The 54,545-nt window shown below is 67.4% G+C and carries 58 protein-coding genes (2 of these 58 cut by a window edge); 39 read left to right on the top strand and 19 right to left on the bottom strand.

The window, feature by feature from the left end:
* On the top strand, window positions 1-661 hold the 3' portion of the coding sequence (locus tag ISP14_RS01455; protein ID WP_404535495.1) for a TIM-barrel domain-containing protein. 1,502 nt of this gene lie to the left of the window's left edge; the window shows 661 of its 2,163 coding nt (coding positions 1,503-2,163); its start codon lies beyond the left edge, outside the window; it ends in the stop codon at window positions 659-661.
* Between the two features lie 22 nt (window positions 662-683).
* Here ISP14_RS01455 and ISP14_RS01450 read toward each other — a convergent pair whose 3' ends face one another.
* From ISP14_RS01450 to ISP14_RS01440, 3 genes are all read right to left on the bottom strand, one after another.
* Entirely contained in the window at window positions 684-1,439 is a 756-nt protein-coding gene (locus tag ISP14_RS01450; protein ID WP_404535492.1) for an enoyl-CoA hydratase/isomerase family protein, read from the bottom strand.
* Between the two features lie 14 nt (window positions 1,440-1,453).
* Window positions 1,454-2,929 carry a DUF4139 domain-containing protein gene (locus tag ISP14_RS01445; RefSeq protein WP_404535489.1) on the bottom strand — a complete coding sequence of 492 codons (1,476 nt, stop codon included), beginning with the start codon at window positions 2,927-2,929 and terminating at the stop codon, window positions 1,454-1,456.
* Window positions 2,930-3,024: 95 nt separating this feature from the next.
* The gene (locus ISP14_RS01440) at window positions 3,025-3,801 is read right to left on the bottom strand and encodes an IclR family transcriptional regulator (protein WP_404535486.1); all 777 of its coding nucleotides are present in this window, start codon (window positions 3,799-3,801) and stop codon (window positions 3,025-3,027) included.
* Between the two features lie 149 nt (window positions 3,802-3,950).
* On the opposite strand from ISP14_RS01440, the gene fucP reads away from it, so the two are divergent.
* The gene (gene fucP, locus ISP14_RS01435; RefSeq protein WP_404535483.1) at window positions 3,951-5,258 is read left to right on the top strand and encodes an L-fucose:H+ symporter permease; all 1,308 of its coding nucleotides are present in this window, start codon (window positions 3,951-3,953) and stop codon (window positions 5,256-5,258) included.
* Complete coding sequence (locus ISP14_RS01430) at window positions 5,258-5,641, top strand: L-rhamnose mutarotase (protein WP_404535480.1); 384 nt, start codon at window positions 5,258-5,260, stop codon at window positions 5,639-5,641. Before fucP ends, ISP14_RS01430 begins: the two co-directional genes overlap by 1 nt.
* A 21-nt stretch (window positions 5,642-5,662) precedes the next feature.
* Here ISP14_RS01430 and ISP14_RS01425 read toward each other — a convergent pair whose 3' ends face one another.
* The 6 genes from ISP14_RS01425 to ISP14_RS01400 are packed head-to-tail and all read right to left on the bottom strand — an operon-like array spanning window position 5,663 to window position 11,978.
* Entirely contained in the window at window positions 5,663-7,102 is a 1,440-nt protein-coding gene (locus ISP14_RS01425; protein WP_404535477.1) for an alpha-L-fucosidase, read from the bottom strand.
* A complete protein-coding gene (locus ISP14_RS01420) occupies window positions 7,090-8,418 on the bottom strand; it encodes an enolase C-terminal domain-like protein (protein ID WP_404535474.1) in 1,329 nt (442 codons plus the stop codon). Before ISP14_RS01420 ends, ISP14_RS01425 begins: the two co-directional genes overlap by 13 nt.
* On the bottom strand, window positions 8,415-9,275 hold the full coding sequence (locus tag ISP14_RS01415; protein WP_404535471.1) for a fumarylacetoacetate hydrolase family protein: 861 nt from the start codon (window positions 9,273-9,275) through the stop codon (window positions 8,415-8,417). Before ISP14_RS01415 ends, ISP14_RS01420 begins: the two co-directional genes overlap by 4 nt.
* A gap of 15 nt (window positions 9,276-9,290) precedes the next feature.
* On the bottom strand, window positions 9,291-10,037 hold the full coding sequence (locus tag ISP14_RS01410) for an SDR family oxidoreductase (protein WP_404535468.1): 747 nt from the start codon (window positions 10,035-10,037) through the stop codon (window positions 9,291-9,293).
* 28 nt (window positions 10,038-10,065) lie between these two features.
* Window positions 10,066-10,941 carry an amidohydrolase family protein gene (locus ISP14_RS01405; RefSeq protein WP_404535465.1) on the bottom strand — a complete coding sequence of 292 codons (876 nt, stop codon included), beginning with the start codon at window positions 10,939-10,941 and terminating at the stop codon, window positions 10,066-10,068.
* Window positions 10,932-11,978 carry an aldo/keto reductase gene (locus tag ISP14_RS01400; RefSeq protein ID WP_404535462.1) on the bottom strand — a complete coding sequence of 349 codons (1,047 nt, stop codon included), beginning with the start codon at window positions 11,976-11,978 and terminating at the stop codon, window positions 10,932-10,934. The genes ISP14_RS01405 and ISP14_RS01400 overlap by 10 nt, the downstream gene beginning before the upstream one ends.
* A gap of 275 nt (window positions 11,979-12,253) precedes the next feature.
* On the opposite strand from ISP14_RS01400, the gene ISP14_RS01395 reads away from it, so the two are divergent.
* Both ISP14_RS01395 and ISP14_RS01390 read left to right on the top strand, forming a co-directional pair.
* Window positions 12,254-14,500: a glycoside hydrolase family 20 protein gene (locus ISP14_RS01395; protein ID WP_404535459.1), complete on the top strand. Its 2,247-nt coding sequence runs from the start codon at window positions 12,254-12,256 to the stop codon at window positions 14,498-14,500.
* Between the two features lie 94 nt (window positions 14,501-14,594).
* The gene (locus ISP14_RS01390) at window positions 14,595-15,083 is read left to right on the top strand and encodes a GNAT family N-acetyltransferase (protein ID WP_404535456.1); all 489 of its coding nucleotides are present in this window, start codon (window positions 14,595-14,597) and stop codon (window positions 15,081-15,083) included.
* Between the two features lie 7 nt (window positions 15,084-15,090).
* On the opposite strand, the gene ISP14_RS01385 is transcribed toward ISP14_RS01390, so the two are convergent.
* The 3 genes from ISP14_RS01385 to uvrA are packed head-to-tail and all read right to left on the bottom strand — an operon-like array spanning window position 15,091 to window position 19,167.
* A complete protein-coding gene (locus ISP14_RS01385; protein WP_404535453.1) occupies window positions 15,091-15,726 on the bottom strand; it encodes a helix-turn-helix transcriptional regulator in 636 nt (211 codons plus the stop codon).
* 13 nt (window positions 15,727-15,739) lie between these two features.
* The gene (locus ISP14_RS01380) at window positions 15,740-16,237 is read right to left on the bottom strand and encodes an acyl-CoA thioesterase (RefSeq protein ID WP_404535451.1); all 498 of its coding nucleotides are present in this window, start codon (window positions 16,235-16,237) and stop codon (window positions 15,740-15,742) included.
* Window positions 16,234-19,167: an excinuclease ABC subunit UvrA gene (uvrA, locus tag ISP14_RS01375; RefSeq protein ID WP_404535449.1), complete on the bottom strand. Its 2,934-nt coding sequence runs from the start codon at window positions 19,165-19,167 to the stop codon at window positions 16,234-16,236. Before uvrA ends, ISP14_RS01380 begins: the two co-directional genes overlap by 4 nt.
* A gap of 200 nt (window positions 19,168-19,367) precedes the next feature.
* On the opposite strand from uvrA, the gene rplU reads away from it, so the two are divergent.
* The 3 genes from rplU to cgtA all read left to right on the top strand — a co-directional run bounded on the left by rplU (window position 19,368) and on the right by cgtA (window position 21,176).
* Window positions 19,368-19,682, top strand: coding sequence for a 50S ribosomal protein L21 (rplU, locus tag ISP14_RS01370; RefSeq protein ID WP_404535447.1), 315 nt, complete (start codon window positions 19,368-19,370; stop codon window positions 19,680-19,682).
* A 20-nt stretch (window positions 19,683-19,702) separates the two neighbouring features.
* The gene (rpmA, locus tag ISP14_RS01365) at window positions 19,703-19,960 is read left to right on the top strand and encodes a 50S ribosomal protein L27 (protein ID WP_404535444.1); all 258 of its coding nucleotides are present in this window, start codon (window positions 19,703-19,705) and stop codon (window positions 19,958-19,960) included.
* Between the two features lie 145 nt (window positions 19,961-20,105).
* Window positions 20,106-21,176 carry an Obg family GTPase CgtA gene (cgtA, locus tag ISP14_RS01360; RefSeq protein ID WP_404535442.1) on the top strand — a complete coding sequence of 357 codons (1,071 nt, stop codon included), beginning with the start codon at window positions 20,106-20,108 and terminating at the stop codon, window positions 21,174-21,176.
* A gap of 121 nt (window positions 21,177-21,297) precedes the next feature.
* On the opposite strand, the gene ISP14_RS01355 is transcribed toward cgtA, so the two are convergent.
* Window positions 21,298-22,095, bottom strand: a complete 798-nt coding sequence (locus tag ISP14_RS01355; RefSeq protein WP_404535439.1) for a cytochrome C assembly family protein — start codon at window positions 22,093-22,095, stop codon at window positions 21,298-21,300.
* A 120-nt stretch (window positions 22,096-22,215) separates the two neighbouring features.
* Here ISP14_RS01355 and ISP14_RS01350 point away from each other — a divergent pair, with 120 nt between their 5' ends.
* The 8 genes from ISP14_RS01350 (at window position 22,216) to rplS (ending at window position 28,241) form a co-directional block, all read left to right on the top strand.
* Window positions 22,216-22,500 (top strand): autorepressor SdpR family transcription factor, encoded by a 285-nt coding sequence (locus ISP14_RS01350; RefSeq protein WP_404535437.1) that lies wholly within the window; start codon window positions 22,216-22,218, stop codon window positions 22,498-22,500.
* Entirely contained in the window at window positions 22,500-23,165 is a 666-nt protein-coding gene (locus ISP14_RS01345) for an SdpI family protein (protein ID WP_404535434.1), read from the top strand. Before ISP14_RS01350 ends, ISP14_RS01345 begins: the two co-directional genes overlap by 1 nt.
* Window positions 23,162-24,499: an alpha/beta fold hydrolase gene (locus ISP14_RS01340; RefSeq protein ID WP_404535431.1), complete on the top strand. Its 1,338-nt coding sequence runs from the start codon at window positions 23,162-23,164 to the stop codon at window positions 24,497-24,499. Before ISP14_RS01345 ends, ISP14_RS01340 begins: the two co-directional genes overlap by 4 nt.
* 72 nt (window positions 24,500-24,571) lie before the next feature.
* Window positions 24,572-25,957, top strand: coding sequence for a signal recognition particle protein (gene ffh, locus ISP14_RS01335; protein WP_404535429.1), 1,386 nt, complete (start codon window positions 24,572-24,574; stop codon window positions 25,955-25,957).
* A gap of 269 nt (window positions 25,958-26,226) precedes the next feature.
* On the top strand, window positions 26,227-26,481 hold the full coding sequence (rpsP, locus tag ISP14_RS01330) for a 30S ribosomal protein S16 (RefSeq protein WP_404535427.1): 255 nt from the start codon (window positions 26,227-26,229) through the stop codon (window positions 26,479-26,481).
* 2 nt (window positions 26,482-26,483) lie between these two features.
* Window positions 26,484-26,999, top strand: a complete 516-nt coding sequence (gene rimM, locus ISP14_RS01325; protein ID WP_404535424.1) for a ribosome maturation factor RimM — start codon at window positions 26,484-26,486, stop codon at window positions 26,997-26,999.
* Between the two features lie 19 nt (window positions 27,000-27,018).
* The gene (gene trmD, locus ISP14_RS01320; protein WP_404535422.1) at window positions 27,019-27,771 is read left to right on the top strand and encodes a tRNA (guanosine(37)-N1)-methyltransferase TrmD; all 753 of its coding nucleotides are present in this window, start codon (window positions 27,019-27,021) and stop codon (window positions 27,769-27,771) included.
* A 71-nt stretch (window positions 27,772-27,842) separates the two neighbouring features.
* Window positions 27,843-28,241 carry a 50S ribosomal protein L19 gene (rplS, locus tag ISP14_RS01315; protein WP_404535420.1) on the top strand — a complete coding sequence of 133 codons (399 nt, stop codon included), beginning with the start codon at window positions 27,843-27,845 and terminating at the stop codon, window positions 28,239-28,241.
* Window positions 28,242-28,322: 81 nt separating this feature from the next.
* Here the strand turns inward: rplS and ISP14_RS01310 are convergent, their stop codons facing one another.
* Complete coding sequence (locus ISP14_RS01310; RefSeq protein WP_404535418.1) at window positions 28,323-30,365, bottom strand: EAL domain-containing response regulator; 2,043 nt, start codon at window positions 30,363-30,365, stop codon at window positions 28,323-28,325.
* 130 nt (window positions 30,366-30,495) lie between these two features.
* Window positions 30,496-31,518, bottom strand: a complete 1,023-nt coding sequence (gene epmB / locus ISP14_RS01305; RefSeq protein ID WP_404535417.1) for an EF-P beta-lysylation protein EpmB — start codon at window positions 31,516-31,518, stop codon at window positions 30,496-30,498.
* A 109-nt stretch (window positions 31,519-31,627) separates the two neighbouring features.
* Here epmB and efp point away from each other — a divergent pair, with 109 nt between their 5' ends.
* The 7 genes from efp to folE2 all read left to right on the top strand — a co-directional run bounded on the left by efp (window position 31,628) and on the right by folE2 (window position 37,246).
* Window positions 31,628-32,197 (top strand): elongation factor P, encoded by a 570-nt coding sequence (gene efp, locus ISP14_RS01300; protein WP_404535414.1) that lies wholly within the window; start codon window positions 31,628-31,630, stop codon window positions 32,195-32,197.
* A 97-nt stretch (window positions 32,198-32,294) separates the two neighbouring features.
* Window positions 32,295-33,626: a TRZ/ATZ family hydrolase gene (locus ISP14_RS01295; RefSeq protein ID WP_404535412.1), complete on the top strand. Its 1,332-nt coding sequence runs from the start codon at window positions 32,295-32,297 to the stop codon at window positions 33,624-33,626.
* 2 nt (window positions 33,627-33,628) lie between these two features.
* Window positions 33,629-33,883 (top strand): YciI family protein, encoded by a 255-nt coding sequence (locus ISP14_RS01290; protein ID WP_404535411.1) that lies wholly within the window; start codon window positions 33,629-33,631, stop codon window positions 33,881-33,883.
* A gap of 94 nt (window positions 33,884-33,977) precedes the next feature.
* Window positions 33,978-34,682 (top strand): bifunctional 2-polyprenyl-6-hydroxyphenol methylase/3-demethylubiquinol 3-O-methyltransferase UbiG, encoded by a 705-nt coding sequence (gene ubiG, locus ISP14_RS01285; RefSeq protein ID WP_404535410.1) that lies wholly within the window; start codon window positions 33,978-33,980, stop codon window positions 34,680-34,682.
* Entirely contained in the window at window positions 34,679-35,353 is a 675-nt protein-coding gene (locus ISP14_RS01280; RefSeq protein ID WP_404535408.1) for an HAD-IA family hydrolase, read from the top strand. Before ubiG ends, ISP14_RS01280 begins: the two co-directional genes overlap by 4 nt.
* Window positions 35,350-36,204, top strand: coding sequence for a squalene/phytoene synthase family protein (locus ISP14_RS01275; RefSeq protein WP_404535406.1), 855 nt, complete (start codon window positions 35,350-35,352; stop codon window positions 36,202-36,204). Before ISP14_RS01280 ends, ISP14_RS01275 begins: the two co-directional genes overlap by 4 nt.
* Before the next feature lie 100 nt (window positions 36,205-36,304).
* Window positions 36,305-37,246 carry a GTP cyclohydrolase FolE2 gene (gene folE2, locus ISP14_RS01270; RefSeq protein WP_404535404.1) on the top strand — a complete coding sequence of 314 codons (942 nt, stop codon included), beginning with the start codon at window positions 36,305-36,307 and terminating at the stop codon, window positions 37,244-37,246.
* Window positions 37,247-37,296: 50 nt separating this feature from the next.
* Here folE2 and yidD read toward each other — a convergent pair whose 3' ends face one another.
* Complete coding sequence (gene yidD, locus ISP14_RS01265; RefSeq protein WP_404535400.1) at window positions 37,297-37,566, bottom strand: membrane protein insertion efficiency factor YidD; 270 nt, start codon at window positions 37,564-37,566, stop codon at window positions 37,297-37,299.
* A gap of 239 nt (window positions 37,567-37,805) precedes the next feature.
* Here yidD and dksA point away from each other — a divergent pair, with 239 nt between their 5' ends.
* Window positions 37,806-38,837 (top strand): RNA polymerase-binding protein DksA, encoded by a 1,032-nt coding sequence (gene dksA / locus ISP14_RS01260; protein WP_404535398.1) that lies wholly within the window; start codon window positions 37,806-37,808, stop codon window positions 38,835-38,837.
* Window positions 38,838-38,967: 130 nt separating this feature from the next.
* On the opposite strand, the gene ISP14_RS01255 is transcribed toward dksA, so the two are convergent.
* Both ISP14_RS01255 and cysS read right to left on the bottom strand, forming a co-directional pair.
* Entirely contained in the window at window positions 38,968-39,408 is a 441-nt protein-coding gene (locus ISP14_RS01255; RefSeq protein WP_404535396.1) for a SufE family protein, read from the bottom strand.
* A gap of 45 nt (window positions 39,409-39,453) precedes the next feature.
* Window positions 39,454-40,827 carry a cysteine--tRNA ligase gene (gene cysS, locus ISP14_RS01250; RefSeq protein WP_404535394.1) on the bottom strand — a complete coding sequence of 458 codons (1,374 nt, stop codon included), beginning with the start codon at window positions 40,825-40,827 and terminating at the stop codon, window positions 39,454-39,456.
* Between the two features lie 177 nt (window positions 40,828-41,004).
* Here cysS and ISP14_RS01245 point away from each other — a divergent pair, with 177 nt between their 5' ends.
* The 14 genes from ISP14_RS01245 to ISP14_RS01180 all read left to right on the top strand — a co-directional run bounded on the left by ISP14_RS01245 (window position 41,005) and on the right by ISP14_RS01180 (window position 53,899).
* Complete coding sequence (locus ISP14_RS01245; RefSeq protein WP_404535391.1) at window positions 41,005-41,559, top strand: glycine zipper 2TM domain-containing protein; 555 nt, start codon at window positions 41,005-41,007, stop codon at window positions 41,557-41,559.
* Between the two features lie 409 nt (window positions 41,560-41,968).
* The gene (locus ISP14_RS01240) at window positions 41,969-42,976 is read left to right on the top strand and encodes an N-acetylornithine carbamoyltransferase (protein ID WP_404535389.1); all 1,008 of its coding nucleotides are present in this window, start codon (window positions 41,969-41,971) and stop codon (window positions 42,974-42,976) included.
* Window positions 42,977-42,984: 8 nt separating this feature from the next.
* Window positions 42,985-43,623 carry an FMN-binding negative transcriptional regulator gene (locus tag ISP14_RS01235; RefSeq protein ID WP_404535387.1) on the top strand — a complete coding sequence of 213 codons (639 nt, stop codon included), beginning with the start codon at window positions 42,985-42,987 and terminating at the stop codon, window positions 43,621-43,623.
* Window positions 43,620-44,093: an OsmC family protein gene (locus tag ISP14_RS01230; protein ID WP_404535386.1), complete on the top strand. Its 474-nt coding sequence runs from the start codon at window positions 43,620-43,622 to the stop codon at window positions 44,091-44,093. The genes ISP14_RS01235 and ISP14_RS01230 overlap by 4 nt, the downstream gene beginning before the upstream one ends.
* A gap of 28 nt (window positions 44,094-44,121) precedes the next feature.
* Entirely contained in the window at window positions 44,122-45,327 is a 1,206-nt protein-coding gene (locus ISP14_RS01225; RefSeq protein ID WP_404535385.1) for an argininosuccinate synthase, read from the top strand.
* Window positions 45,328-45,333: 6 nt separating this feature from the next.
* Window positions 45,334-45,774, top strand: a complete 441-nt coding sequence (locus tag ISP14_RS01220) for a GNAT family N-acetyltransferase (RefSeq protein ID WP_404535382.1) — start codon at window positions 45,334-45,336, stop codon at window positions 45,772-45,774.
* Complete coding sequence (locus ISP14_RS01215; RefSeq protein ID WP_404535379.1) at window positions 45,771-46,895, top strand: acetylornithine deacetylase; 1,125 nt, start codon at window positions 45,771-45,773, stop codon at window positions 46,893-46,895. The genes ISP14_RS01220 and ISP14_RS01215 overlap by 4 nt, the downstream gene beginning before the upstream one ends.
* Window positions 46,896-46,932: 37 nt before the next feature.
* A complete protein-coding gene (locus ISP14_RS01210) occupies window positions 46,933-48,219 on the top strand; it encodes an acetylglutamate kinase (protein WP_404536091.1) in 1,287 nt (428 codons plus the stop codon).
* Window positions 48,216-48,836 (top strand): GNAT family N-acetyltransferase, encoded by a 621-nt coding sequence (locus ISP14_RS01205; protein WP_404535378.1) that lies wholly within the window; start codon window positions 48,216-48,218, stop codon window positions 48,834-48,836. The genes ISP14_RS01210 and ISP14_RS01205 overlap by 4 nt, the downstream gene beginning before the upstream one ends.
* The gene (gene argC, locus ISP14_RS01200) at window positions 48,833-49,789 is read left to right on the top strand and encodes an N-acetyl-gamma-glutamyl-phosphate reductase (protein WP_404535376.1); all 957 of its coding nucleotides are present in this window, start codon (window positions 48,833-48,835) and stop codon (window positions 49,787-49,789) included. The genes ISP14_RS01205 and argC overlap by 4 nt, the downstream gene beginning before the upstream one ends.
* A 13-nt stretch (window positions 49,790-49,802) precedes the next feature.
* Window positions 49,803-51,098, top strand: a complete 1,296-nt coding sequence (locus tag ISP14_RS01195; protein ID WP_404535374.1) for an argininosuccinate lyase — start codon at window positions 49,803-49,805, stop codon at window positions 51,096-51,098.
* 13 nt (window positions 51,099-51,111) lie between these two features.
* Complete coding sequence (locus tag ISP14_RS01190) at window positions 51,112-51,471, top strand: cupin domain-containing protein (protein ID WP_404535372.1); 360 nt, start codon at window positions 51,112-51,114, stop codon at window positions 51,469-51,471.
* Window positions 51,468-52,643, top strand: coding sequence for a glutamate 5-kinase (gene proB, locus ISP14_RS01185; RefSeq protein WP_404535370.1), 1,176 nt, complete (start codon window positions 51,468-51,470; stop codon window positions 52,641-52,643). Before ISP14_RS01190 ends, proB begins: the two co-directional genes overlap by 4 nt.
* The gene (locus tag ISP14_RS01180) at window positions 52,640-53,899 is read left to right on the top strand and encodes a glutamate-5-semialdehyde dehydrogenase (protein ID WP_404535367.1); all 1,260 of its coding nucleotides are present in this window, start codon (window positions 52,640-52,642) and stop codon (window positions 53,897-53,899) included. The genes proB and ISP14_RS01180 overlap by 4 nt, the downstream gene beginning before the upstream one ends.
* Before the next feature lie 33 nt (window positions 53,900-53,932).
* Here the strand turns inward: ISP14_RS01180 and ISP14_RS01175 are convergent, their stop codons facing one another.
* Window positions 53,933-54,292 (bottom strand): VOC family protein, encoded by a 360-nt coding sequence (locus ISP14_RS01175; protein WP_404535365.1) that lies wholly within the window; start codon window positions 54,290-54,292, stop codon window positions 53,933-53,935.
* Window positions 54,293-54,429: 137 nt separating this feature from the next.
* On the opposite strand from ISP14_RS01175, the gene ISP14_RS01170 reads away from it, so the two are divergent.
* Window positions 54,430-54,545 carry the beginning of an Lrp/AsnC family transcriptional regulator gene (locus ISP14_RS01170; protein WP_404535363.1) on the top strand. It continues 355 nt past the right edge of the window, so 116 of the gene's 471 nt are visible here — the first part of the coding sequence; the start codon lies at window positions 54,430-54,432; its stop codon lies beyond the right edge, outside the window.

Here is a 54,545-nt window from a genome sequence, read left to right as displayed (position 1 = left end):
GGAGCCGTGGGCGTTCGGGCCGGCAGTGGAACAGACGGCACGCATCGCCATTGAGCGCCGCTACCGGTTGTTGCCTTATCTCTACACGCTATTCCGGCAGAGCTCGGTGCACGGCGTGCCGGTGATGCGGCCGGTGTTCTTCGCCGATCCGCGCGATCCGCAGTTGCGTGCCGAGCAGCAGGCCTTTCTGCTCGGCGACGACTTGCTGGTGGTGCCGGCGTTCGCGCAGCATCCGGCCTTGCCGCAAGGCATCTGGCGCACCGTATCGCTGGTCGACGGCGATCGCGCCGACCCGCTGCAGGCGACCTTGAAAGTGCGCGGCGGCGCGATCGTGCCGCTGGGGCGGATCGTGCAGGACAGCAACGAGAACTCGTTCCAGCCGTTGACCCTGCTGGTCAGCCTGGACGCGCGCGGCCAGGCGCAGGGGACGCTGTATGAGGATGCGGGCGACGGCTACGGCTATCGCCATGGCGAATACCGCCTCACCAGCTACCGCGCAGAACGGCAGGGCGACACGGTGAAGGTGAGCATCGCCGGTCGCGAGGGCCGCTGGCCGGCTGCCGCGCGGCCGCTGGTGGTGCAACTGATCACCGATGCGGGCGTGATCGCCGCGCGTGGCAAGGATGGCAAGGTCACGCTGCAGCTGCCGCGCGCGCACTGAGGCGCGCGGCAGGCACGCGGCGTCAGCCCTTCTTACCCAGCCTTGCCACCAGGGCCTGTAGCGTGGCCTGCGCCTGCGGGTGGTAGAAGCCCTCGACGAAGTCGGCGATCGGCAGTGCATTCACATCGGCCCATACGTCGATCAGGTCGGCGCGGGCGATGCGGCGCGTGGCGAGCAGGGAGTGCGGGGGGCGCGCCAGCAATTCGTCCAGCCAGACGCAAGCCCGGGTGACCACCTGGTCGATGCCGGTGGTCTCGTCGACGAAGCCGCAGGCCAGCGCTTCCTGCGCGTCGATCATCGCGCCGGCGACCAGCAGGCGTTCGGCGCGGTACGCACCTACCACGCGGCGCAGCGCGAGCTGGATGCAGTCGGGCACGATGAGGCCGACCTGCACCTCGTTCAAGCCGATCTTGTACGGCCCCTGCGCCATCACGCGGTAGTCGCACATCAGTGCCAGCACTGCGCCACCGGCGGGGCTGTGGCCGGTGATCGCGGCGACCACCGGTACCGGTGAGCAAACCAGTGCGGAGGCAGTGACGAAAAATTCGTGCCAGAAGGCGTACACGCTGTCGCGATCCGCCCGCAGCAGGGCGGGCACGTCCACGCCGGCGGAGAACATGCCGGGTACGCCGGACAACACGATGCCGCGCGCGCCGCCGTCGATGGCGCCGGCCAGCGCCGAGCGCAGCGTCTGCAACAGCTCCAGGTTGAGCGCGTTGACCGGCGGGCGCACCAGCTGGATCTCGGCGATGGCGTCGTGCTGGATGACTTCGAGCATGGGATGGTCCTCGATTACGGTTGCGGATGCTGGTCCGCGGTCCAGCTGTAGTGCACGGCATAGTCCAGCACGGTCTTGCCGTTGGCTGGCACGTTCACGCGGAACTCCAGCGTGTCGGTGGTCTGCTTGCTGGGCTTCTGGCTGGACGAGGCCAGCTGCCACTCGCGCCAGCGGTTGGGATGTTCGCGCACGGTGACGGTGCGTGTGCTGTCGCCGGCGTTCGTGAGCGTGATGCGGAAGGCTTCGTCCAGCGTGCGACCGGTCTGATCCGCGTGGAAGGCGGTGCGCTCGCGTTCGGCGCGCAGATCGAACGCGCTGCCCAGGGTGATGGTGGCGTCGCCGCCCTTGGGCGTGTCCTCGATGCGGCCTTCGCCGATGAACTGCGGCGTGCCGTGGCTGTCCTGCGCGAGCACACGCAGGTAGCCCGCGGGCAGGCTGTCGAAGGCGGTGAGCTTGAGCGTGCTGACGATGTTGCCGGTGCCCGATCCGCCGTTGAAGTCGCGGCCCACCATGGGCTGCGGCGGCATCCAGGTGCCGCCGTTTTCGTCGAGGTTGATGCGTTCGCAGCTCACGTCGCGCGTGGCGTACAGCGGCACCTGGCTGACGCTGCCGTCGGGCAGGTTCACCGGCGCGGGCAGGGTGTAACTGCGGTAGTTGTCCATCTGCGCCTGCTGCGGCATCGGCGCGGCGGCGAAATTGTTGGCCTTCGCCATCATCATCACCGGACGCGGGCCGGAGGCCTTGGCGAAGTTCGGCTCACCGGCGATCAAGGTGAGCTTGGCGTCGTGCCAGTCGCGGCCGCTGCGGTTGGCGATGCTGGCGCGCGATTCGAACCGCATGCGGCAGCCATCGCCGGGCTGCAGCGTGGCGACATAGGCAGCGCGCCAGCCGAGGCCTGCAGTGGGGTAGCTGAGCGCCGCCTCGGTGTCGCCGCCGCGGGCCGCGTCGATGCGCAGGCGCAGGCTGGAGCCGGTAGGGAAGTCGCCGCTGCTGACGCGCACGCCGGCGTACTGGCGGATCCAGCTGGTGCCGGTGGCGCTGCCGATCATCAAGCCGTCGTCGGCCGCTCGCAGCAAGGTGCCGGTGGCGAGCGTCTGGCCGCTGTCGCCCAGTACGCTGACTTCGCGGCCGATCAGTCCGGTCAGCGCGGCGCTGGTGCCCTGGCCCAGCAGCAGGCGCTGCGAGACCACTTTCGCATTGCCGCCGGGGAAGCCCAGCGCCAGTGCTTCGGCATCGAGATGGTCGGGCAGGTTGCCCAGGGTAACGTCCTGCAGGCCGGGCTTGAGCGTGAGCGCGCGTTGCTCGCGAATCACGGCGTAGCCATCGTCGACATTGCCGTCGCCGCTGCTCGCGTACAGCGCGGCGCTGTCGCTGCGGTACAGCGTGATGTCGGCGCCGCTCGCGGCGGGCGTCGCCGCGCCGGCGGGTGCGGCGAGGGCGATTCCGGCGACGCAGGCCAGCGCGAGGGCGGACAGGGCGGGCTGGTTCATGGGGGAGCTCCTGAGGGGGACAGGGTTGCGGCGGAGATCATGCACTGTCCGCGCACCAGGTTGGCGGACTCCGTCTGCCGGCGTCCCGCATCCGTTCATCGTCGTTGCGTAGCGGTACCGTAATGCAAGACGTCGGATATCTCGGCCGTGGCCTTGCACAACGCCTCGACGGTGCGCTGCCGCGTCTGCGCCGAGGCGCGCTGCTCGATGAAAGGCACGGTGAGCGCGCACACGGCGCGGCCATGCTGGAGCACGGGCGCCGAGATATCGGTGACTGCATCCACCACGTGGCTGCGTGCGCAGGCATGGCCCTGGCTGCGCACCTGGGCCAGTTGGCGGATCAGCTTCTTGCGGTCGAGATCGGACTCCTGGCTGGCGATGATGTCCAGCCAGTGCTCGCGCACCTGTTCGTCCTGGAAGGCCAGCAGCACGTGGCCGGAGGTGGACTGGGACATCGGGCGACGGTGGCCGATGCGCACCACCAGGGCGATCTCGCCCGGCGGGTCGGCCCGGGCGATCACCACGATCTGGTCGCGCGACGGCACCACCAGGTGGCAGGCCTGTTCGGTGGTTTCGGCGAGCCGGTGCATCACCGGCAGGGCCGCCTCGATGGCGCTCTTCACCGGTGGCTGCTCCATCGCCAGGCGGAACAGCCGCGGCGTGATGCAGTAGCCGCCGTCGCCTTCGGCGCGAGCCAGGTAGTCGCGCTCTTCCAGCACCTGCAGCATGCGGAAGATCTCGCCGCGCGAGCGGCCCACGCCTTCGGAGATTTCCACGATGCTGAGCGGCTTGTGCGCGCTGGCCAGCAGCTCGAGGATGTCCAGGCCCTTGTCTAGCGCCGGGGCGCGGTATTTGGGAGCGGGTTTCGTCATGATCCAGCTAGCTTGCCGCATGCCGGGGCAGTCGTCATGTGTGAGGGTATGTTGCAGCGCGTCTTTGCGCTGGTGAATAACTGTTTCATATTTGCACTGCCGTGTCCGGCATGCGCGAGCTGCAACGGGAGATCGGGGTGGATGCACGAATGACGACGGAATATCCGGCCACGCCGGCCAACGCTGCACCGCAAGGCATCCAGCGCTGGCTGCCACTGTTCCTGATCGTGGGCTTGTTCTTCCTGTGGGGCGCCGCGAACAATCTCAACGACGTGCTGATCGCACAATTCAAGATGGCCTTCGTGCTGGACGATTTCCAGGCCGGGCTGGTGCAGAGTGCGTTCTACCTCGGCTATTTTCTGGTGGCGATGCCTGCGGCGATGTTCATGCGCCGCTACGGCTATAAAGAGGCGGTGGTGGTGGGCCTGGTGCTGTATGGCGCGGGTGCATTGCTGTTCTGGCCGGCGGCGGAGCTGCGCACCTACGGCATGTTCCTGTTCGCGCTGTTCGTGATCGCCACCGGACTGGCTTTCCTGGAAACCTCGGCGAACCCGCTGATGACCGTGCTGGGACCGCGCGAAGGGGCGGCGCGCCGGCTCAACTTCGCACAGGCGTTCAACCCGCTGGGCTCGATCGCCGGTGTATTGATCGGCAAGCATTACATCCTGGCGGGCGTAGAGCACACGCCTCAGCAACTGGCCGCGATGAGCGCCGCCGAACGCGCCGCCTACTACACGGCGGCGACGCATGCGGTGCAGTGGCCCTACCTCTGCATCGGCCTGGTGGTGCTGGCCTGGGCCGTGCTGGTGCTGGTGATGCGCTTCCCCGCGGTGGCCGCGCCACATGTGCTGACCACGCGCGCCACCGGGCACGACGGCGCGCTGGCGCGTTTGCTGCGCGACCGCGGTTTCACCAGTGCGATGGCGGCGCAGTTCTTCTACGTGGGCGCGCAAGTCGGCGTGTGGAGCTACACCATCCGCTACGTGCAGGCGACGATGCCCGGTACCTCGGCGCACACGGCGGCGAACTTCATCCTCGCGGCCCTGGGATGTTTCATGGCCGGCCGTTTCGTAGGCACGGCGCTGATGAACTACCTGGCGCCGGTGCGCCTGCTGTTGGCGTTCGCCGCGATCAACGTGGTGCTGACCCTGTACGCGCTGCTGTATCCGGGCATGGGCGGCGCCTGCGCGCTGGTCGCCTGCAGCTTCTTCATGTCGGTGATGTACCCGACCATCTTCGCGCTGGGCGTGGAGGGCATGGACGACGACGAACGCAAGCTCGGCTCGGCGCTGCTGGTGATGACCATCATCGGCGGCGCGGTGTTGACCGCGGCGATGGGCGCGGTGTCCGACCGGGCCGGCATCGCGCGCGCGCTGAGCGTGCCGGCGCTGAGCTTCGTCGTGGTGATGTGGTTCGCCTGGCGGCGTTTGCCGCGTGGCGGAAAGGCGGGTGCCTGATGCCGCGTCGCTACTACGCCCTGGATTTGCGCGACGACGCGGCGGCCATCGCCGAGTACGAGGGCTGGCACCGGCCCGGCGTGGTCTGGCCGGAAATCGTCGCCTCGATCCGCGCCGCCGGCATCGAGGACATGGAGATCTTCCGCACCGGCAACCGGCTGGTGATGGCGGTGCAGGTGCCCGACGGCTACGACGCCGCGGGGAAGCAGGCTGCGGACGCCGCCGACCCACGGGTGCAGGCGTGGGAGCAGCTGATGGACCGCTACCAGCAGCGCCTGCCCTGGGCGAGGCCGGGCGAGAAATGGGTGCCGATGCGCGCGATCTTCTCGCTCACGGAAGCGCTGGCCGCTTGCGATGCGGTGGATCCGGACGCGGGTCAGTAGCGATCTGGCGCCGCGGAGGGGTCATTCCTTGGTCGTGACGACCAGCACGGTGTCGTTCGGATCGAGCGGCCTGGCCGGTAACTGCACCTCGAGTCGGGTGCCATGCTGGGTGAACTTGAGCGGGGTGTGCTTCGGATCGGCCAGCAGGTAGGCGCCGGTGGCGTGGACGTTGGCGTCGGCGACGTGGAACGAAGTGCCGGGCCATTCGAACAGATGGACGTAGACCTTGCCGGGACGGCGGGTGGCGCGCCAATCCCAGGTGGGCACCCACACGGGCTTGCCGTCGGCATCCTTCTGCGTGGCCGAGTAGCTACCGTGCGGGTCGGCGAACGGCGTGGGAGCAGTGCCGTAGATCGATTCGCCGTTGACCTTGAGCCACTGGCCGATGGCTTGCAGGCGTTCGGCCTCGGCCGCCGGGATCACGCCGTGCGCGTCAGGTCCGACGTTGAGCAGGTAGTTGCCACCCTTGCTGGCGATGTCGACCAGGTTGTGCAGCAGCACCGAGGTGGACTTGAAACCGGTGTCGGCAGACTTGTAGCCCCAGGTGTCGTTGATCGTCATGCAGGTCTCCCAGTCCTTGCCGGGAAAGCCCTGCGGCGGGATGCGCTGCTCGGGCGTCTCGGTGTCGCCCGGATAGCCGCCGCCCAGCCGGTTGTTCCAGATCAGCTGCGGGTACTGGTTGAGCAGCTTCACGATCTCGGAAGCCAGTTGCGGCGTCATCTCGCTGGTGGGGGTGTCGAACCACAGCACCGCGGGGTGGTACTTCGTCAGCAGTTCCTTGATCTGCGGGATCGCCTTGGTGTGCAGGTAGGTGGCGAAGTCGCCGTCCTGTGCCTTGTCCCAGTGGCCGCCGATCGCGGCGGCGCCCGGAGCGGTCCAGTCCTGATCCTGCGAGTAGTAGACACCAAACTTGATGCCTTGCCGCTTGGCCTCGTCGGCCAGTTCGCGCAGCGGGTCGCGCTTGAACGGCGTGGCGTCGACGATGTTGAAGGCGTTCGCCTTCGAGTCGTACATCGCGAAGCCGTCGTGGTGCTTGGCGGTGATCACGATGTACTTCATGCCCGCAGCCTTGGCCAGCGACACCCAGGTGTGGGCGTTGAACCGGGTCGGGTCGAACTGCGCGGGCAGCTGCTTGTATTCGGCCACCGGGATGCGCGCGTCGTGCATGATCCATTCGCCCGCGCCGTCTACCGGGTTGCCGTGCCACACGCCCGCCGGCACCGAGTACACGCCCCAGTGGATGAACATGCCGTAGCGTGCCGCGCGCCACCAGGCCATGCGTGCGTCGCGCTGCGCCGGTGTCTCGGTGTCCTGGATTGCCGTGACCGGATGCGTGCCGGTGTTCGCCGGCGCTGCGGCGTGCGCCATGGCGCAGGCCGAGGCAAGCGCGATGGCGAGGGCGGATTTCACGAGGCGGTACGGCAGGTTCATCACGCTGCTCCAGTTGATCAGGATTGCCACACCACGCCATGCGGGAAGGCGTAGTCGCGCAGCGAGGCTTCCTTCATCTCCGCGGAAAAGCCCGGTGCCGAAGGCGCGATGTAACGACCTTCGCGGATCACCACCGGATCGATGAAGTGCTCGTGCAGGTGGTCGACGAATTCGATGGCGCGGTCTTCCTTCTGGCCGGTGATCGCGACGAAGTCGGCCATCGCCAGGTGTTGCACCAGTTCGCACAGGCCCACGCCGCCGGCGTGCGGGAACACGCGCACGCCGAACTTGGCCGCCAGCAGCAGGATCGCCAGGTTCTCGTTGACGCCGCCCACACGGGCTGCATCGATCTGCACCAGGTCCACCGCTCCAGCCTGGAACAGCTGCTTGAACATCACCCGGTTGTGGGTGTGCTCGCCAGTGGAAACCGGCATCGGCGCGACCGCGCGGCGGATCGCCGCGTGGCCGAGAATGTCGTCGGGGCTGGTCGGCTCCTCGATCCAGGCAATGTCGAATGCGATGAGCTGCTTCAGCCACGCGATGGCATCGGGCACGTCCCAGCGCTGGTTGGCGTCGATGGCGATGGCAATGTCCGGGCCGACCGTCTCGCGCGCGAGGCGGCAGCGCCGCACGTCGTCCGCCGCGTTGAGGCCTACCTTGAGCTTGATCGTGCGGAAGCCGTCGGCGACCGCTTCGTGGGCCAGCCGCTGCATCTTTTCGTCGCTGTAGCCCAGCCAGCCCGGCGAGGTGGTGTAGGCAGGGTAGCCTTCGGCCAGCAACTGTTCGATGCGCTGCTGCCGGTGCGGCACGGCAGCGCGCAGGATAGCCAGCGCCTCGTCGCGCGTGAGTGCGTCGCTGAGGTAGCGGAAGTCGATGGCGGCGACGATTTCCTCCGGCGACAGCTCGGCGATGTAGCGCCACAACGGCTTGCCGGCGAGGCGTGCAGCGAGATCCCACGCGGCGTTGATCACCGCGCCGATCGCCATGTGCATCACGCCCTTCTCGGGGCCGAGCCAGCGCAGTTGCGAATCGCCGACGAGGCGTTGGGCGAAGCCGCCGAGGTCGCTGACGATGGCGTCGACGGAGAGGCCGGCGACATGCTCGGCCAGCGCAGCCAGCGCGGCGGTCTGCACGTCGTTGCCGCGGCCGATGGTGAACACGAAGCCGTAGCCGCACAGGCCCGGATGATCGGTGCGCAGCATCACGCAGGCGGCCGAATAGTCCGGGTCGGGATTCATTGCATCCGAGCCGTCCAGTTCGCGCGAGGTGGGAAAGCGCACGTCGAGCGTGTCCAGCGCGACGACGCGCGCAGCACGAGCATCAGAAGCGGGGGTCGCATGGTTCATGCCGACACCGCGTCGTCGTAGGCGATCGTGCGCTGGCGCTGCCGGCCCAGGCCGTCGATGCCCAGCTCCATCACGTCGCCGGGGCGCAGATATACCGGCGGCTTCTGGCCCAGGCCCACGCCGGGCGGCGTGCCGGTGCTGATGATGTCGCCGGGCTGCAGGCTCATGTAGCGGCTGATGTAGCTCACCAGTTCGGCCACGCCGAAGATCATGTTGCGGGTGTTGCTCTGCTGGTAGCGGTGGCCATTCACCTCCAGCCACAGCGCGAGGTCCTGCGGGTCGGCCACTTCGTCGGCAGTGAGCAGCCAAGGCCCGATCGGGCCGAAGGTGTCGCAGCCCTTGCCTTTCGTCCACTGGCCGCCGTGTTCGAGCTGGAACGCGCGCTCGGAGAGGTCGTTCACCACCAGGTAGCCGGCGACGTGCTTGAGCGCGTCCTTGGCGCTTACATGGCGCGCGGTGTCGCCGATCACCACGCCGAGTTCCACTTCCCAGTCGGTCTTGACCGAATCCTTGGGGATGATCACGTCATCATTCGGCCCCATGATGGCGCTGGTGGCCTTCATGAACAGGATGGGCTGCTCAGGTATCGCCGCACCGGTCTCCGCGGCGTGGTCGCTGTAGTTCAGGCCCACGCAGATCATCTTGCCGGTATGCGCCACCGGCGCGCCGTAGCGTGGCGTACCGGCGACTTCCGGCAACGAGGCCTGGTCGATCACCGCGAGCCGCGCGCGGCCGGCACGGACCAGCGCGCCGGCATCGATATCGCCGACATGGGCGGAGAGGTCGCGCAGCTTGCCCTGCGCGTCGATCAGGCCGGGCCGCTCCTGGCCGGGTGCGCCGTAACGGACGAGTTTCATGGAAGTGTCCCGTGCTCAGTTGGACCAGCCGCCATCCACGACGTGGGTGGTGCCGGTAGTAAAGGAGGATTCGTCGGAGGCGAGATACAGCGCGAGTGCGGCGATTTCTTCCGGCGTGCCGAGGCGGCCCATCGGCTGGCGGTCGGTGAAGCTCTTCCACACCGCCTGCTCGTCGCCGCCCAGCGCACGCACGCGATCGGCCAACGAAGGTGTTTTCACCGTGCCGGGGCAGATCGCGTTGCAACGCACGCCGCGCGCCACGTAGTCGGCGGCGATCGAGCGGGTGAGGCCGATCACCGCGGCCTTGGTGGTGCCGTAGGCGAAGCGGTTGGGCACGCCCTTGATGCTGGACGCCACCGAGGACATGTTGATGATGCTGCCGCGGCCGTGCTCCAGCATCGCCGGCAGCACCGCGCGGCACAGCCAGAACATGCCGTCCACGTTGATGCGGAACGAGCGCTGCCAGGCGTCGTCGTCGGTGTCGAGGATGGTGCCTGCGTGCACGTAGCCGGCGCAGTTGAACAGCACGTCGAACGGCGCGTTGGCCTCGATCAGCGCACGGATGGCGGCGTTGCTGGTGACGTCCAGCGTCTGCGTGCGGATGGCCGGTTGTTCCTGTGCGAGGCTGGCCAGCGCCGCGGCGTCGATGTCGGTGGCCAGCACCTCCGCGCCTTCGCGCGCGAAAGCGAGGGCGGTGGCGCGGCCGATACCGGCGCCGGCCGCGGTAACGAGGGCGTGCTTGCCTTGCAGCCGGGCGCTCATGGGCGTGCTCCGTGGACGGTGAGGTGGTTCATGCGGGGGCTCCTGCAGAAGCGGGGAAATCGGGTGCGCGTCGCGGCCGGTAGAACGCCAGCGCGTTGCGGCTGAAGATGCGCTCCAGCGCGTGGGGGGCGTGCCGTTGCGCGAACGCGCGGGCCAGTTCCAGCCAGTGCGCATAGCTGTCGCGCAGCGTGAGTACCGGCCAATCGCTGCCCCAGATCAGGCGCCCGGGGCCGAAGCTCGCAAACAGATGCTCGACATACGGATCGAGCGCGTTGGTCGGCGCGCCGGGCGCAAGCTCGGTCAGCAGGCCGGAGAACTTGCAGCAGAGCTTGGGCAGCTCGGCCAGCTCGCGGATCGGCTGGGCCCAGGCGTCGAAGTGGCCATGCGCGATGTCCGGCTTGCCGGCATGGTCGAGCACCACGCGCAGCTCGCGTTCGCGTCGCAGCCGGCGCTGCAACGCCGGCAGCTGCGGCGGACGCACCAGGGCATCGAAGGCGAGATCGTGCGCTTGCAGGCTATCGAAGGCCGCGTCGAGTTCCGGGCGTGCCAGCCAGTCGGGATCGGGGTGGTCCTGCGCCATCGGTCGCAGGCCGAGCAACAGGCCGTCGCCGTCGCGCGCCAACGTGTGGATGCGCGCAGCCACGTCCGGCGCCTCGAAATCCACCCAGCCGACCACGCCGAGGATGCTGCGGTCGGTGCGGGCCAGCTCGAACAGGTAGCGCGTTTCCGCTTCGCTCGCCGCCGCCTGCACCAGCACGCTGCCGGCCACGCCGGCGGCGCTGCGCTGCGCTTGCAGGTCGATGGGCAGGTAGTCGCGTTGCAGCGAAACAGGCGCGTCATGCAGCCAGATGTAGTCGCCGCGATCCACGCACCAATAGTGCTGGTGGGCGTCGATCAGCTGCATGGCGTACTCGCGCTGGCGTCGAGCAGGCCGGCCTGGCGCAGTCCGTCCCATAGCGCGGGCGGCAGGGGGGCGTGCATGCGTTGCACGGCGCTGTCGACTTCCACGGGCGAACGCAGGCCGCACACCACGGTGGCGACGGCGGGATGGGCCAGTGGGAACTGCAGCGCGGCGGCGCCGACCGTGACGTCAAAACGCCCGCAAAGCTCGTAGTAGCGCTGGGCGCGCGCACGCGTCGCGGCATCGGCCGGGGCGTAGTTGTAGGTGGCGCCGGGTGCGTCGTCGGCGCCCAGCAGGCCGGAGTTGTACGGGCCGGCGGCCATCACGGCGACGTTGCGCCGCACGGCTTCCGCCATCAGCTGCGCGCTGTCGCCCTGCTCGAACAAGGTGTAGCGGCCGGCCAGCATGACGACGTCCAGCGCGAACGCCGGCATCACCTGCAGGCACACCTCTTGTTCGTTGACACCCAGGCCGATGGCGCCGCAGACGCCCTGGCTGCGCAACTCGGCCATGGTCGGCAGCGCTTCGTCCAGCGCCTGGCGCAGGACGGCTGGATGCTGCGCGCCGTGGGTCAGCGCGCCGATGTCGTGCAACAGCAGGATCTCGATGTGGTCGGTGCCGAGCCGGCGCAGGCTGGATTCCACCGAGCGCAGGATGCCGTCGCGGCTGTAGTCGAACACGGCCTGCCGTCCCTGCACCGCGAAGCCGTCGTCGGGCGCCGGCTGGCTGTCGTCGGCGTCCAGCAGCAGGCGGCCGACCTTGGTCGACAAGCTGTAGTCGGCGCGTGGAATACCCGCCAGCGCCGTGCCGAGGCGGGTCTCGCTGAGGCCGTAGCCGTAGTAAGGCGCCGTATCGAAATGGCTGACGCCGAGTTGCCAGGCGTGTTGCACCGTGTCGATGGCGTCGGCGTCCGTCACGCCGGCATATAGATTGCCGATCGGCGCGCCGCCAAAGGAGAGCCGCGGCAGCCGGCGGGTCGCCTCGCGTCCCGGCGTCCCCGTGGAGTGGGGCTGTGCGGCGTCTGCGCTGGCATGCGTCATGTCTTCATCCTGCGCTGCGTGGTGTCGCCGGGCGCGTTGCCTGCCCGGCCGGGCGGCGTGATCGAGGCTGCGCCTTAGTGCGCAGCCTTGTACATCGGAGCTTGCACGTTAGTGTGCACATATGAAACGATGATTTACAAGTGAGTATGTGTGCCGACGCCACGGACTCCAGGCATCGGCAAACCACCGGGGTAATCCCCGGTTCCCGGCTGCCGCCATGCGCCGGATATGCGCCATGGCCGCCGGCTCCGTCCGACCGACGAGGGGATGCATTGATGTCGAAGATCCTTGCGCGATACCTGCTGGGCCTGTCCACACTTCTTCCGGCGCTGGGCATGGCGGCCGGTGTCTCGATTGTTCCAGAGCCGCAGCACCTGCAACTGGAGCAAGGCAGCTACCGGCTGGACGCTCGCACCCGCGTGGATGCACCGAAGGACGCCCGCAGCCGCGAGATCGCCGCCTTCCTGCGCGAGGCGATCCGCGCGCAGACCGGGATCGCGGTGCGCGAAGGCGCCGCCGCGCACGGCATCGTGCTGAAGCTCGATCCTGCCGTACAGGGCGACGAGGCCTACCGGCTCGCGGTGACGCCGGAGCGGGTCACCATCAGCGCGTCCACCGGCAAGGGCTTGTTCTGGGGCGTGCAGACGCTGCGCCAGCTGCTGCCGCTCGGGAAGGCCGCGCGCGTGGAGATTCCCGCCGTGCATATCGAGGACGTGCCGGCCTACGCCTGGCGCGGCGTGATGCTGGATGTCAGCCGGCATTTCTATCCGGTGAGTTTCGTCGAAAAGCAGCTCGACCTGCTCAGCTATTACAAGATCAACACCTTCCACTGGCATCTCACCGACGACCAGGGCTGGCGCATCGAGATCAAGCGCTATCCGAAACTCACCAGCGTCGGTGCATGGCGCACCGAGTCGGATGGCACGCGCTACGGCGGTTTCTACACCCAGACGCAGATCCGCGAAGTGGTGAACTACGCGCGCCAGCGCAACATCACCGTGATCCCCGAGATCGAGATGCCGGGCCATAGCGTGGCCGCGATCGCGGCCTACCCCGAGCTGTCGTGCGACAAGAAGCAGGTGGCGGTGACCACGGCCTGGGGCGTGCACAAGAACATCGACTGCGTGGGTGACGAAGGCACCTTCACCTTCATCGAGAACGTGCTGGACGAAGTACTGCCGCTGTTCCCGTCGCAGTACGTGCACATCGGCGGCGACGAGGTGCCGAAGGATCGCTGGCACGACTGCGCTTCCTGCCAGGCGCTGATGCACAAGCAGGGCCTGAAGGACGAAGAGGGCTTGCAGAGTTACTTCATCAAGCGCATCCAGCATTGGCTGGAAGGCAAGGGCAAAACCCTGGTCGGCTGGGACGAGATCCTCGAGGGCGGTGCCGACACGCAGGCGGTCATCGAAGCCTGGCGCGGCGCGGACGAACAGGCCAAGGCGCTGGCGAACGGCAATCGCGTGGTGGTCGCCGGGCCGTTCTACATCGACCATGCGCTGGATTCGCTGACGGTGAAGGACGTGTTCCATACCGACATTGCCAACGACAGCGGTGCAAGCGACGCGAAGACGGATGCCGCGGTGTTCGCGGCGCATCGCCCGCAATTGCTGGGTGCCGAAGCGCCGCTGTGGAGCGAGCGTGCGAACCCGTACAACGCCGAATCCAAGCTGTATCCGCGCGTGCTGGCCTTTGCAGACAACTTGTGGCGCGGCAACGCACACGACGATGCGGCCTGGGCGGATTTCCAGCAACGCCTGCAGGCACAGTATCCGCGGCTGGATGCATGGCAGGTAGCGTATGGCCCCGAGGATCGTGCGGTGGTCCAGTACGCGCTGACCGCCGACGCGCAAGGTAATTGGCAGCTGCGCGCGCTGCGCGGCTTCGACGACCTGGCGAACCATTACACCCTGGACGGCAGCACGCCCACCGCCAGCTCGCCGCCGTTCACCGGCTCGGTGGCGCTGCATCATGCCGGCACGCTCAAGGTAGTGCCGTTCCGCAAGGGGCTGCGCTACGACAATCCGACGGTCTTCACCTTGGTGGACAACCTTGCCACCGGCAAGCCGTTGACCCTGACCCAGCCGGTGTCGCCGAAGTACGCGCCCGCCACCGCCTTGACGGATGGCGTGCTGGGCGGCGACGACTTCCACAACGGGCAATGGTCGGGTTGGAACGACGCCGATGTGGACGCCGCCATCGACCTGCAGAAGCCCACGGCGATCCATGCGATTACGATGGATTTCCTGCAGGACTCCGGCTCGCGCATCCTGCCGCCGCGCACTGTGAGCTTCGAGGTTTCCGACGACGGGAAGCACTGGAACACGATCGATACCGAGCAGCCGAAGGCTGACGTGATGGACTCGACCGCACATCAGTTCCACGTGACGTTCAAGGCGGGCAAGCCGTTGGGCGCACGCTACGTCCGCGTTGTGGCGAATCGCTACACCGCGGTGCCGGCCGGCTTCCCGGACGGCGCCACGAACACCTGGTTGTTCGTGGACGAGATCCTGGTGAAGTAGGACGGGCCGCGCGTGTAGCGAGGTCAGGATCATCCAAGCATGCGCCGATCGTCTCCGGCAGACTGACAGGATCAGGCTGCGGAGGCGATCGGGCATGTCGGCTGCATCGGGAATCAGTATTGCGTCGGCGCGCTTTCCCGCGGACGGCGACGTGGTGCGCGAGCTGTTCGCGGAATATGCGGACAGCCTCGGCATCGATCTTTCCTTTCAGGGCTTCGCGGCGGAGCTGGCGCAACTGCCTGGCAAGTACGCGCCGCCGCAGGGCGACATCCTGATTGCCCGCGATGCCACGGGTACGGTGTTGGGTTGCGTGGGATTGCGGCCGACGGCGATGGCGGGCACGGCCGAGATGAAGCGTCTGTACCTGCGCCCTGCCGCGCGCGGACAGGCGCTGGGGCGTGGGCTGGCGGAGGCGGCCATCGCACGCGCCCGCGAGGCGGGTCATGCGCGCATGGTGCTGGACACGCTGGCCGCCATGGATGCCGCAAGGCACCTGTACGCGGCACTGGGCTTCCGCCCGGTGCCGCCGTATTACGACAACCCGCTGCCGGGCACCTTGTACATGGCGCTGGAACTGAGCTGAGGCAGCTTCACGCGGCAGCGGCCCAACCGCTGCGGAAGGCGGCCGGAGTCATGCCATAGGTGCGGACGAACTCGCGATTGAGGTGTGCCTGGTCATAGAAGCCGGCTGCCAGGGCGGCCTCCGCCACGGGCGTCTGCCGGCGCAGCAGCGCTTTCGCCCGGTGCAGGGCGAGCAGCACGTGGAAGTTGTGCAGGCTGCTGCCGGTCTCGCGGCGGAAGGCGCGAGACAGATAGCCTTCGGACACCGCGCAGCTTCGCGCGACGGCGGCGACATCGGTGCGCAGCGAGGGGCGCTGCGCCAGCAGTGCGGCGGCCTGGGCGGCCATCGAGGCGGTTCTGCGCGCCGTCGTGTGGGATGCCGCCGCGAAGCGCGAGACGAAGGCCCAGCCCTGTCGATCCACTGGTTCGAAGCGATGGACGACGCCAGCCGGTACTACCAGCGTGTCGCCGGCGGCGACTTCGCGGCAACCATCGGGCAACCGCAGCCGGGCGCGACCGGCGAGCACACGAACGATCTCGTCGCCGGCGTGGAAGTGCAGGCGAAAGCGCCAGGCATGGCGCTCTCCCGCGATGCTCTCTACCGGCTCGTCCGCGTCGCGGCTGACCGCGAATGCGGTGCGGACAAGAGCAGGGAGGTCGCGCATGGCAGCTGCCGGCCTAGCCGGCTGAGGCGCGGATCGCGTCCGGCAGCGGCACCGGTTTGCCAGTGGCGGGGTCCATCCACACCATCACCACATGGCCGTCGCAGTAGAGGATGCCGGCATCGGCAGCGTCCACCAGGCGGTGGGCGATGGTCATGGAGCTGCTGCCGACGCGCTCGCAGTACAACTGCACGTGCAAGTGCGCGGGCCACTCGATCGGGCGACGGTAGTTGAGCTGCACGGCGGCCATCACCGGCATGCTGTGCTCGTCGAACCACGGGCCGGGCACGTGCTTCAGCCACTGCAGCCGCGCCTCCTCGAGGAAGGTGAGGTAGTTCGAATTGTTGACGTGGTTGAAGGCATCGAGGTCGCGCCAGCGCACGGCAATGTCGGCCGTGAACAGCGCGAGCGGTGCGGCCTGCGCCGCGTCGGGAGCTGCTGGCGCCGCGGCGGCGGGTTCGGCTTTCTTGCCGCGGCGCGCTGGCTTGGGCAATGCGTTGTCGGTCTTGCTCATGAGCTCTTCTTCTTTTTTCCGCGCATCGGCTTGTGTTTGTCGGCCGAAGCGATGTGCTTGAGGGTGGTCTTGTCGCGCTTGGCGGCGGCTTTGGCGGGGCGCGCCGGCTTCAGGTGCGGCGCGAGGAAATGACCGGTGTGCGAGCCGGGCGTGGCAGCCACGGTCTCCGGCGTGCCGGCGACCAGGATGCGGCCGCCGCCGCTGCCGCCCTCGGGACCGAGGTCGACGATCCAGTCGGCGGTCTTGATCACGTCGAGATTGTGCTCGATCACCACCACGGTGTTGCCCTGGTCGACCAACTGGTGCAGCACGTCGAGCAATTGCTCGATGTCGTGGAAGTGCAGGCCGGTGGTGGGCTCGTCGAGGATGTACAGCGTGTTGCCGGTGTCGCGCTTGCTGAGCTCCTTGGAGAGCTTCACGCGCTGTGCCTCGCCGCCGGACAGCGTGGTCGCGCTCTGGCCGAGCTTGATGTAGTCCAGGCCTACCGCGCGCAGCGTGTCCAGCTTGCGCGCGATGGTGGGCACGTTCTCGAACAGCTTGAGCGCATCCTCCACCGTTATGCCGAGCACGTCGGCAATCGTGTGGCCCTTGTAGTGGATCTCCAGCGTCTCGCGGTTGTAGCGCTTGCCATGGCAGACGTCGCAGGGCACGTAGACGTCGGGCAGAAAGTGCATCTCCACCTTCAGCATGCCATCGCCTTCGCAAGCCTCGCAGCGGCCACCGCGCACGTTGAAGCTGAAGCGGCCCGGCTCGTAGCCGCGCGCGCGCGCCTCGGGCACCTGGGCGAACAGCTCGCGCAGCGGGGTGAACAGGCCGGTATAGGTCGCGGGATTGGAGCGCGGCGTGCGGCCGATCGGCGACTGGTCGATGTCCACCACCTTGTCGAACAGCTGCAAGCCTTCCGACGATTTGTACGGCGCAGGTTGCGCGCTGGCACCGTTGAGTTCGGCGGCGGCAAGGCGGAACAAGGTGTCGTTGACCAGGGTTGATTTGCCCGAGCCGGAGACGCCGGTGACGCAGGTGAACAGGCCGGCCGGAATCGCCAGATCCACGTTCTTCAGGTTGTTGCCGTTGGCGCCGTGCAGGCGCAGCCAGTACGCGTCGTCGTTGGGTTGGCGACGCTGCTTCGGCACCTCGATGGCGCGTTCGCCGGACAGGAACTGGCCGGTGACGGAGCGCTTGGAGGCAAGGATGTCCTTCACCGAGCCCTGGGCCACTATCTCGCCGCCGTGCACGCCGGCGCCGGGGCCGATGTCGAGCACATGGTCAGCCATGCGGATGGCGTCCTCGTCGTGCTCGACCACGATCACCGTGTTGCCGAGGTCGCGCAGGCGGGTGAGCGTGCCGAGCAGGCGTTCGTTGTCGCGCTGGTGCAGGCCGATGGACGGCTCGTCCAATACGTACATCACGCCAACCAGGCCGGCGCCGATCTGCGATGCGAGGCGGATGCGCTGCGCTTCGCCGCCGGACAGCGTGTCGGCCTGGCGATCGAGCGTGAGGTAGTTGAGGCCCACGTCGTTGAGGAAGCTGAGCCGCTCGCGGATCTCCTTCACGATCTTCGCCGCGATCTCGCCGCGCCAGCCGGTGAGGGTCAGGTCCGCGAAGAACGCCAGCGCGTCGTCGATGGAACGGTTGGTGAGCACCGGCAACGCGTGGTCGGCCACGAACACGTTGCGCGCCGAGCGGTTCAGGCGCTGGCCTTCGCATTCGGGGCAGGGATGGTCGCTGATGTACTTCGCCAGCTCCTCGCGCACCGCGGTGGATTCGGTTTCCTTGTAGCGCCGTTCCAGGTTGGGGAGGATGCCTTCGAAGGCATGCTCGCGGGTCACCCGGCCGCCGCGTTCGGTGAGGTAGCGGAAGGCGATCTTCTCCTTGCCGCTGCCGTACAGGATCGCCTGCTGGGTGGCCTTGGGCAGGTTGCTCCAGACGGCATCCACGTCGAAACCGTAGTGCGCGGCCAGCGACTGCAGCATCTGGAAGTAGTGCGGATTGCGCCGGTCCCAGCCGCGGATCGCGCCGCCGGATAGCGGTAGCTCCGGGTGGCCCACCACGCGCGCGGGGTCGAACACCTGGGTCACGCCGAGGCCGTCGCAGGACGGGCAGGCGCCGACCGGCGAGTTGAACGAGAACAGGCGCGGCTCCAGTTCCGGCAGCGAGTAGTCGCACACCGGACAGGAATAACGCGAGGAGAACAGCTGCTCCTTCGCGGAGGCATCGTCCATGTCCGCCAGGATCACCAGGCCGTCGCCCAGCCGCAGCGCGGTCTCGAAGGATTCGGCGAGGCGCTGCTTGATGTCGTCGCGCGGGCGGAAGCGGTCGATCACCGCTTCGATGGTGTGCTTGATGCGCAGGCCCAGCGGCGGCACCGCGTCGAGGTCGTACACCGAGCCGTCCACGCGGGCGCGCACGAAGCCTTGCGCGCGTAGCTGCTCGAACACCTGCACGTGCTCGCCCTTGCGCTCGCGCACCACCGGGGCCAGCAGCATGTAGCGCTTCTCGGGATCCAGCGCGAGGGTGGCGTCCACCATCTGGCTCACCGTCTGTGCCTCCAGCGGGATGCCGTGGTCGGGGCAGCGCGGCGTGCCTACGCGGGCGTACAGCAGGCGCAGGTAGTCGTAGACCTCGGTGATCGTGCCCACGGTGGAGCGCGGGTTGTGCGAGGTGGACTTCTGCTCGATCGAGATCGCCGGAGACAGGCCCTCGATATGGTCGACGTCGGGCTTCTCCATCATGGAGAGGAACTGGCGGGCATAGGCCGACAGCGACTCCACGTAGCGCCGCTGGCCCTCCGCGTAGATGGTGTCGAAGGCCAGCGAGGATTTGCCCGAGCCGGACAGGCCGGTGATCACGATCAGCCTGTCTCGCGGCAGGTCGAGGTCGATGTTCTTGAGGTTGTGCGTGCGTGCGCCGCGGATGCGGATGGTGTCCATGCGTGGGGTCGCAAGGGGAAAAGTGAACTATACCAAACTAGGCAGGTTAGTTATTGCCTGATGGAGCCGGGCGTCCCGCCACGTGTTTCCGGGTGGTCACGATTTGACCAGCGCCGCCGCGGCTGGCTATAATCCGCGGTTCGTCCGGCCCGAAAGGCCGTGACGGAACCCAAGAGAATAACGACAGAAGGGATAATCCCATGAGTTACGCAGTCATCAAGACCGGTGGCAAGCAGTATCGCGTGCAGCAGGGCGACGTCCTGCGCGTGGAGCTGCTTGACGCCGAAGAAGGCGCCGCCGTGAAGTTCGACCAGGTGCTGCTGGTCGGCGAAGGCGAGTCGATCACCGTCGGCGCGCCCGTCGTGGCCGGCGCCACCGTGTCCGCCACCGTGCGCAAGCACGGCCGTGCCGACAAGGTGCGCATCGTCAAGTTCCGCCGCCGCAAGCACTACAAGCGCCAGCAGGGCCACCGCCAGCACTTCACTGAAGTCGAGATCACGGGCATCAACGCCTGATACAGCCGGAGTAAACAGTCATGGCACATAAAAAAGGCGTAGGTTCGTCCCGCAACGGTCGCGACTCCAACCCGAAGTACCTGGGCGTGAAGGTGTACGGTGGCCAGGCCATCGAGGCCGGCAACATCATCGTGCGTCAGCGCGGCACCCAGTTCCATGCCGGCACCGGCGTGGGCCTCGGCCGCGACCACACCTTGTTCGCCCTGGTGGACGGCAAGGTGGAGTTCAAGGTCCGTGGCGAGAACAACCGCCGTTTCGTCAGCGTCGTGAAGGCCTGATCCTTTCCGAAGCTGCTGCAAAGGCCCCGCTTCGGCGGGGCTTTTGTTTTCTGCAGGTGGCGATGCTCCTTGCAACCTTCGCCCTGCCAGCAACGCGCCCGACGTACCATGGGCACGTTTTCCGAACCCCCATCCCGGCGCTCCCATGAAATTCGTCGACGAAGCAATCATCAAGGTCCAGGCCGGCGACGGCGGCAACGGCTGCGCGAGCTTCCGCCGCGAGAAGTTCATCCCGTTCGGCGGCCCGAACGGCGGCGACGGCGGCAGTGGCGGTTCGGTGTGGCTGGTGGCCGACGAGGGCCTCAACACCTTGGTCGATTTCCGCCACCAGCGCAGCTACAAGGCGCAGCGCGGCGAGAACGGCATGGGCAGCGACATGTACGGCAAGGGCGGCGAGGACACCACGGTCCGCGTGCCGGTGGGCACCATGATCACCAATGTCGACACCGACGAGTTGATCGGCGACCTCACCGCGCACGGCCAGCGCCTGCTGGTGGCGCAGGGCGGCAAGGGCGGCCTCGGCAATATCCATTTCAAGAGTTCGGTTAACCGCGCGCCGCGCCAGTTCACGCAGGGCACGCCGGGTGAATCGCGCGAGCTGAAGCTGGAGCTGCGCCTGCTCGCCGACGTGGGCCTGCTCGGTTTCCCGAACGCGGGCAAGTCCACCTTCATCCGCGCGGTATCGGCGGCGACGCCGCGGGTGGCGGATTACCCGTTCACCACCTTGCACCCGAACCTCGGCGTGGTCAGCCTGGGCACCGACCAGAGCTTCGTGATCGCCGACATCCCCGGCCTGATCGAGGGTGCGGCCGACGGTGCCGGGCTGGGCATCCAGTTTCTGCGTCACGTGTCGCGCACCAGCCTGCTGCTGCACCTGGTCGACATCGCACCGGTCGACGACACCGACCCGGTGGAGCAGGTGCGCGCGATCGAGCACGAACTGGCGAAGTTCAATCCGGAACTGCTGGAGCGCCCGCGCTGGCTGGTGCTGAACAAGTCCGACGCGCTGCCCGAGGACGAGCGCCAGCAGGTGGCCGAGGACATCGTGAGTCGTCTCGACTGGCAGGCGCCGTGGTTCCTCGTCTCGGCACTGGCGCGCGAGAACACCATGGCGGTGTGCCAGCAGGTGCAGCGCTTCTTCGAGGAGCAGCGTGCGGCGCGGGCGGAAGAGCGCGCGGAGATCGCGCCGGGCGACGTGCGCCTGCGCGGTGAGTGAGCGGTATCCGCTGCTAGGTTGCGCGAGGCGCGGGTCTGAAGATTTTCTGTAGGAGCGCACCCTGTGCGCGAATGCTCTGATGTGTGATCGAAGCCAGAGCATTCGCGCACAGGGTGCGCTCCTACACGCTCCGGTGCAGGATCAGTTCCAGTACTGCCTTGCTGCCGAAGAAGGCCAGCAGCAGCACGGCCATGCCGATCAGGCACAAGTTGACCGCGCTGCGCCCGCGCCAGCCGTGCTTCCAGCGTCCCCACAGCAAGGTGCCGAAGATCAGCCACGCAAGCACGCTGAGCACGGTGGTGTGGATCAAGTGCTGGGCACGGATGTTCTGGATGAACAGCAGGCCGCTCAACAAGGTGAGCGTGAGCAGGGCGAAACCGGCGCCGATCAGGCGGAACAGCAGCGATTCGGTCTGCGTCAATGGAGGCAATGCACGCACCAGCCGGATCGGACGGTGCGTGCGCAGCGCGCGCTCTTGTACCGCCAGCAACACCGCCAGCACCGCGGCGATCGACAGCACGCTGTAGCCGAGCAAGGCGATCGCCACGTGCAGGCTGATCTGCCAGTCCAGCGGATTCGGCGTGGTGCGCGGTGCGAGAAATACGTCCAGCCCCAGCAATAGCGCCGCCAGCGGGAACGCGATCACACCTAGCCCGGCCACCGGTTTCGACAGGTTCACCAGCAGGGTCAGTGCCGCCACCACGCAGGCGACTAGCGAGAGCGCGGCGAAAAAGTGCAGGTCCACTCGTCCGCTGTGCGCGCCCAGCAGAACCGCGATGTGCAGCAGCACGGCCAGCACCGCGACGCCCAAGCCCAGTCGCTGCGGTGTGCGCGGACAGCCGGTCAGCGGGGCGGCCAGCAGGGCGGACGCGCCCAGATACAGCGCGATGGCGAGGATGGAAGGAAGCGCTAGCGGCATGGCTTCGGAGTGTCGCACAGGCTTCCGGCAGACGGGAACGGTTCTCATCGGCGAAATGGCTCTTGCAATATTTAGAAAAATATCTAAGTATCTAGAAACGTTCCCTGGACGACCCTCCCGATGAAGCAGCAGGAAGTGTTCAAGGCCATGGCCGATCCCACCCGGCGCGCGATCCTCAAGCGCTTGCAGGGCGGCCCGCTCACCGCCGGCGAAATCGGCGAGGCGTTCGACATCACGCCGGCCTCGTTGTCGCACCACTTCGCCGTGCTCAAGCACGCCGACCTGGTGCGCACCGAGCGGCGCGGCCAGTACATCGTTTATTCGCTCAACAGCACCGTGTTCGAGGATCTCGCGCGGATGTTGATGGATATGTTCCCCGCCAAGGGCAAGGTTGGAGGCAAGTGATGAAACCGGCACGTACCTTGATTGTTTCGATCGTGTTCGCGGCCCTCGCCATCGGCGTGGCGATCTGGCTCTACCCGCACATGCCGGCGCGCATGCCGAACCATTGGGATATCACCGGGCGGCCGAACGGCTACGCGCCCCGGTTCTGGGCCGTGGCCATGTGGCCCCTGCTGATACTCGGCCTGGCCGTGCTCACGGTGGCATTGCCACGCATCTCGCCGAAACGTTTCGAGATGGAATCCTTCGCCGGCATCTACGCCGTGCTGATGCTGGCCATCCAGGGTGTGATGCTGGTGCTCGGCATCGCGGCCATGCTGGCCGGTACCGGCCATGCCGTGCCGATGGCGACCATCGCGCCGTTGACGGTCGGCGTACTGCTGATGGTGCTGGGCAACTACATGGGCAAGCTGCGCCGGAACTTCTTCATCGGCATCAGGACGCCGTGGACGCTGGCCAGCGAAGCAGTGTGGGAGCGCACGCATCGGCTGGCCGGCTGGGTGTACGTGCTGGCCGGCGCGGCGATGGTCGTGCTTGCGCTGGCCGGCGCCATATCGGGTTGGTCGTTGGCGGCCGTGTTAATCGTGGTGTTGATCCCGCACGTCTGCTCGTACTTCATCTATCGGCGCCTCGAAGGGCGCCACTCGTCGGAGGGAGATGTGCCATGAAACTGCGTTCGATCATGCCGGCCGTTGCGATCGCGGCCTTGCTCTCCGCGCCGGCGGTCCGCGCCGCCGATGCCCTATCGCCGGCTTGCGTGGCCCATGCGGCCGCGTCGCTGGACGCCCTGGCGCATGGCGACTACGCCGGCGCGCGCAAAGATTTCGGTAAGGCCATCGCGGACAAGCTGGATGCCGCCAAACTCGAGCAGGTCTGGAAGCAGCTGCAAGAAACGATGGGCGCCTACCAGTCGCACGACACGGTGGGGCAGAAAACCCTCGCCGGCCATGCCGTCGCTGCCGCGACCTTGAGCTTCGCCAACATGCAGCTGGGTTTCGCGGCGGCCTGCGATGCGCAGGACAAGATCACCAGCTACCGGTTCGTGCCGGCGGAGGCGCTCGCTTCCACGGCGGTGCAGGCTCATGTCGAGGCCGACGGTGTGCGGGTGTCGCCGCTGGATGTGCCGACGCCGGTCGGTCCGTTGCACGGCGCGCTGACCCTGCCGGCGGGAGCCGGGCCGTTTCCGGCGGTGGTGCTGGTGGCCGGCTCCGGTGCACACGACATGGACGAAACCGTCGGTCCGAACAAGCCGTTCCGCGACATTGCCGAGGGCTTGGCGAGCGCCGGCATCGCCACGCTGCGCTACGACAAGCGCGCCTTCGACCACCCCGAGGGCAATGCGGGTCTCGTGATCGACGCCGAAGTAACCGACGACGCGGTGGCGGCTGCCCATCTGTTGGCGCAGCAGAAAGGCATCGATCCAAGGCGCGTGTTCGTACTCGGCCACAGCCTGGGCGCGATGATGGCGCCGCGCATCGGCCAGCGCGATCCGCAGTTGGCCGGGCTGGTGCTGATGGCGGCGCCGGCGCGGCCCTTGCTCGACGTATCGGCCGAACAGGTGCGCGAGCTGGGCGCGCGCGATCATGAGAGCGCGGCGCAGATCGCCGCCGGCGTTCAGGCCATCGCCGCGGAGCAAAAGTTGCTGGCCGGCGCCGACGCACAGCATCCCCCGGCGGGCGCATTCGCGGGCCTGCCGCAAGGCTATTGGCTGAGTCTGCATGATTACGATCAGGTCGCGGCCGCGAAAGCCGTGTCGATGCCGATACTGCTCCTGCAGGGCGATGGCGATTTCCAGGTATCGCCCACACTGGACTTCGTGCGCTGGCAGAAGCAGCTGGCCGGCCGGCCGCACACGGCATTCCGCCTGTATCCCGGTCTCAGCCACCTGTTCATGCCCGCAGGCAGCACGGGGACGCTGGCCGACTACAAGACGCCAGCCCGCGTGGACACGCAAGTGGTCGACGACATCGCGGCGTGGTTGAAGGCGCGGTCGCCGCGCTGAGCGGGTGGCCTGTTCGAAGCCCTCCGGCGGCCTCGGTTATACTCACGCGTTCCGTATACCGATGCCGCGCCCATGTTCGAGTCGCTCAGCCAACGCCTTTCAGCCACCGTCAACCGCCTGCGCGGCCGCGGCCGGCTGACCGAGGAAAATATCCGCGAGGCCTTGCGTGAGGTGCGCATCGCGCTGCTCGAGGCCGACGTGGCATTGCCGGTGGTGCAGGCGCTGATCCAGCGCGTCAAGGTGCGCGCGGTGGGCCAGGATGTGCTGAAGAGCCTGTCGCCGGGCCAGGCGCTGGTGAAGGTGGTCAGCGACGAGCTGACCGCGGTGATGGGCACGGCGAACAGCGAGCTGAACCTCGCGGCCACGCCGCCGGCAGTGGTGCTGATGGTCGGCCTGCAGGGCGCGGGCAAGACCACCACGGTGGCAAAGCTGGCGCGCCTGCTCACCGAGCGCAAGAAGAAAAAGGTGATGGTGGTGAGCTGCGACGTCTACCGTCCGGCCGCCATCGAGCAGTTGCGCACGCTGGCCGGGCAGGTGGGCGTGAAGTTCTTCCCGTCCGAGGCCGGGCAGGACCCGGTACAGATCGCCAAGGACGCCGTTGCCGCCGCACGCCGCGAAGTGGTCGACGTGCTGCTGGTCGACACCGCCGGCCGCCTGCACGTGGACGAGGCGATGATGGCGGAGATCAAGGCGCTGCACGCCGCGATCACGCCGATCGAGACCCTGTTCGTGGTCGACTCGATGACCGGCCAGGACGCCGCCACGACGGCCAAGGCTTTCAGCGATGCACTGCCGCTCACCGGCGTGGTGCTGACCAAGACCGACGGCGATGCCCGCGGCGGCGCGGCGCTGTCGGTGCGCTACATCACCGGCCGGCCGATCAAGTTCCTCGGCGCGGGCGAGAAGACCGACGCGCTGGAGCCGTTCCATCCGGACCGCGTGGCGCAACGCATCCTCGGCATGGGCGACGTGCTGTCGCTGGTCGAGGAGGTCGAGCGCAAGGTCGACCAGGAAAAGGCGCAGAAGCTGGCCCAGAAGGTGATGAAGGGCAAGCGCTTCGACCTGGAGGACATGCGCGACCAGCTGGAGCAGATGAACAACATGGGCGGCCTGGCCGGCCTGATGGACAAGCTGCCCGGCGTCTCCAGCCTGCCCGAGAGCGTGAAAGCCAAGGCCAACGACGGCGAGATCAAGCGCATGGTCGCGATCATCGGTTCGATGACGCCCCGGGAGCGCCGCCATCCCGACCTGCTGAACGGCTCGCGCCGTGCCCGTGTGGCGAAGGGTTCGGGCACCCAGCCCGCTGACGTCAACCGCCTGCTCAAGCAGTACATGCAGATGGAAAAGATGATGTCCAAGCTCTCCCGCGGCGGCGGCAAGGGTCTGCTGCGGCAGATGAGCGGCGCGCTGAAGGGTATGGGCGGCATGGGTGGCATGGGCGGACTTCCGCCGCGCTGAAGCGAATACCGGGCCCTGGATGGCCCGCCCGTTCCCATCACCATGGTGATGGGAACGGAGCCTAGGCCGGCAAGCCGGCCCAGGCGAGCCCGGGAATGGCAGGCAAGCCCTTCCCGGGCATCAGGCAAGGTCTCGGCTTTTCGAGCCGGGCCATGCCGCGAATCGCATAACCTCTTCCTTTTTCAATCACATCCCCCTAAAATGCCGCGTTTACCGCGCACGGCTTCGTGCGTGCGGCCGGCGATTCCGGCATCTCTGGAGCTTTCATCATGGTCAAGATTCGTCTTTCGCGCGGTGGCGCCAAGGGCCGCCCGTTCTACCACGTCGTGGTCACCGATCAGCGCAACAAGCGCGACGGCCGCAACATCGAGAACGTGGGCTATTACAACCCGGTCGCCTCGGGCAAGGACAAGCGCCTCGAGCTGAACGTCGCGCGTGTGCAGGAGTGGGTGGGCAAGGGCGCTCAGCTGAGCGACAAGGTTGCCGCCCTGGTCAAGGAAGCCGGCAAGCAGCAGGCGGTCTGAGCGTGACGGCAGCCGGTCGGCGCGTCCTGGTCGGGCGCATCGTCGGGCTGTATGGCGTGCAGGGCTGGCTCAAGATCGAATCCTGGACCGATCCGCGCACGAAGATCTTCGACTACCACCCCTGGCAGCTGGCAACGGCGCCGGGTGTGGTCAAGGAGATCACGGGAGCCAAAGGGCGCCCGCAGGGCAAGGGCCTGGTGGCCTGCCTGCCCGGCGTGGACGACCGCGACACGGCAGCCGCCCTCGTCGGCAGCGACATTTACGTCGCCCGCGAGCAACTGCCGCCTCCCGGCAAGGACGAGTATTACTGGGTCGACCTCGAAGGGCTTGAGGTCGTCACCACCGAAGGCGCGGCGCTCGGGCGGGTCAGTCACCTGTTCGCCACCGGCGCCAACGACGTGGTGGTGGTACGGGACGGCGAGCGCGAGCGGCTGATCCCGTTCATCCAAGGCAATTATGTGCGTTCGGTGGATCTGTCCGGCGGGCGCATGGTGGTGGACTGGGATCCCGAATTCTGAAAGCTGGAGTTTGAGGTCCATGCGCATCGATGTCGTCACGCTGTTTCCCGACTTCATGCGCCAGTGCGCTGCTGTCGGTGTGGTGGGACGCGCGCAGCAGCGCGAGCTGTTGCAGGTGGAAACCTGGAACCCGCGCGACTACGCCACCGACAACTACCGTACCGTGGACGGCCGCACCTGTGGCGGCGGACCCGGGATGGTGATGCTGATCGAGCCCTTGCGGGCGGCCTTGAAGGCCATGCGCGAGGCGGCGCCGGAACCGGCGCACGTGATTTACCTCAGTCCGCAGGGAGCGCGGCTGACGCAGGGCAGGGTGGAGGCGCTGGCCAAGATGCCGCGCATCGCCTTGCTTTGTGGGCGTTACGAGGGTGTGGATGAGCGCCTGCTGGCGCACGAGGTCGACGAGGAGCTTTCCATCGGCGACTATGTGCTGTCCGGCGGCGAGTTGGGTGCCGCGGTGGTGATCGATGCGGTGGGCAGATTGCAGGACGGTGCGTTGAACGACGCGCAGTCCGCCGAGCAGGACTCGTTTTCGAACGGCTTGCTGGACTGCCCCCACTACGCGAAGCCGGTGCGGGATGCCTACGGCGAGGTGCCGGCTGTACTGCTCTCCGGAGACCACGCGGCGATCCGCCGCTGGCGCCTGAAGCAGGCGCTGGGCCGGACCTGGCTCAGGCGCCCGGAGCTGTTGGCGCAACGCGCGCTGGATGCGGAGTCCCGTGCGTTGCTGGAAGAATTCCGTCGCGAATACCGCGCGGCGGGTGGACAATAAACAATTGCGGTCATGGATGGCCGCTGACAGAACTACCGCGGCAGGGATCGCCGCAAACCACTGAGGTCGCCATGAACAAGATCATCCAGCAGTTCGAAGCCGAGCAGATCACCCGTCCCTTGCCGGAGTTCGGCGCCGGCGACACCGTGGTGGTCAACGTCAAGGTGAAGGAAGGCAATCGCGAGCGCGTGCAGGCTTTCGAGGGCATCGTCATCGCCAAGCGCAACCGCGGCCTGCATTCGGCCTTCACCGTGCGCAAGATTTCGCACGGCACCGGCGTGGAGCGCGTGTTCCAGGCGCACAGCCCGGCCATCGACTCGGTCGAAGTGAAGCGCAAGGGCAAGGTGCGTGGCGCCAAGCTGTACTACCTGCGCGGTCTGGAAGGCAAGGCTGCCCGCATCAAGGAAGACGTCGCCGCTGCCGCCGCGATCAAGGCCGCGAACAAGGCTGCCGCCGCCAGCGCCGAGTAAGCGCGAGCGCCTGCTTCGAGGCAACGAAAAACCCGCGGATCGCTCCGCGGGTTTTTTTATGGGTATCTGCTGGCGGCGCGTTCACTCCAGCCGCTGCGGCACCTGCAGGAAGTTGCCCTGCACGAAGTCCACGCCCGAAGAGAACAGCAGCGAGGTGCTGGTGGCGTCCTCGACCCATTCGGCGATGGTCTGCTTCTTCAGAGACTGGGCCTGCTGGCACAGCTCGGCCACTTTCTTCTGGTTCTCGGGGTGCTGCGGCAGGTCGGCCATGTAGCTGCGATCGATCTTGAGGTAGTCCGCGTCGATGTGGTTGAGCAACTGGAACGAATTGAGGCCCGAGCCGAACTGTTCCAGCGCGAAACGGCCGCCGAGCTTTTTCCACGCCGTGACGAACTCCTGCGCGGGGCGCAGCAGGGTCATCACCTTGCTCTCGGTCATCTCCAGCACTAGCCGGCCGCGCTTGAGCCCGGCCTGCCCGAGGCGCTCGCTCAGCCACTTGAGCATCGAGTTGTCTTGCAGTGAGGCGGCGGTGAGCTTGACGAAGAATGTGGTCGGCTGACCCAGGTTTTCGCGTTGCTGCAGTGCCCCGATGGTCTGGTCGAGCACCCAGCGGTCGATCGCACCGGTGAGGCCGTGCTTCTCGGCGATCGGCATGAAGAAGCCTGGCAGCACCTCGCCCTGCGGGCCATTCATGCGCAGCAGGATTTCCGAGTAGTCGCCTTCGGCGTCCTGCAGGCTGATGGTCTGCTGGTGGTAGAGCATCAGCCCTTCGCCCTCGAGCGCCTTGCGCAGCAGGTCCAGCCAGTAGCGCTCGCGCTCCTCGTCGGCCTTCTCGCGGGCGGCGGGGTCGTGCAGCTCGATCTGGTTGCTACCCAGGCTCTGGGCCGTGCGCAGGGCCTGGCTGGCCTGGTTGAGCAGTAGTTCGGTATTGGCGTTCTTTTCGCCGAGCAGGCTGCCGCCGACGCTGGCGGTGACCGTGATCGAACGCGATCCGGCGTCGAAGATCTGGCTGCCGATGCTGTGCTGCAGCTTGGCGATCCATTCCCTGATCGCCTCGTCCGGGCGCGAGTCGAGGATCACGCCCAGCGTGTGTTCGGCCAGCATGCCGGCGACGTCGTCGGCGCCCAGCAGCATGCGGACGCGGTCGGAGAAGCCGGCCAGCAGCTCGTCGGCCTTGGCCAGGCCGGTGCTGTTCACCAGCGCCGTCCAGTTGTCCGGCTCGATCAGCAGCAGCGACTGCCCCTTCTTGCCCTTGGCGGCGTCGATCACGGCATGGTCGATGGCTTCCAACATGTGCGCGCGGTTGTACAAGCCGGTGACCGGGTCGCGCTGCAGCTGCTCCAGCACGGACGGATCGACCACCTGGCGCCGGAACACGATCTGCAGGCAGGGTTCGCCCTCGAACGTGGCTGGGGCGAATTCCACCATGGCGTCGAACGGACTGCCGTCGGCGCGGCGCGCGCGCAGGCTGACCTGGTTCGGCAGCTTTTCCTGGCGGGTGTGGCCGCGCAGCAGGTTCTTGAACTCGTCGACGTTGGTGGCATCGATCATGTCCAGGATCGGCATGCCGAGCAGATCGTCGAAGCTGTCGTGGCCGAAGGTCTCCAGGTAGGCCTGGTTGGCGCGCACGTGCACGCCTTCGTGCACATAGGTGATGGCGTCGCGGGAGGAGTCGAGCAAGGCGTCGCAGCGGCGTTCCAGTTCGCGCTGCGTGGCCTCCAGCCGGCGCAGCTGGCGCCGGGTCTGCAAAGCGTCGAATTCGCGCCGCAGCACGGCCAGCAACTGGCCCGGCATGCTGCGCGCGGCGACGCCGTGCACACCTTGCTCGAACAGCTCCGCCACCTGCCGGTTGTCGACCGAGCCGACCAGGCCGACCAGGGAGTAGTCGCTGCCCAAGGCGTCGAGCATGCGCGTCACCTCGGGCAAGGTGATGGCGCCGTTGGCGGGGTCGAACATCACCAGGTCCGGTTCCAGCTCGTTCAGCGCGGCCTGCACCTGGCTTCCGCTGGTGGCGCGCGCCGGCCGCACCGCGATGCCGGTGTTGCGCAGCAGGCTGATGATCTGCTCCGCCTCCTCGACCGAGTGCTCGATGAAGAGAATCCTGATGACGAAGTCTTTTTTCATGGGTGGCCGGTGTCGCTGAGCACGATGGAGGTCGCTTGCCTTCCGGGCGAGACGATCCGCAGACCCGGTTGTAACGGATTGGCGGCGGAACTGCCAGCGAAAGGCCGAACGGGCGTGACAAGTCGCCGGTTTACAGCGGGCGTTTGGACGGCTCCCCGCCTATCTCGCGCACCAGCTTCGGCACCAGGTAGCCGGGCAGGCGGGCGCGGACCGCCTCCAGCAGCGCCAGCGCGCGGGCGTCGTCCACCTCGAAGTGTGCGGCACCCTGGACGCGATCGAGCTGGTGCAGGTAATAGGGCAGCACGCCGGCGCCGAACATCCGCTCGGACAGCGCGGCCAGCGCGTCGGCGTCGTCGTTGACGCCGTGCAGCAGCACCGACTGGTTCAGCAGGGTGGCGCCCGCCGCGCGCAGACGGGCGCAGGCGGCATCCACGCCGGCATCGAACTCGTTCGCGTGGTTCGCGTGCAGCACCACCACCTTCTGCAACGGCAGGGCGGCGAGCCAGTGTGTGAAAGCCGCGTCGATGCGTTCGGGCAACACCACCGGCAGGCGGGTGTGGATGCGCAGCCGGGTGACGTGCGGGATGTCTGCGAGGCCGCGCGACAGCTCCTCCAGCTTGGCCGTGGACAGCGCCAGCGGATCGCCGCCGGAGAGGATCAGCTCGCTGATCGAGGCGTCGTCGCGCACGTGCTCCAGCGCCTTGCGCCACTGGCCGGCGGCGGCCATTTCCTCGCCGTAGGGAAAATGCCGGCGGAAGCAGTAGCGGCAGTTGATCGCGCAGCTGCCGCTGGCGATCAGCAGGGCGCGCCCCCGGTATTTGTGCAGCACGCCCTGCGCCTCGCGGGCGGCCAGGTCGCCCACCGCGTCGGCCGTGAAACCGGGCGCTTCGTCCAGCTCGGCCAGCTGCGGCAGCACCTGCAGCAGCAGCGGGTCGTGCGGATCGTCGTGGCGCATGCGGGCTACGAAGCCGCGCGGTACGCGCAGGGCGAAGCCGGCATCCGCCGGCGGCAGCTGCGCGGCAAGCCGCGACAAGCCCAGCAGAGCGAGCAGTTCGGATGCATCGGTGACGGATTCGCGCCACAGCTGCCGCCAGTCGCCGGCCGGCACACCGGAGTCGGGTGTAATGCGTGCGCCAGGGCTTGCGGTTATCATGTATGGCCTTGTCCGGGCCGTACCGGACCCTCGAACCGTCCATTCTAGCCGTCCGTGGCGGCGCAAGGGGCGTTCGGGCCCTGACCATTCACCTCCTGGAGTTCACCGCATGGCCACCGCTGGTCTCAACGACGTCAAGAAGGGCATGAAGATCCTTCACAACAACGATCCGTGGATCATCACCGAAGCCGAGTTCATCAAGCCCGGCAAGGGCCAGGCGTTCACCCGCATCTTCATCCGCAACCTGAAGACCGGTCGCACCACCGAGCAGACGATGAAGTCCAGCGACTCTTTCGAGGTCGCCGACGTCACCGACACCGACATGCAGTACTTGTACTCCGATGGCGAGTTCTGGCACTTCATGCACCAGGAGTCGTTCGAGCAGCACCAGGCCAACAAGGCCGGCATGGGCGAAACCGCGAAGTGGCTGAAGGGCGAAGAAGAGTGCGTGGTCACGCTGTTCAACGGCGAGATCATCGCGGTGCAGGCGCCGAACTTCGTCGAACTGAAGATCACCGAGACCGACCCCGGCGTGCGCGGCGACACCTCGGGCGGCGGCGGCAAGCCGGCTACGCTGGAAACCGGCGCCGTGGTGCGCGTGCCGCTGTTCGTGAGCCAGGACGAGGTGATCAAGGTCGACACCCGCACCGGCGAATACGTCAGCCGCGTCGGCAAGTAAGATCGCCCGGTTCCGCGATGCGGAACCGCGACACATGGGGCGGACGCCGCGAGGTGGGCCGCCCCATCGCGTATTCACGATCAGGATGCATCGAGCGATGAGCCAGAACCAGCCGCAACCCATCGATACCCTCGTCGAAGCCCGCTGGGTTGTCCCGGTGGAACCGCATGGCGTGGTGCTGGAAGACCACGCGGTGGCGATCGATGGCGACCGCATCGTGGCGCTGCTGCCGATCGCCGAGGCACGCGCCGCCTATGCCCCGCGCGAGACCGTCAGCCTGCCCGAGCACGCGCTGATCCCCGGTCTGGTCAATGCCCACACGCACAACCCGATGACCTTGCTGCGCGGCCTGGCCGATGACCTGCCGCTGATGGTGTGGCTGCAGCAGCACATCTGGCCGGCCGAAGCCAAGGTGATCGGGCCGGAGTTCGTGCGCGACGGCGTGGAACTGGCGGTGGCCGAGATGCTGCGCGGCGGCACCACCTGCGCCAACGAGAACTACTTCTTCCCCGACGCCATCGGCGCCACCTACCGCAAGCTCGGCTTCCGCGCGGTGGTAGGCCTGCCAGTGATCGAATTCCCGACTGCGTGGGCAAAGTCGCAGGACGAATACTTCGAGCGCGCCAGCGAAGTCCATGACAGCTTCCGTGGCAACGCGCTGGTGAGCACCGCGTTCGCGCCGCACGCGCCGTACACCGTGTCCGACGAGAGCTTCACGCGCATCCGCGTGCTGGCCGACCAGCTCGACATCCCGGTGCACCTGCACCTGCATGAGACCGCGCACGAGGTCGAGGAAGAGAAGCAGAAGAGCGGCCTGCGCCCGTTCCAGCGCCTGCAGAAGCTGGGTCTGGTCAACGACCGCCTGATCGCGGTGCACATGACCCAGCTCACCGACGGCGAGATCGCCGCCTGCGCCGAGGCCGGCGTGTCGGTGGTGCATTGCCCCGAGTCCAACCTCAAGCTTGCTTCCGGTTTCTGTCCTGCGGAGAAGCTGCGCAAGGCCGGCGTGAACCTTGCCATCGGTACCGACGGCTGCGCATCCAACAACGATCTGGACATGTTCGGCGAACTGCGCACCGCCGCGTTGCTGGCCAAGGCGGTGGCGAACGACGCCGCGGCGTTCGACGCCGCCAGCGCACTGCGCGCAGCCACGCTGGGCAGCGCGAAGGCGATGGGCCTGGACGCGAAGATCGGTTCGATCGAGCCGGGCAAGCAGGCCGATCTTGCTGCGGTGCGCCTGTCCGACCTGGAGACCCAGCCGCTGTACCACGTGGCCTCGCAGCTGGCCTACGCCACGGGGCGCCACCAGGTCAGCGACGTGTGGATCGCCGGTCGCCGCAAGCTCGCCGGCCGCGTGCTGGTGGACATGGACGTCGACGCCATCATCGCCCGCGCGCGCGCCTGGCGCGAACGCATCGCGGTGCATTGAGCATGAACCGCTATTTGATCCTGCTCATGCGCCGCCCGCAGTTCGACCCGGCGGTGGTGCCGCTGCATCGCGACTTTCTCGAGGACTTGCGCGCGCAGGGGCGCAACGAGTTGTCCGGTCCGTTCGGCGACAAGAGCGGCGGTGCCTACCTGCTGCGTGCCGAATCGCCGGAGGAGGCGCTGGCGATCGCCCATCGCGACCCGGCCCACACCAGCGGCGGCTGGGACATCACGGTGCATGAATGGCTGGCGGTTTAGTTTTCGCGTTCATCCTTGAACGCGTAAATCTAATGAAGCGGCCATCCATGACTGCGGTATTCAATAAACTCACACGATCACCGTGGATTCGAACATGACCGTTGCCAATGTCAGCCCCGCCGAGATCGCCCGTTTCGACCAGCTGGCTGCGCGCTGGTGGGACCCTGATGGCGAATCGCGTCCGCTGCACGACCTCAATCCCGTGCGCGCCGACTATGTCGCTGCGCGTGTGAATCTGCGCGGCGCGAAGCTGGCCGACGTAGGCTGCGGCGGCGGCCTGCTCAGCGAGGCGCTGGCGCGTGCAGGCGCTCAGGTCACCGGTATCGACATGGGCCTCAAGGTGATCGAGATCGCGCGCCTGCACCTGCACGAATCCGGTCTCAAGGTGGACTACCGCAAGCAGTCCTCGGCCGAGTTGGCGGAAGCCGAGCCGGGCACGTTCGACGCGGTGTGCTGCATGGAACTGATCGAGCACGTGCCCGATCCCGCCGCGCTGGTGCATGACCTCGCCACGATGCTCAAGCCCGGCGGCCGGCTGTTCCTGTCCACGCTCAACCGCACGCCGGCAGCGTTCGGCGCGGCCATCCTCGGCGCGGAATACCTGATGCGCCTGCTGCCGCGCGGCACCCATCACTATGCGCAGTTCCTCAAGCCCTCCGAGCTGGCGCGCCTGCTGCGCCACGAGGGCTTGGAACTGGAGGACGTCAGCGGCCTCGGTTACAACCCGCTCAGCCGCAAGGCGTGGCTGAGCCGAACCACTGCGGTGAACTACATCCTCTGCGCAAGGAAGCCGGTATGAAGCCGATGCCCGCAAATATCGAGGGCGTGCTGTTCGATCTCGACGGCACCTTGCTCGACAGTGCGACCGACCTGTATGCCGCGCTGGTGGCCTATTGCGCGGAAGTTGGTGCGTCCGCGCCGGATTACGCACCGGTGCGTGAAGTGGTTTCGCGCGGTGGCCGGGCGATCCTGCGTTGCGCGTTCGCCGAAAGCGACGAGGCGTTGCTGGCGCGCATGCCGCGCTACCTCGAGATCTACCAGGACATGCTGGCCAAGCACACGAAGCCGTTCGACGGCATCGCCCCGCTGCTGGAGATGATCGAGGCGCAGGAGTTGCGTTGGGGCATCGTGACCAACAAGCCCGGCTTCCTCACCGAGGAACTGATCCAGCGCATGGACTGGGACCTGCGCGCCAGCGCCGTGGTCTGCGGCGACACCTTGCCGGTGAAGAAACCCGACCCCGCGCCGGTGCTGCTGGCCTGCGAGCACGCGCGGGTCGAGCCCGCGCGCTGCGTGTTCGTGGGCGACGACGCCCGCGACATCGAGGCCGGCCGCGCCGCCGGCCTGTACACGGTGGCGGTGCGCTGGGGTTATCTCGACGGCGGCGACCCGGAACGCTGGGGTGCCGATGCGGTGATCGACCATCCGCGCCAGCTGGCCGAACTGCTGAAGCTGCCGGTGACCGTGTGAGCGAACTGGCTATCCCGCACGGCGCGCTGCAAAGCTACGTCGACAAGTGGCTGGCGGTGCAGCCGGCACAGCGCGTGGCGCTGGCCTTCGTCGATCCCGCGAAGTATCCAGGCCATATCGCGCTGGCTGCGCTGGAGCAGGAGCTGCTTTCCGCCGCCTACGGCATCCGCGAACCGCAGGTGGCGCTGGGCAAGCTCAACTGGTGGGCCGAGGAGCTGTCCGGCGCCGCCGCCAGCGGCGGCCGGCATCCGTTGACCCAGGTGCTGTTCGACGACGAGCGCGCCCACGCCATCCCCATTGAGCGCTGGCTGGCCCCGGTGCTGGCCGCGATGACACAGTTGGAGGAGGGTACGGCGGCGGATTTCCCCGCCCAGCTCGCCACGGCAGGGCAGTTGCACGGCGCGCTGGCGACGCTGGAAACCGCGTGGTGGTACGGCGATGCGGCGGCGGCGGAGCGTGCCGCGCGGGTGGCCGTGCTCAGTCACCTGTTGTACGCCTTGCGCCGGCTTGAGGACGACGCCGAACGCGACCGACTGCCGCTGCCGATGGCACGGCTGGCCCGCTACAGTCTCGACCGCGCTACCTTGCGCCAGCGCAGTACGGCGCGCGACGAGGCGATCAAGGCGCAACTGGCCGACTTGCAGTCGGCGTGGCGCGAGTCGCTGCGCCTGCCGGGGCCGCTCAGCGTGTTCCGTGCGCTGGAATCGCGCGAATCCGAACGCCTGCTGCGCCGCGCCCGCGGCGCGGGCGATCCGTTGGACGTGCTGCAGAAGGGGGGGCAGGGCGGCTTTGGCGCGGCTTTCGCCGCGTGGCGAGCGGCGCGCCCTTGGCGCGCCAGCGAGGCGGGCTGAACGCAGCGTTTCTCCACCGTTGGCTGTTGCATTGCGGCAGGCTGGCCCAAAATAGATGGCTCTGACGGCGGCAACGCCGTTCCGATTCGCGAGAACACCCATGCACAGCCACGAAAACACCGCCCGTCTGATGCCCGACGTTGCCGCCCAGGCGCAGCCGCATCTGCGCGGCGCGCTGGACTGGGTGGGCATGGACGGCATTGAGGTGCCGGTGCGCTTCGACGCCGGCGACGGCGAGGTGCAGCGCGCCAACGCCCAGGTCGGCGCCTTCGTCAACCTGGTGCAGCCGGACAAGCGCGGCATCCACATGTCGCGCCTGTACCTGCTGGTCGACCATCATCTCGGTGCGCAGCCGCTGAGCGCGGCGATGCTGGAAAACCTGCTGCGCGCCTTCCTCGAGTCGCATGCCGGCCTGTCCGACCATGCCCGCCTCAGCATCCGTTTCGATGCACTGGTGCGCCGCAACGCCTTGCGCAGCGCCCACAGCGGCTGGCGCAGTTATCCGGTGTCGGTCGAAGCCAGCCTCGGTCCCGATGGTTTCCGGCTGGAGCTGGGTACCGAGGTGGTCTATTCCTCCACCTGTCCTGCTTCCGCCGCACTGTCGCGCCAACTGATCCAGGAGCAGTTCGCCAAGGACTTCGTCGCGGACCAGCCCGTCGACCATGCCGCCGTGCTGGCGTGGCTGGGCAGTGAGCGCGGCATCGTCGCCACTCCGCATGCGCAACGTAGCGTGGCGCGGCTGCTGGTGCGCCTCAAAGAAGGCGTGCCGTTCGACCTGATCGACACGCTGGACCGCGTGGAACAGGCGCTGGGCACGCCGGTGCAGACTGCGGTGAAGCGCGAGGACGAACAGGCCTTCGCGCTCGCCAACGGCGGCAACCTGATGTTTTGCGAGGATGCCGCACGGCGCATCCAGCTCGCGCTCGACGGCAATGAGCGCCTCGCCGATTTCCACGTGCGCGTGGAGCACCAGGAAAGCCTGCATCCGCACGATGCGGTGGCCTACGCCAGCAAGGGCGTGCCCGGCGGCTTCGGCGCCTGATTTCCCCTCATGCATGTATGGCGAAAGTGAGGGGGCTCTCCCCTGACCGGTCAGGGGCCTTGCCGGTCCCCGTGTGACCGGCAAGGCCGGAAGTGGAAGTGCTCGGGCACCGGGTCCTCGCCCCCGACGCACAGCGGCTGGCAGCGCAGCAGGCGCCAACCGGTGAGCAGGCAACCGCGCCAGGGGCCGAAGCGTGTGACGGCGACCCGTGCATAATCCGAGCAACTGGGGTAGAAACGACAACGCTGTCCCAGAAGGGGGCTGAGCCAGCGTTTGTAGAGGCGCAGCAGGAACAGCAGGAATCGGGTCAGAACATTCACGTTGCCGGAACAACTTGCCGCCGGTAGTGTTGCCTAGTATCCCAGAAGCCGGCTTGCCGGTGTAGGACACATGGGCTATAACACCCGGCCGCCAAGGCCAAAAATGGTGAAGGAATATGGCGAAAACCACGCGCAGTTCGACCACCGCCAAGGCTACCAAGGGAAAGGCTCCGGCACGGGCGCGTGACGCCACGGCCAGCAAGGGGAAAGTCGTCGGCGCGCGGACGTCGAAGGCCACGGTGAAAGCTCCCGCGAAGAAGGCGGCGGCAAAGAAGCCGGTTGCCAAGAAGGCGGCCAAGCCCGCCGCGAAAAAGCCGGTGGCCAAGAAGCCCGTGGCGAAGAAGGTCGCGGCAAGGAAGCCGGCGCCTGCCAGCAAGGTGGCGAAGAAAGTCGCAAAGCCGGCAACCAAGAAGCCGGTAGCAGTGAAGTCGGCAAAACCGGCGGCGAAAAAGCCGGCCGCCAAACCGGCCAACACCCACAAGGTGGCAGCCAAGCCAGCGCCGAAGCCGGTCGTGAAGAAGGCTGCGAAGCCGGCCGCCCCGGCACCGAAGAAGGTCGCGGCCAAACCGGCGGTTGTCGCCCAGCCGGCCAAGGGCAAGCCTGCCGCTTCCCAGCCGGTGGCCGCACCGGCCAAGGCGGCGCCTGTCGAGAAAAAAACACCCCCACCCGCCGCCGCGCCGATCAAGGGCAAGGTGGCGAGTGCCACGGCCATGGTGCTGCCGCGTACCGCGAGCGCCACGGCACACGCATCCCACAAGCAATCGAAAAACGCATCCTCCTCAATGAACAAACAGGCAGCAAAACTTCTAGACAACGGCGTCACCCGCGAAGACGGGCGCTACGCCTTGCCAGCCACCACCCAGATCGCATTGCCCAAGGGTTACCGCCCCTCCAGCAAGGAGGAGTACATGAACCCGATGCACCTGGCCTACTTCCGCAACAAGCTGCGTGACTGGCGCGACCAGCTGGTCGAAGAGTCGCGCCAGACCATGGACAACCTGCGCGACGAGGTGCGCGACGTGGGCGACGAGGCCGAGCGCGCCACGCGCGAGACCGAGAACTCGCTGGAGCTGCGCACCCGCGACCGCTACCGCAAGCTGATCTCCAAGATCGACAAGGCGCTGCGCCGCATCGAAGAAGGCAGCTACGGCTACTGCGAGGAAACCGACGAGGAGATCGGCGTCGAGCGCCTGGACGCCCGTCCGATCGCCACGTTGTCGCTGGATGCGCAGGAGCGCCGCGAGCATCTGCAGAAGCAGATGGGGGATTGATGGCGGTCCTTTTGCGCTCCTCCATGAGCGCAAAGATCAAACCGGCATCCCTGCTGGACTCCTCACAAAAAGCCCCGCTTCGAGCGGGGCTTTTTGTGAGCGGGAAACGAAAAACGGGTCTGTTCTTTTCTTATGCCTTGCTGCTTCCGGCCGCAGCGGCATAGCCCTTCAGCTTGGCCAGCATCGCGGCCAGGCCGTTCGAGCGTGTCGGCGACAGATGCTTGGCCAGGCCGATGGCCTGGATGAAATCCGGTTCGGTGGCCACGATCTCGGCGGCCGGTCGATCGGAGTACACGCGCAATACCAGGGCGATCAGGCCCGAGACGATGGCCGAGTCGCTGGCCGCCTCGAAGTGCATGCGTGCCGCGTCGCCGCTGGGCACCAGCCACACCATCGATTGGCAGCCGTGCACACGCCAGGTCTCGGTCTTGTGCTCTTCCGGGAACGGCGGCAACTGCTTGCCGAGATCGATCAGGTACTGGTAGCGCTCGCTCCACTCGCTGAAGTAGGCGAACTCCTCGGCGATCTCGCGTTGCGCCTCGTCGGCGTTCGATGTGGCTGTGGTGTTCATGCGCACATTATCGCGCGTGCATCCCCGCAACGCGAAACGGGCCGTTCAGGCCTTGGTGACGCTCCAGCGCGTGCCTTGCGCACCGTCCTCGATCACCACGCCCATCGCGGCGAGCTCGGCGCGGATCGCGTCGGCGCGGGCAAAGTCGCGCGCGGCGCGGGCAGCCTGGCGCTCCTCCAGCAGGGCCTCCACCTGGGCGGCATCGACCGCGGCGCCGCCGGCCTGCTTGAACCAGGCCTCCGGATCCTGCTGCAGCAGGCCGAGCAGGGCGCCGCCGCCGAGCAGGGCGGCCTTGGCTTCCGGCGTGCCATGCTGGCGCGCGGCATCGGCCAGCACGGCGAGTTCGGCCAACGCCTGCGGCGTGTTGAGGTCGTCGCACAACGCGGCTTCGATCTGCCCCGGTATGGGCAGCCGCGCGGCGTCCAGGTCGATATCGGCAAGATCGCGCAGCACGCGATACCAGCCGTCCAGCGTGCTCACCGACTGCGCGATCGCGGCATCGGACCAGTCCAGCGGCTGGCGGTAGTGGCCGCTCATCAGGCGCAGGCGCAGCGCCTCGGCAGGGTGGTGTTTCAGCATCTCGTGCAGCTGCAGCACGTTGCCCAGCGACTTGGACATCTTGCGGCCGTCGAAGGTGAGCATGCCGTTGTGCAGCCACCAGCGCGCAAAGGTCTTGCCGCCATGGGCGCAGGTGGACTGGGCGATTTCGTTCTCGTGGTGCGGGAACAGGAGGTCCACGCCGCCGGCATGGATGTCGATGGTCTCGCCCAGGTGGGTGGCGCTCATCGCCGAGCACTCGATGTGCCAGCCGGGGCGGCCGCGGCCCCAGGGGCTGTCCCAGCCGGGCTGTTCCGGCGTGGAGGGTTTCCACAGCACGAAGTCGGCGGGATTCTTCTTGTACGGTGCCACTTCCACGCGGGCGCCGGCGATCATCTCTTCGGTGTCGCGGCCGGAAAGCTTGCCGTAGTCGGGGTAGCTGTCCACGTCGAACAGCACGTGGCCTTCCGCCGCGTAGGCATGGCCGTCGGCGATCAGCCGCTCGATCATCACGATGATCGGGCCGATGTGCTCGGTGGCGCAGGGTTCCACGTCGGGCGGCGCGATGCCGAGTTCAGCCATGTCCTCGCGGTAGGCTTCGGTGAACTTGCCGGTGATCGTCTCGATGCTGACGCCCTGTTCCAGTGCGGCGGCGTTGATCTTGTCTTCCACGTCGGTGATGTTGCGGGCGTAGACCAGGTGCGGGTAATGCCGGCGCAGCAGCTTGGCCAGCACGTCGAACACCACCGGGCCGCGCGCGTTGCCAATGTGCACGTAGCTGTATACGGTGGGTCCGCACACGTACATCGTCACCCGCTCCGGGTCGAGCGGAGCGAAGGGTTCGGTGCGGCGGGTCAGGCTGTTGTAGAGCGAAATCGGCATCGTCGGGAGTCCGGGCGGTGGCAGCAGATGCAGGCCAGCCGCGCATCTTAACAAGATGTAAGCAGGGTGACGGCAAGGCGTCGCACCCGGGGAATTCTAAGCCGCGATTCAGTGTCCATTTGCTGCAATCGGTCATGCGCCGAAGTTGCGCCCGAAACACCTCTGGAGTCTGCTGCGATGCCCAAGTTTCTCGTTGCCGCACTGATGTTGGCCCTGGTCGCCACCGGTGCCCAGGCGCAGGACGCGCGTTACCCGGGTCCGCCGCCGGGTCCGCCGCCGTCGCAGGACGACAATACCCACTATGGCTGGGCCGACGTGCTGCGGGTCGATCCGATATACGGCGTCGCCCGTACCGAGGTGCCGCGCCAGGTGTGCCAGGACCAGACCGTCGTCCAGCAGCGCCCGGGCAACACGACCGCGGGCACGATCTTGGGCGCCGTCGTGGGCGGCGTGCTGGGCAGCACGGTGGGGCGCGGCAACGGCCGCACGCTCAGCACCGCAGTAGGCGCTGTGGCGGGTGGTGCAGTGGGCAACCAGGTGGCGGCGAACAGCGGCAGCCAGACCGCGCAGACGGTGACCAGTTGCCAGCAGGTCAGCTCGGTGAGCGAGCAGCGCCAGATCATGGGCTACGATGTGGAATACCGCTATCGCGGCGAGGTCTACGAGTCGCGCCTGAACTACGATCCCGGCGAGCGCCTGCGCGTGCGGGTGAGCGTGACTCCCGCCGACTGATTACAAGGCGCCGCCCTCGGGCGGCGCCTTCGTTTCCGGGCCATGCGGAGACATGGAGCAGGCGCTTGCAACGGCATGTTGCATGGCAGCGAAAATCCCGTCATGATGGCGGCTCGCCCGACTGGAACACCCATGTCTACAGCCGTCTATACCGCCAATGTCCTGACCAGCGCCCGCATGGCTGCTGGCATGACGTCGCGTGCGCGTCGACCGCTGGACGAACATCCGGCCGGGTAGGCTTGTCGCGCGCTGCTGCACACGTATCGACGAAAAACCCGGCCATCGAGCCGGGTTTTTTTGTTTCTGGTTTTGGAGTTACTTCACGCGGATTCATCCGCGAACGGCGAAACCCCGGCCATCCATGGCCGGACTGTCAACCAAGAGCGATCTCACCAAGGCGATTCGACCCATGACCATCCGCCACTTCCTCACCACCCAGGACTGGAGCCGCGCCGAGATCGATGCGCTGCTGGAACAGGCCGCTGCATTCAAGCGCTCGCCGGCAGGCACGCAGCTGGCCGGCAAGTCGGTGGCGCTGCTGTTCTTCAACCCCTCGATGCGCACCCGCACCAGCTTCGAGCTGGGCACCTTCCAACTGGGCGGCCATGCCGTGGTGCTGGCGCCGGGCAAGGACGCGTGGCCGATCGAATTCGAGGTGGGCACGGTGATGGACGGCGACACCGAAGAGCACATCGCCGAGGTGGCGCGCGTGCTCAGCCGTTACGTGGACCTGATCTGCGTACGCGCTTTCCCGAAGTTCCAGGACTGGTCGGTAGATCGCCAGGACAAGGTCATCAAGGCGTTCGCGCAGTACGCCACGGTGCCGGTGATCAACATGGAGACGATCACCCATCCCTGCCAAGAGCTGGCCCACGCGTTGGCGTTGCGGGAGCACCTGGGCGACCTCACCAAGAAGAAATACGTGCTCACCTGGACCTATCACCCCAAGCCGCTCAACACCGCAGTGGCCAACTCTGCGCTGTTGATCGCGACGAAGATGGGTATGGACGTCACCCTGCTGTGCCCCACGCCGGAATACGTGCTCGACGAGCGCTACATGGAGTTCGGACGTCTGAACGCCGAGCAGAACGGCGGCTCGTTCAAGGTCAGTCACGACATCGAGGAAGCCTACAGCGGTGCCGACGTGGTTTACGCCAAGAGCTGGGGCGCGCTGCCGTACTTCGGCAAGTGGGAGCAGGAGAAGCCGATCCGCGAGGCGCACAAGCACTTCATCGTGGACGAGGCCAAGATGGCGCTGACCAACCACGGTCTGTTCAGCCACTGCTTGCCGCTGCGCCGAAACATCAAGGCCACCGACGCGGTGATGGACGCGCCGTACTGCATCGCCATCGACGAAGCCGAAAACCGCCTGCACGCGCAGAAGGCCGTGATGGCCGCGTTGGCAGGGCGGGGCTGAGGCGCCCGATGTACACGCCGAAGTACTTTGCCGAAACGCGTGCCGAGGCCTTGCACGGGCTGATGCGCGATTACCCGTTCGCCACCGTGGTGGCGGGCGCGGCGGATGGCGCCGTCGCCAATCATTTTCCGTTGGAGCTGGTGGGCGACGCACTGCATGGCCATGTAGCGCGTGGCAACGAACTCGCGCAGCTGGATGGCGCCGAGGTGCTGGTGATCTTCCAGGGGCCGCAGGGCTACGTCAGCCCGAACTGGTACCCGACCAAAGCCGAAACGCATCGCGAAGTACCCACCTGGAATTACGCGGTGGTGCACGTGCGTGGCCGGCTGAAGGTAGTGGAGGACGCGGCCTGGCTGCGCGCGCTGCTGCAGCGCCTGACCGATCGCCACGAAGCCACCGAGCCGCAACCGTGGCGCGTCAACGATGCGCCGGACGACCACGTGGAAAAGATGCTGCATGCCATCGTCGGCATCGAGATCGCCATCGAGCATGTCGAAGGCAAGTTCAAGCTCAGCCAGAACCACCCCGAGCGCAACCGCCTTGGCGTGATCGCCGGCCTGCGTCGCCGCGACGGCGACGGTGATGCCGAACTGGCCAGCCTGATGGCCCTGCAAGAGAAACCGAAGCAAGAGGAGTCACCGACGTGAGCCACCCCCATCGCTACCGTGTCGACGTGGAATGGACCGGCAACCGCGGCAGCGGTACGGACGGTTACCGCAACTACAGTCGCAATCACGTGATCCGCATACCCGGCAAGCCGGAGCTTGCCGGCTCGTCCGATCCCACCTTCCGCGGCGATGCCACCCGGCACAACCCGGAAGACATGCTGGTGGCCGCGCTCTCCACCTGCCACATGCTGTCCTACCTGCACATGGCCACCGTGGCCGGCGTGGTGGTCGTGGCCTACGACGACGCTGCCGAAGGCACGATGGTCACCGAGGGCAACGGTGGCCATTTCACCGAGGTCGTATTGCGCCCGGTGGTCACCATCCGTGCCGACAGCGACCCGGACAAGGCGCTGGCCGCGCATGACGATGCGCACCACGCCTGCTTCATCGCCAATTCCGTGAATTTCCCGGTGCGCTGCGAGTCGCGCATCGTCGTTTCCTCCGACTGACATCTTCCCCGACCAGGATTCGCAAGCCATGAGCAAAGACATCGTCCTCGCCTTCTCCGGCGGCCTCGACACCAGTTTCTGCGTGCCCTACCTCAAGGAGCGCGGCTGGGCCGTGCACACCGTGTTCGCCGACACCGGCGGCGTGGATGCCGAGGAGCGCGCCTTCATCGAGAACCGCGCGAAGGAACTGGGCGTGGCCAGCCACGTCACGGTGGACGGCGGCCCGGCGATCTGGGCAGGCTTCGTGAAACCTTTTGTGTGGGCGGGCGAGGGCTACCAGGGCCAGTATCCGTTGCTGGTGTCAGATCGCTACTTGATCGTGGAGGCTGCGCTGAAGCGCGCCGCCGAGCTGGGCACGCGCGCCATCGCGCACGGCTGCACCGGCATGGGCAACGATCAGGTGCGCTTCGATCTCGCGGTGAAGTCGCTGGGCGATTACGAGATCGTGGCGCCGATCCGCGAAATCCAGAAGGAGCACACGCAGACGCGCGCCTACGAGCAGAAATTCCTGGAAGAGCGCGGCTTCGGTGTGCGCGCCAAGCAGCAGGCCTACACCATCAATGAGAACCTGCTCGGCGTCACCATGTCCGGCGGCGAAATCGACAAGTGGCAGGCGCCTGGCGAGGGCGCGCGCGCATGGTGCAAGCCGCGCGCCGAATGGCCGTCCCATCCGTTGCAGGTGAAGATCGGTTTCGTGAACGGCGAAGCCGTGTCGCTGGACGGCGAGAAGCTCCCCGGCCACGTGCTGCTGGCAAAGCTCAACGCGCTGTTCGCCCCCTATGGCGTGGGGCGCGGCCTCTATACCGGCGACACCACCATCGGCCTCAAAGGCCGCATCATTTTCGAGGCGCCGGGCCTGATTTCGCTGTTGACCGCGCACCGCGCGCTGGAAGAGGCGGTGCTCAGCAAGCAGCAGAACCGCTTCAAGCCCGAGGTAGCGCGCAAGTGGGTGGAGGTGGTGTACGAGGGTTTCTTCCACGATCCGCTGAAGGCCGACCTGGAAGCCTTCCTCGCCTCCAGCCAGTCCACCGTCAACGGCGAAGTCACGCTGGAGACGAACGGCGGCACGGTCGACGCCGTGGCCATCGCGTCGAAGCACATCCTCAACGCCAAGGGCGCCACCTACGCGCAGTCGGCCGACTGGGGCGTGGCGGAGGCCGAGGGCTTCATCAAGCTGTTCGGCATGAGCAGCACGTTGTGGGCCGAGGTCAATCGCCCGACGGACAAGGGCTGAGACAGCATGGCTGCCTTGCACGTAACCACGGACAAGGATCAACTCGATATCGGGCTGATCCACCGTTTCCTCTCCACCGAGGCGTACTGGAGCCGCGGCATCCCGCGCGCGACGGTGGAACAGGCCATCGCCGGCTCGCTGTGCTTCGGCGGTTACCTGGACGGGCGCCAGGTGGCGTTCGCGCGCGTGGTCACGGACGGCGCCACGTTCGGCTACCTGGCCGACGTGTTCGTGCTGCCGGAGCATCGCGGGCAAGGCCATTCCAAGGCATTGATGGCGGAAGTCATGGCGCATCCACAGCTGCAAGGTCTGCGTCGTTTCAGCCTTGCTACCGCCGACGCGCACAGCCTGTATGCCGGGTTTGGTTTTACGGCCCCCACGCGGCCGCAGAACCTCATGGAAAAACTCGATCCAGACGTCTACACAAGGACGCCAGGCAGGACATGAATCCGCTACTCCAACCCACACTGGAACACCTGAAGGCGCTGGTTGGTTTCGACACGCGCAATCCGCCGCGTGCGATCACCACGGGCGGGATCTTCGACTACATCCGTGCGCAGCTGCCCGGCTTCGATATCGCGGTGACCGACCACGGTGCCGGCGCGGTGAGCCTGCATGCGGTGCGCGGCCAGCCGAGGCTGCTGTTCAACGTGCACCTGGACACCGTGCCGGACTCTCCGGCGTGGACAGCCAGCCCGCACGAGCTGCGCGTGACGGAAGATCGCGCGATCGGCCTTGGCGCCTGCGACATCAAGGGCGCCGCCGCGGCGCTGCTCGCGGTGGCGAATGCCAGCGACGGTGACATGGCCGTGCTGTTCTCCACCGACGAGGAAGCCAACGACCCACGCTGCATTGCCGGGTTCCTGCGCGACTTTCCCCCTCTTCCTCTGGGAGAGGGGACGGGCTATGAAGCGGTGATCGTGGCCGAGCCCACCAAGGGCGAAGCGGTGCTGGCCCATCGCGGCATCCAGTCGGTGCTGATGCGCTTCGCCGGCCACGCCGGGCACGCCTCGGGCGAGCAGAAGCCCAGCGACAGCGCGCTGCACCAGGCGGTGCGCTGGGGCGATGCAGCACTGGATTTCGTGGCGGCGCAGGCGCACGAGCGCTTCGGTGGACTCACCGGACTGCGCTTCAACATCGGCCGCATCGAAGGCGGCATCAAGGCCAACATGATCGCGCCCAGTGCCGAGGTGCGCTTCGGCATGCGGCCGTTGCCGACGATGCATCCGGATGGCTTGCTGGAACGCTTCCGTACGCTGGCCGAGCCTGCGCCTGCGCATTTCGAGGAAACCTTCCGCGGCCCGTCGCTGCCGGCGGGCGACACCGCCACCGCCGAGGCGCGCCGGCTGGCCGCGCGCGACCTGGCCGACGAGCTGGAGATTCCGGTGGGCAACGCGGTGGACTTCTGGACCGAGGCCTCGCTGTTCTCCGCCGCCGGCTACACCGCCTTCGTCTATGGCCCGGGCGACATCGCCCAGGCGCACACGGCCGATGAATGGGTCGCGCTGGGGCAACTCGAACACTACGTGCAAACCATCTACCGGATCGTCAACAGTGGAAACGCATAAGCACACCCGCAAGACCATCGTGCGCCTGCTCTCGGCGATGGGCAGCGCCAAGGAAATCCAGCAATACCTCAAGCGCTTTTCCGAAGTGGACGCCAAGCGCTTCGCCGTGGTGAAGGTTGGCGGCGCCGTGTTGCGCGACGAGTTGCAGGACCTGGCCTCCTCGCTGACCTTCCTGCAGCAGGTAGGTCTCACGCCCATCGTGCTGCACGGCGCCGGCCCGCAGCTCGACGAGGAGTTGTCCGCCGCCGGCATCGAGAAGAAGACGGTGAACGGCTTGCGCGTCACCTCGCCGAAGGCGCTGGGGATCGTGCGCCGCGTGTTCCAGCAGCAGAACCTCAAGCTGGTCGAGGCGCTGCAGGCGATGGACACGCGCGCCACTTCGGTGGCCTCTGGCGTGTTCATGGCCAGCTACCTCGACCGCGACACCCTCGGCATGGTCGGCAAAGTCGGAAGCATCAACCTCGCGCCGATCGAGGCGGGCCTGCGCGCCAACTCGATTCCGGTGATCGCCAGCCTGGGCGAGACCGACGAAGGGCAGATCCTCAACATCAACGCCGACGTCGCTGCCAACGAACTGGTGCGCGTGCTGCAGCCGTACAAGATCGTGTTCCTCACCGGCACAGGCGGCCTGCTCGACGACCAGGGCAAGGTGATCGATTCGATCAACCTCAGCACCGAGTACGAGCACCTGATGACGCAGCCGTGGATCAACGGCGGCATGCGGTTGAAGATCGAGCAGATCGCCGACCTGCTGGCCGACCTGCCGCTCACTTCGTCGGTGTCGATCACGCGGCCGGCTGAACTGGCCAAGGAACTGTTCACCCACAAGGGCTCCGGCACGCTGGTGCGGCGTGGCGAGAGGGTGCTGCGCTTCGCATCGTGGGACGGCGTGGATCGCACGCGCATGCGCACCCTGATCGAGTCCAGCTTCGGCCGTACCCTGGTGCCGGACTACTTCGAGCGTACCCGGCCCTACCGCATCTACGTGAGCGAGAACTATCGCGCGGCGATGATCCTCACCCAGGAGCAGGTAGGCGACGGGCCGGGCCTGCCATACCTGGACAAGTTCGCCGTGCTCGACGACGCACAGGGCGAAGGCCTGGGCCGCGCGGTGTGGCAGGTGATGCGCGAAGAGAATCCGCAGCTGTTCTGGCGCTCGCGCCACAACAACCAGGTCAACATCTTCTATTACGCCGAATCCGACGGCAGCCTCAAACAGCCGCGCTGGAAGGTGTTCTGGTACGGCCTGGACGGCAACTTCGACACCATTGCGCGCTGCGTGGCGCATTGCGCACAACGCCAACCTACGCTGGTGGACCCATGACGACCGATACCGATCTGCCGTTGGCCTGGCGTGGCACGCCTACGCTGACGGGACGCCACGTTTCCCTCGTTCCGTTGGACGCGGCGCATCTCGATGGGCTGCGCAAGGCCCGCGACCACGCCGGCCTGGACGGTCTGTGGTTCACCAACACCCCGTCGGTGGACAGCATGTCGTCCTACCTGGCCGCCGCGCTGCAGGCGCGCGACCAAGGCCAGATGCTGCCGTTTGCCGTGCTGGACGCGCGTGGCGACGTGGTGGGCACTACACGCTTCTACGGGCTGGAGCCTTCGGTGCCACGGATCAGCATCGGTTACACCTGGTACGCACCGCACGTGCAGCGTACCGGCGCCAATACCGAGACGAAGCTGCTGTTGCTGGCGCACGCCTTCGAGACGCTGGGCTGCATCTGCCTGAACCTGGAGACCAGCACGCTCAACGCGCGCTCGCGTGCCGCCATCGAGCGGCTTGGCGCAAGGCAGGACGGCATTCTCCGCCATCACAAGCGCCATGCCGACGGCAGCCCGCGCGACACGGTGATGTATTCGATCATCGACGGCGAATGGCCCGACGTGAAACGCAACCTGCAGGCGAAGCTGCAGCAGCACGGAAACGCATGAGCATGAACGGTAAAACCATCGGCATCGTCGGCGCGCGCGGCCACACCGGCGCGGAGCTGATCCGCCTGGTCGCGGCGCACCCCGCGCTCGAACTGGCCTTCGTTTCCTCGCGCGAGCTGGACGGCCAGCGCGTGAGCGAGCATAGCGACGCCTACACAGGCGAGCTGCGCTACGAGAATCTCGATCCGGCCGCCGTGGCGGCCAAACGTGCCGACGTGGTCATCCTGGCCCTGCCCAACGGCAAGGCTGCACCTTATGTGGAAGCCATCGACAAGGCGGCGCCCGACACGCTGGTGGTCGACCTCTCCGCCGATTACCGCTTCGACAAGACCTGGTATTACGGCCTGCCCGAACTCACTCGCGGCAAGTGGCGCGGCGAAAAGCGCATCAGCAACCCCGGCTGCTACGCCACCGCGATGGAGCTCTCCATCGCGCCGTTGAAGGATCTGCTGGCCGCGCCGCCGGTGTGCTTCGGCGTGTCCGGCTATTCCGGCGCCGGCACCACGCCCTCGGACAAGAACGATCCCGAGAAGCTGCGCGACAACCTGATGCCGTATGCGCTCACCGGCCACATGCACGAGAAGGAAGTCAGCTTCCAGCTCGGCCTGCCGGTGGAATTCATGCCCCACGTGGCGCCGCATTTTCGCGGTCTCACCGTCACCACCAACCTCTACCTTGCCAAACCACTGAAGCGCGAGGAGGTACTGGCGCGTTTCCATCACGCCTATGACGGCGAGAAGCTGGTGTCGGTGCTGGACGAGGCGCCGTGGGTCAGTCGCATCGCCCATCGGCATCGCGCCGAAGTCGGCGGCTTCGCGTTGTCGGCCGACGGCAAGCGCGTGGTGGTGGTGGCCACGCTGGACAACCTGCTCAAGGGGGCGGCCACCCAGGCGATGCAGAACATCAACCGCGTACTCGGTGTGGACGAATACACCGCGATACCGCTCGACTGAGCGAGGACTATCCATGACCCAACCCCTCTGGCAAAAAACCGGCATCCAGATCGATGCCAAGATCATGCGTTTCCTTGCCGGCGACGACGTGGTGCTGGACCGTGAGTTCTTCCTGCACGACATCACCGCCAGCAAGGCCCACGTGGAAGGCCTGGCGAACATCCGCGTGGTGAGTGCCGACGAGGCCGCCGCGCTGAAGCGCGAACTGGACGCGTTGGCTGTGGATTTCAAGAACGGCGCCTTCGTGCTGGACGAGCGCTACGAGGACTGCCACTCCGCCATCGAGGCGCGCCTCACCGAACGGCTGGGCGACGCCGGCCGCCGCGTGCATACCGGGCGCAGCCGCAACGATCAGATCCTGGTCGCCACGCGGCTGTGGCTGAAGGAAAAGCTCGAAGTGCTGGAAACGCATTGCCGCGCGATCGCGCAGGTCTGCCTCGACCGCGCTGCGCAGCCAGCGGTTCCTCTGCCGGGCTACACCCATCTGCAGCGCGCGGTGGTGTCGTCCACCGGCATGTGGTTCGCGGGCTTTGCCGAAGGCTTCATCGACAACGCCTACCGCGCCCGCGGCACGCGCGAGCTGATCGACGCCAATCCGTTGGGTACCGCCGCCGGCTACGGCGTGAATCTCAAGCTGGATCGCGAACACACCACCGCCGCGCTTGGCTTCATGCGCATGCAGGTGTCGCCGATCTACGCGCAGCTTTCACGCGGAAAGTACGAGATGGCGATGCTGGAAGCGATAGCTTCGGCCTTGCTGGATGTCCGCCGCCTGGCCTGGGACCTGTCGCTGTTCACCACCGCCGAGTTCGATTTCGTGAAGCTGCCGGCCGAGTACACCACCGGCAGCTCGATCATGCCGAACAAGCGCAACCCCGACGTGGTGGAACTGCTGCGTGCCAGCTACGCCAGCGTGGCCGCCGCGCGCACCGAAATCGAGCAGTTGCTCTCGCTGCCTTCGGGTTACCAGCGCGACCTGCAGTTCTCCAAGGGTTCGATCTTCCACGGCGTGCGCCACGGCCTGATGGCGCTGGAGCTGGTGCCCGACCTGTTGGCGCGCCTGCAGTGGAACGAACCGGCGATGCGCGCGGCGATCGAGCCGGCGATGTATGCCACCGACGTGGCCATCGAGCAGGCCGCGGCCGGCGTGCCGTTCCGCGATGCCTACCGTGCAGCCGCCGAGGCTGCGGCTTCGGCGGGGCAGGGGCGCACGCCCGAAGACAGCCTGGCGCAGCGTGTGTCGCCGGGCGCGGGCAACGATCTTCGCCTGGACGAGCTGCGCGCCAGGCTCGGTCGTCTGGACGGCTGAACGGGAGACGGTCATGGGGGCGGTCGGTACGGGGAATGCCGAGCACTATCGCTGGGGACAGGGCTGCGACGGCTGGCATCTGTTGGCTGGCGATGATCTCAGCGTGATCGAAGAACGCATGCCGACGGATACGGCGGAACAACGCCACCGTCATGCGCATGCGCGCCAGTTCTTCTATGTGCTGGAAGGCGAGGTCGTGCTGGAAATGGACGGCGCGCCACATCGCCTGCGCCGTGGCGAAGGCCTGCACGTGCCGCCTGGTGCCGCACACCAGATGCGCAATGACAGCGGCGCCGACGCGCGTTTCCTGGTGGTGTCGTCGCCGCGGAGCCACGGCGACCGCATCTCCGCGCCCGCGAATGCCGCGTCATGAGCGGGACGTCTTCCGGGCGCGGATTGCGTGCACAGCCGCTGCCTTCCTGGAAGCGCGCCGTGCTCAAGGTCGGCAGCAACTTGCTGGCGGCCGATGGCGGCGGCCTCACCGCGCGCCACGCGTCGGCGCTGGCCGGTTTCGTGGCCGCCAGCCATGCTGCGGGGCGACAGGTGGTGCTGGTTTCCTCCGGGGCGGTGGCGGCGGGCCGCGCACTGCTGCGTGAGCACGCGCCGGCAGCCGGCGATCTCGCCGCCAGGCAGGCATTGGCGGCGCTGGGCCAGGCGCCGATGATCGCGCTGTGGCAATCGCTGTCCGCGCGGCCGGTGGCACAGGTGCTGCTCACCCACGACGACTTGCGCAACCGCCGTCGCTACCTCAACGCGCGCGCCACCTTGCGCGGCCTGCTGGCGCTGGACGTGTTGCCGGTGGTGAACGAGAACGACACCGTGGCGGTGGACGAGCTGAAGCTGGGCGACAACGACAACCTCGCCGCCATCGTCGCCGCCCTGGTCGACGCCGATCTGCTGCTGGTCGCCTCGGACATCGATGCGTTGTACAGCGCCGACCCGCGACGCGATCCTGCCGCCGTGCCGCTGGCGCGCGTTGCCTCGCTCACGCCGGACATCCTCGCCATGGCCGGCGGCAGCGGCAGCACGGTGGGTACCGGCGGCATGCGCACCAAGCTGGAAGCAGCAACCAAGGCCGCGGCGGCGGGCATTCCCACCGTGTTGTTCAGCGGTCGCGATGCGGCGACCGTGGCGGCCCTGGCGGAAGGTTGCCTGCACGGTACGCTGATCGACGCTGCCGCGACCCGAATGCAGGCGCGCAAGTACTGGCTGCGCCATGCACCCGCGGCACCCGGATGCATCCGCGTGGACGCCGGTGCGGCACTCGCGCTGGCCGGTGGCCGCGCTTCGCTGTTGCCGGGCGGCATCGCCGCTGCCGAAGGCGAGTTCCAGCGCGGTGACCTGGTGGAGATCAGGGATGCCGGTGGTACGGCCGTGGCCCGCGGCCTCAGCCAATACGCGGCAACCGAAGTGCGCCGGCTGGCTGGTCGGCACAGCCGCGATATCGAAGCCGTGCTGGGCTATACCTACGGCCACGAGATCGTGCATCGCGACGACCTGGTCACCGTGCTCCCCGCAGAAATCGCTGGAGGTGTCGAAGCATGAGCGAGATCCGATCCCTGGCGCTGGCCTGCCGCGAGGCGGTGCCGGCGATCGCCGCACTAGACAGCGCCGCCAAGGCGGCCTTGTTGCACGACATGGCAGCATCGCTTGAGGCGCGTTGCGCCGACGTACTCGCTGCAAACGCGCGCGACATGCAGGACGCCGCCGCGAAGGGTGTGCAGGGCGCGATGCTGGACCGCCTGCGGCTGGACGAGGCACGCGTGGCGGGCATTGCCGCCGCCTTGCGCGAAGTGGCCGGATTGCCGGATCCGGTCGGCCTGGTGACACGTCGTGAGACGCGCCCCAACGGCCTCGTGGTGGAGCGCGTGCGCATCCCGCTCGGTGTGGTGGCGATGATCTACGAGGCGCGCCCCAACGTCACCGCAGATGCCGCTGCGCTGTGCCTCAAGGCGGGCAACGCGGTCATCCTGCGTGGCGGCTCCGAAGCCATCCATTCCAATACGGCCATCGCCGCGGCATTGCACGAGGCACTGCGCGCCCATGGCTTGCCGGAAGCGACGGTCACACTGGTGGAAGACCTGCGCCGCGAAACCATGGTCGAGCTGCTGCAGCTGACCGACATCGTCGACCTCGCCATCCCGCGCGGCGGCGAGGGGCTGATCCGTTTCGTGGCCGAGCACGCGCGCGTGCCGGTGATCAAACATTACAAGGGCGTGTGCCATCTGTACGTGGACCGCACCGCCGATCCCGGGCTGGCGCTGAACCTGCTGATCGATGGCAAGACCTCGCGCCCGGGCGTGTGCAATGCGCTGGAGACCTTGCTGGTGCATCGCGATGCGGCCGTCGCGTTCCTGCCGCACGCCGTCGAGGCGCTGCGCGCACGCGGCGTTGAACTGCGCGGCGACGACACCAGCCGTGCTTTGGTGCCCGACATGCATGCGGCCACCGACGAAGACTACGCGGCCGAGTTCCTCGACCTGATCCTCGCCGTGCGCGTGGTGGATGACCTGGACGAAGCCATCGCCCATATCCGGCGCTACGGCTCCGACCATACCGAGGTGATCGCCACGCGCGATGCGGCGGCCGCGCAACGCTTCGTGCAGGCGATCCGTTCGGCCGTGGTGATGGTCAACGCTTCCTCACGCTTCAGCGACGGCGGCGAGCTGGGCCTGGGCGCCGAGATCGGCATCTCCACCACGCGCCTGCATGCCTACGGGCCGATGGGTGCGGAGTCGCTTACCGTGGAACGCTTCGTGGTGCGCGGCGACGGCCAGGTGCGGCATCCCGTTTCGCGTTGAGCCGCGCCGCCCTGGGGCGGCGCGGGCGGGCCGTCACTCGGGGCGATGGCACACGAATTCGATCAGCCGTCCGTCCGGGTCGCGCAGGTAGCCGGCGTAATAGTCCGGGTGGATGTGCGGTGCCAGTGCCGGCGCCCGGTCTACCTGATGCCCGGCGGCTTGCGCGACGGCATGGACGCGGTCCACCAGCGCGCGGCTGGCGGCGCCGAACGCGACGTGGACCTGCGTCGATGGTTCGCCGGCCACGAGGAAGAAATCCAGATCGTTGCCGTTGCCGTAGCCCTTGGCGGTGCCGTCGACCTTGCGTTCGTAGCCCAGCGGCGCGAGCACCGCGTCGTAGAAGCGCAGGCTGGCGTCGAGGTCGCGGGTGTGCAGTTCGAGATGATCGATCATGGGTGTTCCAGAGGGTTGGGGAAGCCGGCCGACGTCGGATCGGGATGGGCCTATGTTCGCGTTTCGGGTTGCGGGTTGGCCGCGCAATGCGCCCATTCCGGGTTGCCACGCCGCATTTCGCGAGGCTAAGGTGCGGCATGACTGAAGAACTGTTGCTCGACGATTTCGACCGCCAGATCCTGCGCCGGGTGCAAGCCGATGCCCGCGCCACCGGCGAGGGCATCGGCGCCGATATCGGGCTGTCCGCCGCGGC

It is taken from the genome of Dyella agri, from assembly GCF_044904705.1.
Taxonomy (GTDB): Bacteria; Pseudomonadota; Gammaproteobacteria; order Xanthomonadales; family Rhodanobacteraceae; genus Rhodanobacter_A; species Rhodanobacter_A agri.
The sequence above is the reverse complement of the archived record's forward strand: the minus strand, read 5'-3'. Positions and strand labels throughout refer to the sequence as shown.

Excerpts from the sequence above, each read along its gene's own strand:
- ISP14_RS01450 (WP_404535492.1), bottom strand. The coding sequence starts at position 1,439 with ATGCTCGAAGTCATCCAGCACGACGCCATCGCCGAGATCCAGCTGGTG.
- ISP14_RS01445 (WP_404535489.1), bottom strand. The coding sequence starts at position 2,929 with ATGAACCAGCCCGCCCTGTCCGCCCTCGCGCTGGCCTGCGTCGCCGGA.
- ISP14_RS01440 (WP_404535486.1), bottom strand. The coding sequence starts at position 3,801 with ATGACGAAACCCGCTCCCAAATACCGCGCCCCGGCGCTAGACAAGGGC.
- fucP (WP_404535483.1), top strand. The coding sequence starts at position 3,951 with ATGACGACGGAATATCCGGCCACGCCGGCCAACGCTGCACCGCAAGGC.
- ISP14_RS01430 (WP_404535480.1), top strand. The coding sequence starts at position 5,258 with ATGCCGCGTCGCTACTACGCCCTGGATTTGCGCGACGACGCGGCGGCC.
- ISP14_RS01420 (WP_404535474.1), bottom strand. The coding sequence starts at position 8,418 with ATGAACCATGCGACCCCCGCTTCTGATGCTCGTGCTGCGCGCGTCGTC.
- ISP14_RS01415 (WP_404535471.1), bottom strand. The coding sequence starts at position 9,275 with ATGAAACTCGTCCGTTACGGCGCACCCGGCCAGGAGCGGCCCGGCCTG.
- ISP14_RS01410 (WP_404535468.1), bottom strand. The coding sequence starts at position 10,037 with ATGAGCGCCCGGCTGCAAGGCAAGCACGCCCTCGTTACCGCGGCCGGC.
- ISP14_RS01405 (WP_404535465.1), bottom strand. The coding sequence starts at position 10,941 with ATGCAGCTGATCGACGCCCACCAGCACTATTGGTGCGTGGATCGCGGC.
- ISP14_RS01400 (WP_404535462.1), bottom strand. The coding sequence starts at position 11,978 with ATGACGCATGCCAGCGCAGACGCCGCACAGCCCCACTCCACGGGGACG.
- ISP14_RS01395 (WP_404535459.1), top strand. The coding sequence starts at position 12,254 with ATGTCGAAGATCCTTGCGCGATACCTGCTGGGCCTGTCCACACTTCTT.
- ISP14_RS01390 (WP_404535456.1), top strand. The coding sequence starts at position 14,595 with ATGTCGGCTGCATCGGGAATCAGTATTGCGTCGGCGCGCTTTCCCGCG.
- ISP14_RS01385 (WP_404535453.1), bottom strand. The coding sequence starts at position 15,726 with ATGCGCGACCTCCCTGCTCTTGTCCGCACCGCATTCGCGGTCAGCCGC.
- ISP14_RS01380 (WP_404535451.1), bottom strand. The coding sequence starts at position 16,237 with ATGAGCAAGACCGACAACGCATTGCCCAAGCCAGCGCGCCGCGGCAAG.
- uvrA (WP_404535449.1), bottom strand. The coding sequence starts at position 19,167 with ATGGACACCATCCGCATCCGCGGCGCACGCACGCACAACCTCAAGAAC.
- rplU (WP_404535447.1), top strand. The coding sequence starts at position 19,368 with ATGAGTTACGCAGTCATCAAGACCGGTGGCAAGCAGTATCGCGTGCAG.
- rpmA (WP_404535444.1), top strand. The coding sequence starts at position 19,703 with ATGGCACATAAAAAAGGCGTAGGTTCGTCCCGCAACGGTCGCGACTCC.
- cgtA (WP_404535442.1), top strand. The coding sequence starts at position 20,106 with ATGAAATTCGTCGACGAAGCAATCATCAAGGTCCAGGCCGGCGACGGC.
- ISP14_RS01355 (WP_404535439.1), bottom strand. The coding sequence starts at position 22,095 with ATGCCGCTAGCGCTTCCTTCCATCCTCGCCATCGCGCTGTATCTGGGC.
- ISP14_RS01350 (WP_404535437.1), top strand. The coding sequence starts at position 22,216 with ATGAAGCAGCAGGAAGTGTTCAAGGCCATGGCCGATCCCACCCGGCGC.
- ISP14_RS01345 (WP_404535434.1), top strand. The coding sequence starts at position 22,500 with ATGAAACCGGCACGTACCTTGATTGTTTCGATCGTGTTCGCGGCCCTC.
- ISP14_RS01340 (WP_404535431.1), top strand. The coding sequence starts at position 23,162 with ATGAAACTGCGTTCGATCATGCCGGCCGTTGCGATCGCGGCCTTGCTC.
- ffh (WP_404535429.1), top strand. The coding sequence starts at position 24,572 with ATGTTCGAGTCGCTCAGCCAACGCCTTTCAGCCACCGTCAACCGCCTG.
- rpsP (WP_404535427.1), top strand. The coding sequence starts at position 26,227 with ATGGTCAAGATTCGTCTTTCGCGCGGTGGCGCCAAGGGCCGCCCGTTC.
- trmD (WP_404535422.1), top strand. The coding sequence starts at position 27,019 with ATGCGCATCGATGTCGTCACGCTGTTTCCCGACTTCATGCGCCAGTGC.
- rplS (WP_404535420.1), top strand. The coding sequence starts at position 27,843 with ATGAACAAGATCATCCAGCAGTTCGAAGCCGAGCAGATCACCCGTCCC.
- ISP14_RS01310 (WP_404535418.1), bottom strand. The coding sequence starts at position 30,365 with ATGAAAAAAGACTTCGTCATCAGGATTCTCTTCATCGAGCACTCGGTC.
- epmB (WP_404535417.1), bottom strand. The coding sequence starts at position 31,518 with ATGATAACCGCAAGCCCTGGCGCACGCATTACACCCGACTCCGGTGTG.
- efp (WP_404535414.1), top strand. The coding sequence starts at position 31,628 with ATGGCCACCGCTGGTCTCAACGACGTCAAGAAGGGCATGAAGATCCTT.
- ISP14_RS01295 (WP_404535412.1), top strand. The coding sequence starts at position 32,295 with ATGAGCCAGAACCAGCCGCAACCCATCGATACCCTCGTCGAAGCCCGC.
- ISP14_RS01290 (WP_404535411.1), top strand. The coding sequence starts at position 33,629 with ATGAACCGCTATTTGATCCTGCTCATGCGCCGCCCGCAGTTCGACCCG.
- ubiG (WP_404535410.1), top strand. The coding sequence starts at position 33,978 with ATGACCGTTGCCAATGTCAGCCCCGCCGAGATCGCCCGTTTCGACCAG.
- ISP14_RS01280 (WP_404535408.1), top strand. The coding sequence starts at position 34,679 with ATGAAGCCGATGCCCGCAAATATCGAGGGCGTGCTGTTCGATCTCGAC.
- folE2 (WP_404535404.1), top strand. The coding sequence starts at position 36,305 with ATGCACAGCCACGAAAACACCGCCCGTCTGATGCCCGACGTTGCCGCC.
- ISP14_RS01255 (WP_404535396.1), bottom strand. The coding sequence starts at position 39,408 with ATGAACACCACAGCCACATCGAACGCCGACGAGGCGCAACGCGAGATC.
- cysS (WP_404535394.1), bottom strand. The coding sequence starts at position 40,827 with ATGCCGATTTCGCTCTACAACAGCCTGACCCGCCGCACCGAACCCTTC.
- ISP14_RS01245 (WP_404535391.1), top strand. The coding sequence starts at position 41,005 with ATGCCCAAGTTTCTCGTTGCCGCACTGATGTTGGCCCTGGTCGCCACC.
- ISP14_RS01240 (WP_404535389.1), top strand. The coding sequence starts at position 41,969 with ATGACCATCCGCCACTTCCTCACCACCCAGGACTGGAGCCGCGCCGAG.
- ISP14_RS01235 (WP_404535387.1), top strand. The coding sequence starts at position 42,985 with ATGTACACGCCGAAGTACTTTGCCGAAACGCGTGCCGAGGCCTTGCAC.
- ISP14_RS01225 (WP_404535385.1), top strand. The coding sequence starts at position 44,122 with ATGAGCAAAGACATCGTCCTCGCCTTCTCCGGCGGCCTCGACACCAGT.
- ISP14_RS01220 (WP_404535382.1), top strand. The coding sequence starts at position 45,334 with ATGGCTGCCTTGCACGTAACCACGGACAAGGATCAACTCGATATCGGG.
- ISP14_RS01215 (WP_404535379.1), top strand. The coding sequence starts at position 45,771 with ATGAATCCGCTACTCCAACCCACACTGGAACACCTGAAGGCGCTGGTT.
- ISP14_RS01210 (WP_404536091.1), top strand. The coding sequence starts at position 46,933 with ATGGGCAGCGCCAAGGAAATCCAGCAATACCTCAAGCGCTTTTCCGAA.
- ISP14_RS01205 (WP_404535378.1), top strand. The coding sequence starts at position 48,216 with ATGACGACCGATACCGATCTGCCGTTGGCCTGGCGTGGCACGCCTACG.
- argC (WP_404535376.1), top strand. The coding sequence starts at position 48,833 with ATGAGCATGAACGGTAAAACCATCGGCATCGTCGGCGCGCGCGGCCAC.
- ISP14_RS01195 (WP_404535374.1), top strand. The coding sequence starts at position 49,803 with ATGACCCAACCCCTCTGGCAAAAAACCGGCATCCAGATCGATGCCAAG.
- ISP14_RS01190 (WP_404535372.1), top strand. The coding sequence starts at position 51,112 with ATGGGGGCGGTCGGTACGGGGAATGCCGAGCACTATCGCTGGGGACAG.
- proB (WP_404535370.1), top strand. The coding sequence starts at position 51,468 with ATGAGCGGGACGTCTTCCGGGCGCGGATTGCGTGCACAGCCGCTGCCT.
- ISP14_RS01180 (WP_404535367.1), top strand. The coding sequence starts at position 52,640 with ATGAGCGAGATCCGATCCCTGGCGCTGGCCTGCCGCGAGGCGGTGCCG.
- ISP14_RS01175 (WP_404535365.1), bottom strand. The coding sequence starts at position 54,292 with ATGATCGATCATCTCGAACTGCACACCCGCGACCTCGACGCCAGCCTG.